Origin of the sequence: Streptomyces sp. NPDC057445, from assembly GCF_042802855.1 — a bacterium.
Taxonomy (GTDB): domain Bacteria; phylum Actinomycetota; class Actinomycetes; order Streptomycetales; family Streptomycetaceae; genus Streptomyces.
Window position 1 is genome coordinate 169,078 of sequence record NZ_JBHVDH010000010.1, and the last position, 57,252, is coordinate 226,329.

At 69.9% G+C, this 57,252-nt stretch carries 52 protein-coding genes, 1 tRNA gene and 1 pseudogene (2 of these 54 cut by a window edge); 21 read left to right on the forward strand and 33 right to left on the reverse strand.

The genetic code is table 11. The annotated features are described in order from the left end of the window. A protein-coding gene (locus ACFU5O_RS22345) for an NUDIX hydrolase (RefSeq protein WP_384243119.1) crosses the window boundary here: on the reverse strand, nt 1-483 show its 5' portion. 213 nt of this gene lie to the left of the window's left edge; the window shows 483 of its 696 coding nt (coding positions 1-483); the start codon lies at nt 481-483; its stop codon lies off the left edge, out of view. A 79-nt stretch (nt 484-562) separates the two neighbouring features. After that, on the reverse strand, nt 563-1,543 hold the full coding sequence (gene nth / locus ACFU5O_RS22350; protein WP_384243121.1) for an endonuclease III: 981 nt from the start codon (nt 1,541-1,543) through the stop codon (nt 563-565). 425 nt (nt 1,544-1,968) lie between these two features. Between nth and ACFU5O_RS22355 the strand changes: the two genes are divergently transcribed. After that, nucleotides 1,969-2,643, forward strand: coding sequence for a Crp/Fnr family transcriptional regulator (locus ACFU5O_RS22355; protein WP_108150862.1), 675 nt, complete (start codon nt 1,969-1,971; stop codon nt 2,641-2,643). A 102-nt stretch (nt 2,644-2,745) separates the two neighbouring features. Here ACFU5O_RS22355 and ACFU5O_RS22360 read toward each other — a convergent pair whose 3' ends face one another. The 5 genes from ACFU5O_RS22360 to ACFU5O_RS22380 all read right to left on the reverse strand — a co-directional run bounded on the left by ACFU5O_RS22360 (nt 2,746) and on the right by ACFU5O_RS22380 (nt 6,370). Continuing rightward, entirely contained in the window at nt 2,746-3,630 is an 885-nt protein-coding gene (locus ACFU5O_RS22360) for an SPFH domain-containing protein (protein WP_384243124.1), read from the reverse strand. Nucleotides 3,631-3,822: 192 nt separating this feature from the next. Then, complete coding sequence (locus tag ACFU5O_RS22365) at nt 3,823-4,653, reverse strand: MBL fold metallo-hydrolase (protein WP_384243126.1); 831 nt, start codon at nt 4,651-4,653, stop codon at nt 3,823-3,825. Further along, nucleotides 4,650-5,525, reverse strand: a complete 876-nt coding sequence (locus ACFU5O_RS22370) for an NUDIX hydrolase (protein ID WP_384243128.1) — start codon at nt 5,523-5,525, stop codon at nt 4,650-4,652. Before ACFU5O_RS22370 ends, ACFU5O_RS22365 begins: the two co-directional genes overlap by 4 nt. A 210-nt stretch (nt 5,526-5,735) precedes the next feature. Then, nucleotides 5,736-6,203 carry a RidA family protein gene (locus ACFU5O_RS22375; protein ID WP_384243269.1) on the reverse strand — a complete coding sequence of 156 codons (468 nt, stop codon included), beginning with the start codon at nt 6,201-6,203 and terminating at the stop codon, nt 5,736-5,738. Between the two features lie 8 nt (nt 6,204-6,211). Further along, nucleotides 6,212-6,370, reverse strand: a complete 159-nt coding sequence (locus ACFU5O_RS22380) for a DUF4177 domain-containing protein (protein WP_003967454.1) — start codon at nt 6,368-6,370, stop codon at nt 6,212-6,214. 186 nt (nt 6,371-6,556) lie between these two features. On the opposite strand from ACFU5O_RS22380, the gene ACFU5O_RS22385 reads away from it, so the two are divergent. Next, complete coding sequence (locus ACFU5O_RS22385; RefSeq protein WP_384243130.1) at nt 6,557-7,531, forward strand: ArsA family ATPase; 975 nt, start codon at nt 6,557-6,559, stop codon at nt 7,529-7,531. Then, nucleotides 7,528-8,850 carry an ArsA family ATPase gene (locus ACFU5O_RS22390; protein ID WP_384243132.1) on the forward strand — a complete coding sequence of 441 codons (1,323 nt, stop codon included), beginning with the start codon at nt 7,528-7,530 and terminating at the stop codon, nt 8,848-8,850. The genes ACFU5O_RS22385 and ACFU5O_RS22390 overlap by 4 nt, the downstream gene beginning before the upstream one ends. A gap of 266 nt (nt 8,851-9,116) precedes the next feature. Here ACFU5O_RS22390 and ACFU5O_RS22395 read toward each other — a convergent pair whose 3' ends face one another. After that, a complete protein-coding gene (locus ACFU5O_RS22395; protein ID WP_266381103.1) occupies nt 9,117-9,461 on the reverse strand; it encodes a WhiB family transcriptional regulator in 345 nt (114 codons plus the stop codon). 370 nt (nt 9,462-9,831) lie between these two features. Between ACFU5O_RS22395 and ACFU5O_RS22400 the strand changes: the two genes are divergently transcribed. Further along, the gene (locus ACFU5O_RS22400; protein WP_384243135.1) at nt 9,832-12,114 is read left to right on the forward strand and encodes a transglycosylase domain-containing protein; all 2,283 of its coding nucleotides are present in this window, start codon (nt 9,832-9,834) and stop codon (nt 12,112-12,114) included. 405 nt (nt 12,115-12,519) lie between these two features. On the opposite strand, the gene ACFU5O_RS22405 is transcribed toward ACFU5O_RS22400, so the two are convergent. Next, a complete protein-coding gene (locus tag ACFU5O_RS22405; protein ID WP_384243137.1) occupies nt 12,520-12,984 on the reverse strand; it encodes a GatB/YqeY domain-containing protein in 465 nt (154 codons plus the stop codon). A gap of 292 nt (nt 12,985-13,276) precedes the next feature. On the opposite strand from ACFU5O_RS22405, the gene mptB reads away from it, so the two are divergent. The 5 genes from mptB to ACFU5O_RS22430 all read left to right on the forward strand — a co-directional run bounded on the left by mptB (nt 13,277) and on the right by ACFU5O_RS22430 (nt 17,674). Then, entirely contained in the window at nt 13,277-14,725 is a 1,449-nt protein-coding gene (gene mptB / locus ACFU5O_RS22410) for a polyprenol phosphomannose-dependent alpha 1,6 mannosyltransferase MptB (RefSeq protein ID WP_384243139.1), read from the forward strand. Continuing rightward, nucleotides 14,722-16,071 (forward strand): glycosyltransferase 87 family protein, encoded by a 1,350-nt coding sequence (locus ACFU5O_RS22415; protein WP_384243142.1) that lies wholly within the window; start codon nt 14,722-14,724, stop codon nt 16,069-16,071. Before mptB ends, ACFU5O_RS22415 begins: the two co-directional genes overlap by 4 nt. Then, complete coding sequence (locus tag ACFU5O_RS22420) at nt 15,954-16,895, forward strand: metallophosphoesterase (RefSeq protein WP_384243144.1); 942 nt, start codon at nt 15,954-15,956, stop codon at nt 16,893-16,895. Before ACFU5O_RS22415 ends, ACFU5O_RS22420 begins: the two co-directional genes overlap by 118 nt. Before the next feature lie 176 nt (nt 16,896-17,071). Continuing rightward, a tRNA-Pro gene (locus ACFU5O_RS22425) sits at nt 17,072-17,145 on the forward strand. 226 nt (nt 17,146-17,371) lie between these two features. Further along, nucleotides 17,372-17,674 (forward strand): SpoIIE family protein phosphatase, encoded by a 303-nt coding sequence (locus ACFU5O_RS22430; protein WP_384243146.1) that lies wholly within the window; start codon nt 17,372-17,374, stop codon nt 17,672-17,674. 136 nt (nt 17,675-17,810) lie between these two features. Here the strand turns inward: ACFU5O_RS22430 and ACFU5O_RS22435 are convergent, their stop codons facing one another. From ACFU5O_RS22435 to ACFU5O_RS22445, 3 genes are all read right to left on the reverse strand, one after another. Further along, entirely contained in the window at nt 17,811-18,194 is a 384-nt protein-coding gene (locus ACFU5O_RS22435; RefSeq protein WP_384243148.1) for a hypothetical protein, read from the reverse strand. A 151-nt stretch (nt 18,195-18,345) separates the two neighbouring features. Continuing rightward, nucleotides 18,346-19,056: a maleylpyruvate isomerase family mycothiol-dependent enzyme gene (locus ACFU5O_RS22440; protein ID WP_384243151.1), complete on the reverse strand. Its 711-nt coding sequence runs from the start codon at nt 19,054-19,056 to the stop codon at nt 18,346-18,348. Nucleotides 19,057-19,067: 11 nt separating this feature from the next. Beyond that, nucleotides 19,068-19,577: a GNAT family N-acetyltransferase gene (locus ACFU5O_RS22445; RefSeq protein ID WP_384243152.1), complete on the reverse strand. Its 510-nt coding sequence runs from the start codon at nt 19,575-19,577 to the stop codon at nt 19,068-19,070. 373 nt (nt 19,578-19,950) lie between these two features. On the opposite strand from ACFU5O_RS22445, the gene ACFU5O_RS22450 reads away from it, so the two are divergent. Then, the gene (locus tag ACFU5O_RS22450) at nt 19,951-20,847 is read left to right on the forward strand and encodes a phosphorothioated DNA-binding restriction endonuclease (protein WP_384243154.1); all 897 of its coding nucleotides are present in this window, start codon (nt 19,951-19,953) and stop codon (nt 20,845-20,847) included. A 417-nt stretch (nt 20,848-21,264) separates the two neighbouring features. Here ACFU5O_RS22450 and ACFU5O_RS22455 read toward each other — a convergent pair whose 3' ends face one another. Together ACFU5O_RS22455 and ACFU5O_RS22460 are read right to left on the reverse strand one after the other, a co-directional pair. After that, entirely contained in the window at nt 21,265-21,912 is a 648-nt protein-coding gene (locus ACFU5O_RS22455; protein ID WP_384243157.1) for a response regulator, read from the reverse strand. Then, a complete protein-coding gene (locus ACFU5O_RS22460) occupies nt 21,903-23,123 on the reverse strand; it encodes a sensor histidine kinase (RefSeq protein ID WP_384243159.1) in 1,221 nt (406 codons plus the stop codon). Before ACFU5O_RS22460 ends, ACFU5O_RS22455 begins: the two co-directional genes overlap by 10 nt. 110 nt (nt 23,124-23,233) lie before the next feature. Here ACFU5O_RS22460 and ACFU5O_RS22465 point away from each other — a divergent pair, with 110 nt between their 5' ends. Both ACFU5O_RS22465 and ACFU5O_RS22470 read left to right on the forward strand, forming a co-directional pair. Then, nucleotides 23,234-24,832, forward strand: a complete 1,599-nt coding sequence (locus ACFU5O_RS22465) for a serine hydrolase domain-containing protein (protein ID WP_384243161.1) — start codon at nt 23,234-23,236, stop codon at nt 24,830-24,832. A gap of 200 nt (nt 24,833-25,032) precedes the next feature. Beyond that, a pseudogene (locus ACFU5O_RS22470) lies at nt 25,033-25,326 on the forward strand (IS5/IS1182 family transposase); the annotation flags it as partial. A gap of 42 nt (nt 25,327-25,368) precedes the next feature. On the opposite strand, the gene ACFU5O_RS22475 reads toward ACFU5O_RS22470, so the two are convergent. Next, nucleotides 25,369-25,746, reverse strand: coding sequence for a LysR substrate-binding domain-containing protein (locus tag ACFU5O_RS22475; protein ID WP_384243163.1), 378 nt, complete (start codon nt 25,744-25,746; stop codon nt 25,369-25,371). Nucleotides 25,747-27,083: 1,337 nt separating this feature from the next. Here ACFU5O_RS22475 and ACFU5O_RS22480 point away from each other — a divergent pair. Next, nucleotides 27,084-28,142: a zinc-dependent alcohol dehydrogenase family protein gene (locus ACFU5O_RS22480; protein ID WP_384243165.1), complete on the forward strand. Its 1,059-nt coding sequence runs from the start codon at nt 27,084-27,086 to the stop codon at nt 28,140-28,142. 79 nt (nt 28,143-28,221) lie between these two features. Next, complete coding sequence (locus ACFU5O_RS22485; protein WP_384243167.1) at nt 28,222-28,425, forward strand: hypothetical protein; 204 nt, start codon at nt 28,222-28,224, stop codon at nt 28,423-28,425. Between the two features lie 307 nt (nt 28,426-28,732). Here ACFU5O_RS22485 and ACFU5O_RS22490 read toward each other — a convergent pair whose 3' ends face one another. The 3 genes from ACFU5O_RS22490 to ACFU5O_RS22500 form a co-directional block, all read right to left on the reverse strand. Then, a complete protein-coding gene (locus ACFU5O_RS22490; RefSeq protein WP_384243170.1) occupies nt 28,733-29,881 on the reverse strand; it encodes an HTTM domain-containing protein in 1,149 nt (382 codons plus the stop codon). Continuing rightward, nucleotides 29,868-30,599, reverse strand: coding sequence for a DUF5819 family protein (locus ACFU5O_RS22495; RefSeq protein ID WP_384243172.1), 732 nt, complete (start codon nt 30,597-30,599; stop codon nt 29,868-29,870). The genes ACFU5O_RS22490 and ACFU5O_RS22495 overlap by 14 nt, the downstream gene beginning before the upstream one ends. 200 nt (nt 30,600-30,799) lie before the next feature. After that, entirely contained in the window at nt 30,800-32,014 is a 1,215-nt protein-coding gene (locus ACFU5O_RS22500) for an ice-binding family protein (RefSeq protein WP_384243174.1), read from the reverse strand. Between the two features lie 688 nt (nt 32,015-32,702). Between ACFU5O_RS22500 and ACFU5O_RS22505 the strand changes: the two genes are divergently transcribed. Further along, on the forward strand, nt 32,703-33,257 hold the full coding sequence (locus ACFU5O_RS22505; RefSeq protein ID WP_384243176.1) for a hypothetical protein: 555 nt from the start codon (nt 32,703-32,705) through the stop codon (nt 33,255-33,257). A gap of 26 nt (nt 33,258-33,283) precedes the next feature. Here the strand turns inward: ACFU5O_RS22505 and ACFU5O_RS22510 are convergent, their stop codons facing one another. Continuing rightward, the gene (locus ACFU5O_RS22510) at nt 33,284-33,772 is read right to left on the reverse strand and encodes a GNAT family N-acetyltransferase (RefSeq protein ID WP_384243271.1); all 489 of its coding nucleotides are present in this window, start codon (nt 33,770-33,772) and stop codon (nt 33,284-33,286) included. Between the two features lie 134 nt (nt 33,773-33,906). Beyond that, nucleotides 33,907-34,647, reverse strand: coding sequence for an SDR family oxidoreductase (locus ACFU5O_RS22515; RefSeq protein ID WP_384243178.1), 741 nt, complete (start codon nt 34,645-34,647; stop codon nt 33,907-33,909). A 238-nt stretch (nt 34,648-34,885) separates the two neighbouring features. On the opposite strand from ACFU5O_RS22515, the gene ACFU5O_RS22520 reads away from it, so the two are divergent. Beyond that, nucleotides 34,886-36,703, forward strand: a complete 1,818-nt coding sequence (locus tag ACFU5O_RS22520) for a prolyl oligopeptidase family serine peptidase (RefSeq protein ID WP_384243181.1) — start codon at nt 34,886-34,888, stop codon at nt 36,701-36,703. A gap of 143 nt (nt 36,704-36,846) precedes the next feature. Next, a complete protein-coding gene (locus tag ACFU5O_RS22525; RefSeq protein ID WP_384243183.1) occupies nt 36,847-37,593 on the forward strand; it encodes an SURF1 family protein in 747 nt (248 codons plus the stop codon). Nucleotides 37,594-37,766: 173 nt separating this feature from the next. Here the strand turns inward: ACFU5O_RS22525 and ACFU5O_RS22530 are convergent, their stop codons facing one another. The 8 genes from ACFU5O_RS22530 to ACFU5O_RS22565 form a co-directional block, all read right to left on the reverse strand. Next, nucleotides 37,767-39,050, reverse strand: a complete 1,284-nt coding sequence (locus ACFU5O_RS22530) for a hypothetical protein (RefSeq protein WP_384243187.1) — start codon at nt 39,048-39,050, stop codon at nt 37,767-37,769. 143 nt (nt 39,051-39,193) lie between these two features. Beyond that, nucleotides 39,194-39,907, reverse strand: a complete 714-nt coding sequence (locus tag ACFU5O_RS22535; RefSeq protein ID WP_384243188.1) for a SigE family RNA polymerase sigma factor — start codon at nt 39,905-39,907, stop codon at nt 39,194-39,196. 278 nt (nt 39,908-40,185) lie between these two features. Next, nucleotides 40,186-41,340, reverse strand: a complete 1,155-nt coding sequence (locus ACFU5O_RS22540; protein WP_384243190.1) for an aspartate-semialdehyde dehydrogenase — start codon at nt 41,338-41,340, stop codon at nt 40,186-40,188. Continuing rightward, the gene (locus ACFU5O_RS22545) at nt 41,337-42,617 is read right to left on the reverse strand and encodes an aspartate kinase (RefSeq protein ID WP_384243193.1); all 1,281 of its coding nucleotides are present in this window, start codon (nt 42,615-42,617) and stop codon (nt 41,337-41,339) included. The genes ACFU5O_RS22540 and ACFU5O_RS22545 overlap by 4 nt, the downstream gene beginning before the upstream one ends. A 383-nt stretch (nt 42,618-43,000) precedes the next feature. Then, nucleotides 43,001-43,456, reverse strand: coding sequence for a hypothetical protein (locus ACFU5O_RS22550; RefSeq protein ID WP_384243194.1), 456 nt, complete (start codon nt 43,454-43,456; stop codon nt 43,001-43,003). A 538-nt stretch (nt 43,457-43,994) separates the two neighbouring features. After that, entirely contained in the window at nt 43,995-44,663 is a 669-nt protein-coding gene (locus ACFU5O_RS22555) for a DUF5063 domain-containing protein (protein ID WP_384243196.1), read from the reverse strand. Continuing rightward, on the reverse strand, nt 44,656-45,255 hold the full coding sequence (gene recR / locus ACFU5O_RS22560) for a recombination mediator RecR (RefSeq protein ID WP_384243197.1): 600 nt from the start codon (nt 45,253-45,255) through the stop codon (nt 44,656-44,658). The genes ACFU5O_RS22555 and recR overlap by 8 nt, the downstream gene beginning before the upstream one ends. A 55-nt stretch (nt 45,256-45,310) precedes the next feature. Next, nucleotides 45,311-45,655 (reverse strand): YbaB/EbfC family nucleoid-associated protein, encoded by a 345-nt coding sequence (locus ACFU5O_RS22565; RefSeq protein ID WP_384243273.1) that lies wholly within the window; start codon nt 45,653-45,655, stop codon nt 45,311-45,313. Between the two features lie 325 nt (nt 45,656-45,980). Here ACFU5O_RS22565 and ACFU5O_RS22570 point away from each other — a divergent pair, with 325 nt between their 5' ends. Continuing rightward, nucleotides 45,981-46,760, forward strand: coding sequence for an SLATT domain-containing protein (locus tag ACFU5O_RS22570; protein ID WP_384243200.1), 780 nt, complete (start codon nt 45,981-45,983; stop codon nt 46,758-46,760). 82 nt (nt 46,761-46,842) lie between these two features. Here ACFU5O_RS22570 and ACFU5O_RS22575 read toward each other — a convergent pair whose 3' ends face one another. The 5 genes from ACFU5O_RS22575 to ACFU5O_RS22595 form a co-directional block, all read right to left on the reverse strand. Further along, the gene (locus ACFU5O_RS22575; RefSeq protein ID WP_384243202.1) at nt 46,843-48,690 is read right to left on the reverse strand and encodes a hypothetical protein; all 1,848 of its coding nucleotides are present in this window, start codon (nt 48,688-48,690) and stop codon (nt 46,843-46,845) included. 322 nt (nt 48,691-49,012) lie between these two features. Continuing rightward, nucleotides 49,013-49,663 (reverse strand): hypothetical protein, encoded by a 651-nt coding sequence (locus tag ACFU5O_RS22580; RefSeq protein WP_384243275.1) that lies wholly within the window; start codon nt 49,661-49,663, stop codon nt 49,013-49,015. A gap of 80 nt (nt 49,664-49,743) precedes the next feature. Continuing rightward, nucleotides 49,744-52,194 (reverse strand): dolichyl-phosphate beta-glucosyltransferase, encoded by a 2,451-nt coding sequence (locus ACFU5O_RS22585; RefSeq protein ID WP_384243204.1) that lies wholly within the window; start codon nt 52,192-52,194, stop codon nt 49,744-49,746. Further along, on the reverse strand, nt 52,191-52,871 hold the full coding sequence (locus tag ACFU5O_RS22590) for a GntR family transcriptional regulator (protein WP_384243278.1): 681 nt from the start codon (nt 52,869-52,871) through the stop codon (nt 52,191-52,193). The genes ACFU5O_RS22585 and ACFU5O_RS22590 overlap by 4 nt, the downstream gene beginning before the upstream one ends. 130 nt (nt 52,872-53,001) lie before the next feature. Continuing rightward, nucleotides 53,002-54,357, reverse strand: coding sequence for an aspartate aminotransferase family protein (locus tag ACFU5O_RS22595; RefSeq protein ID WP_384243207.1), 1,356 nt, complete (start codon nt 54,355-54,357; stop codon nt 53,002-53,004). 233 nt (nt 54,358-54,590) lie between these two features. On the opposite strand from ACFU5O_RS22595, the gene ACFU5O_RS22600 reads away from it, so the two are divergent. From ACFU5O_RS22600 to ACFU5O_RS22610, 3 genes are all read left to right on the forward strand, one after another. Continuing rightward, nucleotides 54,591-55,235, forward strand: coding sequence for a DJ-1/PfpI family protein (locus ACFU5O_RS22600; protein ID WP_384243209.1), 645 nt, complete (start codon nt 54,591-54,593; stop codon nt 55,233-55,235). Then, on the forward strand, nt 55,232-55,756 hold the full coding sequence (locus tag ACFU5O_RS22605; protein WP_384243211.1) for a MarR family winged helix-turn-helix transcriptional regulator: 525 nt from the start codon (nt 55,232-55,234) through the stop codon (nt 55,754-55,756). Before ACFU5O_RS22600 ends, ACFU5O_RS22605 begins: the two co-directional genes overlap by 4 nt. A 287-nt stretch (nt 55,757-56,043) precedes the next feature. Further along, nucleotides 56,044-57,252: the 5' portion of a right-handed parallel beta-helix repeat-containing protein gene (locus ACFU5O_RS22610; protein ID WP_384243214.1), read on the forward strand. 525 nt of this gene lie beyond the right edge of the window; only the first 1,209 of its 1,734 coding nucleotides appear in the window; its start codon is at nt 56,044-56,046; its stop codon lies beyond the right edge, outside the window.

A 57,252-nucleotide genomic window follows, 5' to 3' on the forward strand; every position in this document is an offset into this window, starting at 1 on the left:
GGCGGTCTCGGCCGGGTCGACGGCGTCGACCGGGCTGCGGTCGCGCCACCAGCCGAGGACAGGCGTCACGACGAAGCCGCTCACCGGGATGTAGAGGCGGGGCAGCACACCGAAGATCTGGACGCCCGCCGGATCCAGCCCTGTCTCCTCCCGGGCCTCGCGGAGCGCGGCCCGCAGCGGGCCGGTGGTGGCGGGGTCGCCGTCCTCCGGATCGAGGGCGCCCCCGGGGAAGGACGGCTGGCCGGCGTGCGAGCGGAGGCTGCTGGCGCGCTCCATGAGCAGCAGCTCGGGGCCGCGGGGACCGTCCCCGAAGAGGATCAGCACGGCGGACTGCCGGCCGTCGCCGCTCTCCGGCGGCAGAAACCGGCTGAGCTGCTCAGGAGCGACAGTTCTCGCGGCCCGGTCCACCGGGGCCAGCCAGTCGGGCAGACCGTCGCTCGTCACGGTCAGCTCGCCGTCGTACATCTCGTCCGTGCGTGTCATGGGCACCCCCATCGTGTGCAACGCGTTCGGCCGCCCGGATCGTTCCAGCCCATGCCGGCAGCCTTCGGCCGCGACGCCGTCACGGGGCGTCCAGGGGCGGCGCGGGCGTTCCGGGGTAGTCCGGCGGGGGGTTCAGCCGCTGACCGGGGTAGCCGCCCATCTCGTACTTCAGGAGCTTCTTCGCCTTCTCCGGGTCCGTCTCACCCTCGCCGTACGCCGGGCACAGGTGGGTGATCGGACAGGCACCGCAGGCGGGCTTGCGGGCGTGGCAGATGCGGCGGCCGTGGAAGATCACGCGGTGGGAGAGCATCGTCCACTCGCTCTTGGGGAAGATCCCGGCGATCTCGCCCTCGATCTTGACCGGGTCGTCCTGCTCCGTCCATTTCCAGCGACGGGCGAGCCGCATGAAGTGGGTGTCGACGGTGATCCCGGGGACACCGAACGCGTTGCCCAGCACCACGAACGCCGTCTTGCGGCCCACGCCCGGCAGTGTGACCAGGTCCTCCAGCCGGCCCGGGACCTCGTTGCCGAAATTGTCGCGAAGCGCCGTGGAGAGGCCGATCAGGGACTTCGCCTTGGCGCGGAAGAACCCGGTGGGCCTGATGATCTCTTCCAGTTCCTCGGGGACGGCGGCGGCCATGTCCTCGGGGGTGGGGTACTTCGCGAAGAGGGCGGGGGTCGTCTGGTTGACCCGCAGATCCGTGGTCTGAGCGGACAGGACCGTGGCCACGAGCAGCTGGAACGGGTTCTGGAAGTCGAGCTCGGGATGTGCGTACGGATAGACCTCGGCCAGTTCACGATTGATCCGGCGGGCACGGCGCACCATCGCGAGCCTCGATTCCGGCTTCGCGGAGGTCCTGGCCGCGGGCGTGGCCGCCGTCGCGTCGGCCGGCGACGAGGTCTTCGCCGCCGCCTTGGCGGTCCGCCGGGCCTTCGCCGAGGACCCCGCGGACGAGACCTTCGGCGGAGCCTTCGCCGCCGCTTCCGCCGGCGCTTCCGCCGCCGCCTTCCGTGAGGACCTGACCGACGAGGCCCGGGCGGACCTCGCCGAGGACGTCACGGCTGCCGACGACGCGGACCGGGCGGCCTCGGCGGAGTCGGCCGACGACGCGGACCGGGCTGACGACGCCGACTTGGCGGAAGGCTTCGACGAAACTTTGAGGCCTTTCCTATTTGACGCTTTTGTGGATTTTGTCGGCTCGGGCGAACCCTGTTCGCCCACAGCGGAATCCTGCTCCCCTGACACTCTTCCGGCCCCCTTGGCCTGCACTCTCACCGGCGAATTGGACACCCGGCCAGCCTAAGGGCCGCCACCGACATCCGCCCCGGGCCTGGCCGATCGCCACCCGAATCCGCCCCTGCCGCACAACCGGACACGCCGGTGCGTCAGACTTGTCTTGGGACCCTTGTGATCGATCGCACTGTTTTGCTGTGCGGCATCATGGGGAGCACCGTCCCCTGAGCAGGTCGACAAGGAGAGAACTCGTGGACGACGTTCTGCGGCGCGCCCCGCTCTTCGCGGCGCTCGATGACGAGCAGGCCGCGGAGCTCCGCGCCTCGATGAGTGAAGTGACGCTCGCCCGCGGCGACGCGCTCTTCCACGAGGGCGACCCCGGCGACCGCCTCTACGTGGTCACGGAAGGCAAGGTCAAGCTCCACCGCACCTCCCCCGACGGCCGCGAGAACATGCTGGCCGTGCTGGGTCCCGGTGAGCTGATCGGCGAACTGTCGCTGTTCGACCCGGGCCCGCGTACGGCCACTGCCAGCGCCCTCACGGAGGTCAAGCTCCTCGGCCTCGGTCACGGCGATCTGCAGCCCTGGCTGAACGCACGCCCCGAGGTGGCCACGGCCCTGCTGCGTGCCGTCGCCCGCCGGCTCCGCAAGACCAACGACCAGATGTCCGACCTGGTCTTCTCCGATGTGCCGGGCCGGGTCGCCCGTGCGCTCCTCGACCTGTCGCGCCGCTTCGGCGTGCAGTCGGAGGAGGGCATCCACGTCGTCCACGACCTCACCCAGGAGGAGCTCGCCCAGCTCGTCGGCGCCTCCCGCGAGACCGTCAACAAGGCGCTCGCCGACTTCGCCCAGCGTGGCTGGCTGCGCCTGGAGGCACGTGCCGTGATCCTGCTGGACGTGGAACGCCTCGCCAAGCGCTCGCGCTGAGACGTCCCCTGTTTTCGCACCTGAAGGGCCGCCCCGGAGGATCCCGGGGCGGCCCTTCGGCCTACGTGCCCGTGTACGCGCGGCCCGCGCGCGACGCCGGTGTCAGTTCTTCTTGGTGTCCACGATGAGCGGGTTCCCGCTGCCACCGCCGCACGGCACCGCGTACACCGGGTTCTTCGCCGCCGCCTCCCTGTAGGCGTCGATGCACTGGTTCATGAGGACCTTGTCCGTCAGCGAGTCGTTGAGGATCCTGTTCGCCTTGGCGATGCCCTCCGCCTCGATCCGGCGACGCTCGGCCTCCGCCGTCGCGGTGCGCGCGGCCTCCGTCGCCCGCTCCGTGGCCTGCTGCTGCTGGATCTTGCGGTCGATCTGGTCCTGGAGGCGGTCCGACGGCTTCACATTGCGCAGGTTGACGGTAGTGACGGCGATACCGCGCGGAGCCAGCCGTTCCTTGATCAGCTGACCGATCTCGGTGTTGATCTTCTCGCGGGCCGAGGTGTACCCCTGCTCGCTCGTGTAGCGGGCGAACACATTGCGGATGATCTCCCGGCTGTCCGGGTAGACCAGCCGCTGCTGGATGGCGTCCTCGCTGCCGGCGAGCTTGTAGAGCTCCACCGCCTCCGAAGGGGTCACCGCCCACTTGACCGTGACCTCCACGTACATCACGCCGCCCTGGCTGGAGCGCACCTCGACCACGTCCTTGTCGGAGAGGTTGAGGTCGACCGGGCGGGTCGAGAACGTCGTGACGTTCGTGAAGGGCGACTTGACGTGCATGCCCGAGGTCATGGGCGTACCGACCTTGCCGAAGGCGACCGGTACGCCGACCTCGTAGGCGCTCACCACATAGACCATGCTGGCTATGCCCATGAACAGACCGACGACCAGGGCGCCGGCCGCGCCGATCCTGAGACCGCGACGCTCACCGCCACGCGCGACGACGTACATCACCACAGCAGCGATGACGAGCAGGATGGACAGGACGAACACTGCTTCCCCCCAAGTGCGAACAAATACGCAATGCCGAAAGTAAGCGGAGCGTAAGGCACGAAGGGGCCGCGCAGTACCCGGGGGTGGCCGGACAAGTGGTGGGCAGGGGCGGACAGGTGGTGGGCAGGGACGGACAGGTGGTGGGTGGACGAAACGGTGGGCCGGAGATGGGCGGGCCGGGGGTCGGCCGACCTAGATGAGGCCGTGGTCCTGCAGATACTCCATCTGCGCACGCACCGACAGCTCCGCCGCAGGCCACAACGACCTGTCCACGTCCGCGTACACATGGGCCACCACCTCGGCCGCCGTGCCGTGGCCGTTCTCGACGGCGGTCTCGACCTGGGCGAGGCGGTTGGCGCGGTGGGCGAGATAGAACTCGACGGCGCCCTGGGCGTCCTCCAGGACCGGACCGTGACCCGGGAGCACCAGGTGCACCCCGTCGTCGACAGCCAGCGAGCGCAGACGGCGCAGCGAGTCGAGATAGTCGCCGAGGCGGCCGTCGGGGTGGGCGACGACCGTCGTCCCGCGGCCGAGGATGGTGTCGCCGGTCAGTACGGCCCGGTCGGCGGGCAGATGGAAGCACAGCGAGTCGGCGGTGTGGCCCGGGGTGGGAACGACCCGCATCTCGAGACCGCCGACCCGGATCACCTCTCCCGCAGCGAGCCCCTCGTCCCCGAGACGCAGCGCCGGGTCGAGGGCACGCACCTTGGTGCCGGTGAGCTCGGCGAAACGGCCGGCCCCCTCCGCGTGGTCGGGGTGTCCGTGCGTCAGCAGGGTCAGGGCGATCCGCTTTCCGGCCTTCTCGGCGGTCGCGACGACATTCCGCAGATGTACGTCGTCGAGGGGGCCGGGGTCGATGACGACGGCGAGCTCGGAGTCGGGCTCGGACACGACCCAGGTGTTGGTGCCGTCCAGGGTCATCGCGGACGCGTTGGGGGCCAGCACGTTGACGGCCCGCGCTGTCGCCGGACCGCTGACGACCGCGCCGCGCGGCTGTCCCGGAAGGGCTGCGGCGTCGCTCATCGTGGGCCTCCCGTCGGTCCTGTCGGGATGTGCTTGGTGAACTCGTCGTGGCCGGGCCAGCTGAGAATCAGCTCTCCCTCCTCCAAGCGTGCCTGGGCGAGGATCGGATCGAGATCCTGCTCGGCCGCTCCCGCGAGCGCGTCCGCTGCGGCGCCGTACTGACCGAGCGCCCGCAGCGTGGCGATCGTCGGCGGCATCATGAGCAGCTCACCCTTGTCGTACCCGGCGGCGGCCTCCGCCGGCCTGATCCAGACCGTTCGATCGGCCTCCGTCGAGGCGTTCCTGGTCCGCTGGCCCTCCGGGAGGGCCGCCACGAAGAACCAGGTGTCGAAGCGGCGTGGTTCGAACTCCGGGGTGATCCAGCGGGCCCACGCGCCCAGCAGGTCCGAGCGCAGCACCAGTCCCCTGCGGTCCAGGAACTCGGCGAAGCTCAGCTCCCGGTCGACCAGCGCCGCCCGGTCCGCCTCCCAGTCGTCGCCGGTCGTGTCGCCGACCACCGAGTCCGCGGTCTCGCCGGCGAGCAGAACGCCCGCCTCCTCGTAGGTCTCGCGTACGGCCGCACACACGATGGCCTGCGCGGACGCCTCGTCCTCGACCCCGAGCCGCGCCGTCCACCCGGCCAGCGGCGGGCCCGCCCAGCGGATGGGCCGGGAGTCCCGCTCGTCCACACCACCGCCGGGATAGACGTACGCGCCTCCGGCGAACGCCATGGAGGCGCGGCGGCGCAGCATGTGCACGTACACGCCCTCGGAGGTGTCCTTGAGCAGCATGACGGTCGCCGCCCGCCTGGGGGTGACGGCGGTGAGCTCGCCGGCGGCGAGCGCCCGGACCCGCTCGGGCCATTCCGGTGGGTACCACTGACCATTGGACATGGGCGGATGCTATGCGTTCACGCGTGGATGTTCGAGGGGTGGCCACGCCCGCGGGGAGCCGGCGCTCATGGGCCGGCGAACACGATGCGGCCAGGACACGATGCGGTTCGGACAACGGTCGCGGCCCTGTGCCCGCCGGGATCGGGCGGGCACAGGGCCGCAATCCTGCTGACCGGCGGTCGGCCCACCGGATCCTTGCCTCAGCAGCCGTCAGTTCTGGACGAGTTCCACCTGGATCTCGACCTCGACCGGCGCGTCCAGCGGCAGCACCGCGACACCCACCGCGCTGCGCGCGTGCACACCCTTGTCGCCGAGCACCGCCCCGAGAAGCTCACTGGCGCCGTTGACGACGCCCGGCTGCCCGGTGAAGTCGGACGCCGACGCGACGAAACCGACGACCTTCACCACGCGCGCGATCCGGTCCAGATCGCCGGCGACGGACTTCACGGCGGCAAGCGCGTTCAGCGCACAGGTGGCGGCGAGCTGCTTGGCCTCCTCGGCGGTCACCTCGCCGCCGACCTTGCCGGTGACCGGAAGCTTGCCCTCCACCATCGGGAGCTGCCCCGAGGTATAGACGTACGGGCCGGACTGCACGGCCGGCTGGTACGCGGCCAGCGGCGGCACGACCTCCGGCAGCGTCAGACCGAGCTCGGCGAGCTTCGCCTCCACGGCGCCCACCGCGCTCATCAGGCCTTCTCCCTCTTGAGGTAGGCCACGAGCTGCTCGGGGTTGTTCGGCCCGGGGACGACCTGGACGAGCTCCCAGCCGTCCTCGCCCCAGGTGTCCAGGATCTGCTTGGTCGCGTGCACGAGAAGGGGCACGGTCGCGTATTCCCACTTGGTCATGGAGCCGACTGTAGCCGCACACAGGGACAGCATCGTGACGCAGTCCGCCCGGTCGGGCGACGAGGCCGGGCGGGGCTCCCGACACGGCCCGGTGGTGTCCGCGCCGCGGCCCGGGACCCGTGGAGTGACGCAGCCCGCACGCAGCCTCGTGCGTAGCCCGCGGGCCGACTGGTTAGGCTCGAAGACGTGAGCAGGCTTCAGGTCGTCAGCGGCAAGGGCGGAACCGGTAAGACGACGGTCGCCGCGGCCCTCGCGCTCGCCCTCGCGACCGAGGGAAAGCGCACTCTCCTCGTCGAGGTCGAGGGCAGACAAGGCATAGCGCAGCTCTTCGAGACGGAGGCGCTGCCGTACGAGGAACGCAAGATCGCCGTCGCCCCGGGCGGCGGCGAGGTCTTCGCGCTGGCCATCGACGCCGAGCGTGCCCTCCTCGACTACCTCCAGATGTTCTACAAACTGGGCTCCGCGGGCCGGGCTCTGAAGAAGCTCGGTGCGATCGACTTCGCGACGACCGTCGCCCCGGGGGTCCGCGACGTGCTGCTGACCGGCAAGGCGTGCGAGGCCGTACGCCGCCGGGACAAGCAGGGGCGGTACGCCTACGACCACGTCGTCATGGACGCTCCGCCCACCGGCCGGATCACCCGCTTCCTGAACGTCAACGACGAGGTGGCGGGCCTTGCGAAGATCGGCCCGATACACAATCAGGCACAGGCCGTGATGCGTGTCCTCAAGTCGCCTGAGACCGCAGTCCACTTGGTGACCCTGCTGGAGGAGATGCCCGTCCAGGAGACCGCGGACGGCGTCGCCGAGCTGCGCGAAGCGGACCTCCCCGCCGGCAAGGTGATCGTCAACATGGTCCGGCCGCACATCCTCGACGAGGAAGCGGTACGCAACGCGGCGACGGCCGGCCGGCGCAAGGACATCGCCAGGTCGCTGACCGGGGCGGGGGTGAGCCGCGCGGCCGGACTGGTCGGGCCGCTGCTCGAGCAGGCGGCGGAGCACGCGCAGCGCGTCGAGCTCGAACGCGAGCAGCGAGCCGTGCTCCGCGCCCTGGAACTGCCGACGTACGAACTCCCTCTGCTGAGCGAGGGAGTCGATCTGGCCGGGCTGTACCAGCTGGCGACCGAACTGCGGAAGCTCGGTGTGAACGGGGAGAACGGATGACACCGCCCATGACCCATGGCATCGCCCTGCAGGACACGCCGCTGCTCGACATCGATCCGCTGCTCGACGACCCGGACACCCGGATCATCGTGTGCTGCGGCTCCGGGGGCGTGGGCAAGACGACCACCGCGGCGGCCCTCGGTGTACGCGCGGCCGAGCGCGGACGCAGGGCGGTCGTCCTCACCATCGATCCGGCGCGCAGGCTGGCCCAGTCGATGGGCATCGACCTGCTGGACAACACCCCGCGCCGGGTGGACGGCATCAAGGGTGAGGGCGAGCTGCACGCCATGATGCTCGACATGAAGCGCACCTTCGACGAGATCGTCGAGGCGCACGCGGATCCGGCGCGGGCCCGCGCGATCCTGGAGAACCCCTTCTACGAGTCCCTGTCGGCCGGCTTCGCGGGCACGCAGGAGTACATGGCGATGGAGAAACTGGGTCAGTTGAGGGCGCGCGACGAGTGGGACCTGATCGTCGTGGACACTCCTCCGTCCCGCTCGGCCCTGGACTTCCTTGACGCACCGAAGCGGCTCGGGTCCTTCCTGGACGGAAAGTTCATCAAGCTGCTGATGGCCCCGGCGAAGATGGGCGGCCGCGCCGGGATGAAGTTCCTGAATGTCGGTATGTCGATGATGACCGGCACGCTCGGAAAGCTGCTGGGCGGTCAGCTGCTGCGTGACGTGCAGACCTTCGTGGCCGCGATGGACACGATGTTCGGCGGGTTCCGTACCCGCGCGGACGCCACGTACCGGCTGCTGCAGGCACCCGGCACGGCGTTTCTGGTGGTCGCCGCGCCGGAGCGCGACGCGCTCCGCGAGGCGGCGTACTTCGTGGAGCGGCTCGCGGCGGAAGAGATGCCACTGGCCGGGCTGGTGCTGAACCGGGTCCACGGCAGCGGCGCCGCGCGGCTCTCGGCCGAGCGGGCGCTCGCGGCGGCAGAAAATCTTGATGAGGGCCGCATTGTGGATCAGGGGTCCGGGAAGGCTGGTGTTCGTGACTCCACGGGCCCCTCTCCCACCTCTCCCGCCGTGGAGTCCGAGGCGGAGTCCACGCCCGAAGCGGGGTCCGGCTCGGACGACTCCCACGACCTTGCACCTCACCCCACGGCACAGCTGACCGCGGGTCTGCTCCGGCTGCATGCCGAACGGATGCAGGTGCTCGCGCGTGAACAGCGAACGCGCGACCGCTTCTCCGCGCTCCATCCCGAGGTACCGGTGGCCGAAGTGGCCGCCCTGCCTGGCGATGTGCACGACTTGTCAGGTCTTCGCACCATCGGCGACCGGCTCGCGACCGGTGGTTCTCCGGCCGGAGCTGCGTAGCGACTCACGGCACCACGTTCTGTCGGCGTCGCGTCGCTGTCCCGACGGCGATGCGGATTCGTCCGCGGATTTCGTCGGCGCAAGAACTGGTCCGTCGGCGCAAGAACCGGTCCGTCGGCGCGAGAAACCGGCCCGTCGGCGTGAGCACCGGCCGTCAGCCAGGTTCGCTGACGCAGGCACCGGTCCGCCGGCGCAGGTCCATCCCGTCCACGCGAGTCCGTTGCGTCGCCGAACTGCTTCGGCGCCGCGGACTCCGGCCGCGGTCGCTACCCCACTGCCGCGTACGTCTCGTACGTCTCGTCGTCCTCCAGGCCCACGGGCAGAATGCCCGCGCTCCGCTCGTACTCCGTACGCGCGGTCTCGAGCAGTCGGCGCCAGGAGGTGACCGTGGGACGCCTGCGCAGCAACGCGCGCCTCTCCCGCTCGGTCATACCACCCCATACGCCGAACTCGACGCGATTGTCGAGCGCGTCGGCCAGGCACTCGGTCCGCACCGGGCATCCGGTGCACACCGCCTTGGCCCTGTTCTGCGCCGCTCCTTGTACGAACAGTTCATCCGGATCGGTAGTGCGGCAGGCTGCCTGCGCACTCCAGTCGGTTACCCAGCCCATGCCGGCGCCGTCCTCTCCCGAATCGAGGCTCCCCCACGGCGGCAGCGGCATATTCACCGCTGCCAGTTGAGGACGTTACGGAAGGTGGGCACAGCGCAACACCCCCTTCGGGCCCAATCTTGAATGGCCCGAACGGACTATGCGTACGCGGCAGATCACCCAGGGGAGTGAGCTGAAGGCATACGTAACAATTCCGACAATTCGGGGCAGTTGAGCCCGGGCGACGGAAGAGGCGTCGCCTCGGAATGTCTCAGGGGTGTAGCGGGCTGCTACGGGGTATTGATACGCAACCGCACTGCTGTGACAGTTGGGAGCAGCTTAGGCCAAGGCCTGTACGCATGTCCGGCGAATGAGAACGTAGGCTGCCCCCATGGCAAACAAGCGCTCGGGCGGAGGTCTGACCGGGACCCAGCAGGCCGCCAAGTTCCTCGGCGTCAGTGTGCTCTCCGGAGCCGTGCTGGCGGGGCTCGCCCTGCCGGCGGCCGGTGCACTCGGGCTCGCGGCCAAGGGCACGGTCGAGGGATTCGACGAGATCCCCTCCAACCTCAAGACGCCCCCGCTCAGTCAGCGCACCACGATCCTGGACGCCAACGGCGGCCAGATCGCGACCGTCTACTCCCGTGACCGTACGGTCGTCCCGCTCAAGGACATCTCGCCGAACATGCAGAAGGCGATCGTCGCGATCGAGGACGCCCGCTTCTACGATCACGGGGCCGTCGACCTCAAGGGCGTGCTGCGTGCGCTCAACCGCAACGCCCAGGAGGGCGGGGTCGCCCAGGGCGCTTCCACGCTGACCCAGCAGTACGTCAAGAACGTCTTCGTCGAGGAGGCGGGCGACGACCCCGACAAGGTGGCCGAGGCCACCCAGCAGACCCTCGGCCGCAAGGTCCGCGAGCTCAAGTACGCGATCCAGGTCGAGGAGGAGCTCGGGAAGAAGAAGATCCTCGAGAACTACCTCAACATCACGTTCTTCGGTCAGCAGGCGTACGGCGTCGAGGCCGCGTCCAAGCGCTACTTCTCCAAGTCCGCCAAGGACCTGAAGCTGGAGGAGGCGGCCCTGCTGGCCGGCATCGTCCAGTCGCCGAGCCGCTACGACCCGGTCAACGACAAGGAGGAGGCCACCAAGCGGCGCAACACCGTGCTGCAGCGGATGGCCGACGTCGGCAGCGTCTCGCGGGACGAGGCGGACCGGGCCATGGCGGCGCCGATCACGCTCAAGGTCAGCAAGCCGAAGAACGGCTGCATCACCGCGGTCGACGGCGCGGGCTTCTTCTGCGACTACGTGCGCAAGACCGTTCTCTCCGACCGCACCTTCGGAAAGACGAAGGAGGAGCGGCAGAAGCTGTGGAACCTGGGCGGTCTGACCATCAGGACCACGCTCGACCCGCGGGCCCAGGAGGCCGCCAACGAGGCGGCGACGTCGAAGGTCAACAAGGACGACAAGGTCGCGGCGTCGGTCGTGCAGGTCGAGCCGGGCAGCGGCAAGATCCTGTCGATGGGCCAGTCCCGCCCGTACGGCCTGGACCAGAAGCGCCATGAGACGGTGCTGAACCTCGCCGTCGACAACAAGATGGGCGGCACCACCTACGGCTTCCAGGTCGGCTCGACCTTCAAGCCGATCACCGCGGCGGCGGCGCTCGAGAAGGGCCTGAGCCCGGCCCAGTCCTTCTCCAGCGGCTGGAAGGTCGCGCTCCCGATGAACTCCTACACCACCTGCTCGGGCTCCCCGGCCGGAAGCGGCGAATGGCCCGTGCAGAACGAGCTGAAGACGGAAACCGGCTCGTGGGACATGACGAGCGCGCTCGGCAAGTCCATCAACACCTACTTCGCGATGCTCGAGCAGATGACCGGGCTGTGCGAGACGGTCGAGATGGCGAAGCAGGTCGGCTACAAGACGGGTGACGGGAAGAAGATCGGCGAGGACCCGTCGATCACCCTCGGCGCCGAGGAGAGCACCCCGCTCGCGATGGCCGCCGTCTACGCGACGTTCGCCAACCGCGGCACGTACTGCACGCCGATCGCCATCGCGTCCATCACCACCGCGGGCGGCGAGAGCCTGAAGGTGCCCAGGTCCAAGTGCTCGCAGGCGATGAGCGAGCGGACCGCGGACACGATCAACCAGATGCTCAAGGGCGTGGTCGAGGACGGCACCGGAACGCAGGCCGGCCTCAGCGACCGGGACAACGCGGGCAAGACCGGTACGACGAACGACCGCAAGGACGCCTGGTTCGTGGGCTACACGCCGAACCTCTCCACCGCGGTGTGGGTCGGTGACGACGTCGGCGAGAAGACCCCGATGTACGACATCAGGATCGGCGGCCAGTACTACGACAAGGTCTGCGGCGGCTGCCTCCCCGGACCGATCTGGAAGATCGCGATGACCGGGGCGCTCGACGCCTCCGAGACGCCCTCCTTCAACCCCGTGTCCGTACCCCGTGGCGAAAGCAAGGAAGAGGACAGGGACGAGGACAAGAAGCGGGACAAGCACCGGGACCGGCCCGACACCCGCGGCGGCGACACCGGCGGCGACAACAGCCAGCCCTTCCCGGGCATCTCCATCCCACCGGGCTTCATCGGCGGCACGGACGGCGGCCGTTCCAACGGCGGGGCCGGCAACGGCGGACCGAGCGCCGGCCCGGGCGGACGGAACTGACGCGCCCTCCGGGGGACGAGGGCCGGACCCCGTCCCCCGGACCACCCCGGACTCCGTCCCCCGGTCCGGACCCCGGACCGGACCCCGGACCGGACCGGAGACCCTGTCACCCGGACCGTAGCCCGGCGCACCGCACACACCGCACACACCGCACACACCGCACACACCGCACACACCGCACACACCGCACACACCGGAACCCGGCTCCGACGAGCCGGGAAACGGGAAACGGGCCAGTGATCCCGACGCTGTCGACGGCACCCCGTAAGCCCGAACGGTCGACGGGCCCCCGCAAGCCCGACCCGGAGAACCGAGAACGCCGGCCACGTGATCCCACGTGACCGGCGTTCACCGTCTCGGCCTGCCCGCGCGCGCCGCGGTCCGGGCCGGTAGCGGCAGCGGACCTCAGCCCGCCAGGAGCTTCTTGACCGCCGCGGCGACCCGGCCGCCCTCGGCCCGTCCCGCCACCTTCGGGTTCACGATCTTCATGACCGCGCCCATCGCCCGCGGGCCCTCGGCGCCCGCCGCCCGGGCCTCCCCGACGGCCTGCGCGACGATGTCGTTCAGCTCGTCGTCCGACAGCTGCTGCGGCAGATAGGCGTCGAGGATCTCGCCTTCCTGCTTCTCCCGGTCGGCCTGCTCGGCGCGACCGCCCTGGGCGAAGGCCTCGGCCGCCTCGCGGCGCTTCTTCGCCTCCTTGGCGATCACCTTCAGCACCTCGTCGTCGGAGAGCTCGCGCGCCTTCGTGCCCGCGACCTCCTCCTTGGTGATCGCGGAGAGGGTCAGCCGGAGCGTCGAGGAGCGCAGTTCGTCGCGCGCCCTGATCGCCTCGGTGAGGTCTTCCTGCAGCTTGGACTTGAGCGTGGTCATGCCTCGATTGTGGCAGGTACGCGGCGGGCACCGCCCGCGCATTTCCTCCGGAGCGCTCCCTGGACGGCCGCGACGGCGCACACTCGCGGGGCGGATGGCGCCCCCTCCGCGCGACCGGTGCGACCCGGGCCGCCGTGGACCCTGCCAGGGGCGACGGCGGATCCGTCCGGCCCGGAGCCCGCTCCCGGCACGCGCCCGGGACCTCCCGTCGTAAGGCGCCGGACACATCTTGGCCGTGCCGGAGTGGGGCGGACGTCGGCTCCCGGCCATCGTCCGTTGACAGCCTGCCCGCATGCCGGTCATCCTCCGCGTTCCTCTCGACACCCGCCACGCCCAGGTGCTGGGGCTGACCGGCTCGGCGGTGCTCGCCTCCTGCGGGGTGGCCGTCGGAGCGGTACCCGTACGGGATGTGCTCGCGCCCCGTTCAGGGGCGGCCGCGCTCGGCCTGGCCGGGGCGTACTTCGGGCTCGTCCTGCTGATCGCCGCCTGGGTACTGCTCGGGAGGACGGTCCGCGGGCCCGAGCCACCGGGCCCCCGGACGCTGCTGCTGACACTCGCGCTGTGGGCCGCGCCGCTGCTGGTCACGCCGCCGCTGTTCAGCCGCGATGTGTACAGCTATCTCGCGCAGGGAGCGATGGTCGACGCACAACTGGATGTGTACGCGCACGGCCCCTCCCACCTCGGCGGCCCGCTGACCTCGGAGGTCGCGCCGATCTGGCAGCACACCCCGACCCCGTACGGCCCGCTCTTCCTTGCCTGCGCGGCCGCGATAGCCGGTTTCGCACGGACGGAGCTGTCCACCGGCATCCTCGGAATGCGACTGGTGGCGCTGCTGGGGGTCGCGCTGATGGTGTTCTGCCTGCCGAAGCTGGCGCGGCGCTGCGGCGCCGACCCGCGCACGGCACTCTGGCTCGGCGCGCTGAATCCCCTCCTGCTGCTGCACCTCGTGGCCGGCGCCCACAACGACGCGGTGATGCTCGGCCTGCTGGGTGCAGGGCTCGTCGCGGCACTGGGCCGGTGGCCGGTGCTCGGCGCCGTACTGGTCACCCTCGCCGCGCTGGTGAAAGCTCCCGCCGCGCTCGGCCTGATCGCCGTGGCACTGCTGTGGGGCGGGCGGCTGAGCGGACGGCTGCCCCGGCTGCGGGGGGCTCTCGCCGTCGGCGGGCTCGCGGCCGCCACCACGGCCTCGACGACGGCACTCACCGGGACCGGCTATGGCTGGATAGCCGCGCTCGACACCCCTGTTTCACCGCAGAACTGGTCGCTGACCTCGTCACTCGGCCGGATGACGGGCGCCGTGCTGACGCGTGCGGGCAGCGACCTTGCGGAATTCGCGATCCCGGCCTGGCACTCGGTCGGCATCGCGGCTACGGTGCTGGCCATGATCGCCTTTTGGCGGCGGCATCACCTACGCCGCCCGGTCTACGCGCTCGGTCTGAGCCTGACCGCAGTCGCCCTTCTCGGACCGGCGATACGTCCTTGGTACATACTGTGGGGCCTGTTCCTCATCGCCGCCGCGGCTCCGAGCGGCTCGGTCAGGCTGCGCCGGGCAGCGGCCGTCGCCAGCGGGGTGCTCGCCCTGGCCGTACTGCCCAGCGGATTCGCACCGGACGGCAAGCAACTGCTGCTCGCGACCGGCGGCGGCGTGGCCGCGGTGATCGTGCTGTGGTGCGCGTATCAGGTCGCGGCACGTTCCGCCGGGGGACGGGGCCGTACGGAACTGCTGGGGAGCACCGCGTGAAGCCACCGACCACGACCCTGGGCAGGGTCTCCACGTCTCTGGCACTGCTGACGGCCGTCACCGCTTTCCTGATCTTCGTGCCGCTGCACCGCAACTGGTTCGACCTGCACGTCTACTACGGCGCGGTCGACTACTGGACGGACGGCGGCCGGATCTACGACTACCTGAAGCCGGGCACCCACTACGGCTTCACGTACCCGCCCTTCGCGGCGCTCGTCATGCTGCCGATGACACTGGTCGGGTGGTCCAGCGCCATAGCGATCAGCCAACTGCTGAACATCCTGGCCGCCGCGACCGTCCTCTATATCTGCGCCGACGCGACGATCCGCCGTGAGCGCTGGACCCGGTGGTTCGCGTACGCCGTGCTGGCGTGTCTCTTCGCCTGGCTCGAGCCGGTGCGTGACACCGCGAGCTACGGCCAGGTCAATCTCCTGCTGCTGGCGCTGGTTTTCGCCGACGCCTGGCTGCTGATGTCGGACACCGCCCGAAGACGCCGGCTGAACCGGCTGGCGGGCCTCGGCATCGGCCTCGCCGCCGCGATCAAGCTCACGCCGGCGATCTTCATCGTCTATCTGCTGATCACCCGGCGGCTGCGGGCGGCCGGGGTCGCCACGGCTGTCGCCGGCGGTGCGACCGCCATCGCCGCATGGGCCGACCTGGAGGCCTCACGGGCGTACTGGACCGACGCGATGTGGAACACGGACCGCGTCGGTTCGCTCGCCTACGTCTCCAACCAGTCCTGGCAGGGCATGCTGGCCCGGCTCAGCGAGCCCGCCGCCGAGCCCAGCCGCGCGGTCTGGGCCGTCGGCGTTCTGCTGCTGCTGTGTCTCTGGGCCTGGCGGGCGCGGCGCGCCGTCGCCGCCGGTGACGAGCTGGCCGGTTTCGCGCTGACCGGCATCACCGCGTGCCTGGTGAGCCCCGTCACCTGGGTGCACCACCTGGTCTGGCTGATCCCCGCCCTCGCCGTGCTCGCCGACGCCGGACTTCGGTCGGCACCGGGTGGGGAGCGGCGCAGACGGCTGCTGTTCTGGGCCGGTGCGAGCTATGTCCTGCTGTGCAGCAGCATCGTGTGGCTGTGGCGGTGGAACGACGGGGGCGCCCCCGGTTTCCTCGGCAGCAACGCGTACGTGTGGATCTCGCTCGGTCTGCTCGTCCTGCTTCCCTTCCGCGAGGCACGGAAGGAGGACGGGACGTATCAACACTCCGACCCGTCTGCGACGATAGGCACATGCGCGCACGCTACGGTGTCCCCTTCAAAATCACGGCCGGAGTCGCGGCTGTCGGTGCCGCCGGCCTCGCCTACGCCGCCGGAATCGAAGCCCGCTCCTTCCGGCTCCGGCGGGTGACGGTCCCCGTCCTGCCACGCGGGATGCGCCCGCTGCGCGTTCTCCAGGTCTCCGACATCCACATGGTCAGAGGCCAGCGCAAGAAGCGCGCCTGGCTGCAGTCGCTCGCGGGCCTGCGGCCCGACTTCGTCGTCAACACGGGCGACAACCTGTCGGACCCGCAGGGCGTGCCGGAGGTCCTCGACGCGCTCGGCCCGCTCCTCGACCTCCCCGGCGTCTATGTCTTCGGGTCCAACGACTACTACGGCCCGCAGCTGCGCAACCCGGCCCGCTACCTGCTCGAGAAGGTCCAGGGCCGGCACGGCCTCAACGGGAACGCCCCGGCGGTCGGTGTCGTCCACAACCCGTGGGAGGACCTGCGCGAAGCCTTCGACTCGGCGGGCTGGGTGGGCTTGAGCAACGCGCGCGGCCGACTGAAGCTGGAAGGGCTCGAGCTGGCCTTCACCGGCCTGGACGACCCCCACATCAAGCGTGACCGCTACGACCGGGTCGCGGGCGGCCCCGAACGCGACGCCGACTTCTCCCTGGCCGTCGTCCATGCCCCCTACCTGCGGGCCCTGGACGCCTTCACCGCGGACGGATACCCCCTGATCCTGGCGGGCCACACACACGGCGGCCAGCTGTGCATCCCCTTCTACGGCGCCCTCGTCACCAACTGCGACCTCGACACGGATCGCGTCAAGGGCCTCTCCACGCACGAGGCGGCGGGTCTGGTCTCCCACCTCCACGTCTCGGCGGGCTGCGGCACCAGCCGCTACACCCCGGTCCGCTTCGCCTGCCCCCCGGAGGCGACGCTGCTGACGCTGACGGCGGCCCGGGACTGACCTCGACGACCGGCGGCCTCCCGCCCTCGACGACCGCGGCCTCCGGGCGCGGCGGGCCGCCGCCCGCGGCGCCCGGACCTGCGACAGAGAGGCCCGCGAAGGCCCGGAAAACCGGATTTCGTCTCCGGGCGCCGGTGGGCTAAAGTAAACGACGTCGCCGCGAGAGCGGATGACATCGGGGTGTAGCGCAGCTTGGCAGCGCGCTTCGTTCGGGACGAAGAGGTCGTGGGTTCAAATCCCGCCACCCCGACAGAGAAGTAACAGGTCAGGGGCCTGATCCGCTTAGCGGGTCGGGCCCCTGAGTGGTTTCTGGAGATCGTTTGGGAGAAACCCGGGCCTCGGGCAGGCGCTCGCCGAGGCCGGCATCGAGTACGCCCACCTGCGTGGCCTGGGGAATCCCAAGGACAACCGGGCGCCGTTCTGGGACGGCCGACTCGACGTGGGCCGGGCTCGCTTCTGCGGTGTGCTGCGGTCCGATGAGGCATAGTCCGACCTCGATCGCCTTGCCGCCACCCGTCCCGGGAGCAGCTTGTCCTTGCGTCTTCGGCATCACTGCCTACGACGTGCAGACGTTTGCTTTCGAGGTCGGCGACTTGCTGCTCCTCTACACCGATGGCGCCATCGAAGCCCGCAATGCCGACGGACTCTTCTACCCCTTAACCGAACGGGCGGCGCCCGCGTGGACCATGGACGACCACCCCGACGAACTCTGCTGCGCCATCTTCAGGACGATCTGTTGGCCCACGTCCACGGACACCTCAACGACGAGGCCGCGATAGTGGCGATCCGGCGCCTGACAGTTGATACCCGGCCGGCTGGGCCGACTCGGAGAACCAGCGACGCGGCCGGCGTATTGAGGGTGTGGCATTGCCTGAGGTAAGCGTGAACTGCGGACGGGGCGATACAAGCGGAGGGTCAGGTCCTGCCACCCGGGCCTGCTGGTCCTCGGCTGGACTCCCTCACCGTGGTTTCGGCGAAGGCCAGCCCTTGCAGGGCCAGTCGTTGTGTTTCGTATCGGCCCTCGGTGGTGGCCTCCACGTCGAAGCTGTGCGCGGCCGCTGGCGGGTAGCCGATGAGTTCGAGCGCCCGGCTGGGCAGTTCCTGTTGGGACGCCTCGTCCGACTCCCACAGCAGAACGGCTCCCCACCGGTTGGTGTCCGGATCCGAGAGCCACATCTTGAAGCGGAGCCCGGGCACCTCGGAGAACGCGGCGACAGATTCCTCACGCAGGTACTCACGCATGGACTCGATGGTTTCTCCGGAGGCGGACAGGTCCCACCAAACGATGTCGGCGCGCATAGCGCTCCTTCCCTTCGGAACGGATTGCCGAGGGCCGGCCGCCCGCGGGGAAAAGCGGTCACGGCGCGACGCCCCATCGGATTCGTCCATGTCCGCCGCTCGGGCCGAGAGCGGTGCGCGCCTCACACTCACACTCTGCCCGGCGAAGACGTCACACACGGTCCCTTGACTGTGGCGAGTGGGGCGGCCAGGGCCCGAGAGCAGGCAATCCGTCCGCCGCCACCGGTGAAATCGCAGGGGTACGTCCGGCCAGCCATGCCGCCAGGTCGCGGACGCCTCCGGTGACCACCGTGCCCGGCTGCCCATCGCCGACGGACCATTGGCGGCGCACGTCCTCGGCACGCAGGCGTGTGCCTGCCGGAAGGCGGCCGAGGAGGAAAGCGATGGCATGTGCGGCCAATTCCTCGGGCCAGTCGTCCGGCCGCACACCGACTTCCAGGTCGACCATGTGGATCCACGCCTCGCGCCAGCGCGCGAAGACCGTGGCTGCGAGGTCCGCGTTGCGGAATGTGACGGGACGGCTCCAGTCCACGTCGCCGGCGCGTGCCCAGACCGCCTCCAGCCCGGCCGTGTGAGCGGCGAGTTCCGCGCGGTGCTCGGCGGCGCTGCGGCCCGCCGTGGCCTCGATGATCGCGTTGCGCTCGTCCACCCCGCCGTCGTAACCCGCCACGAGCTCACCGCGCAGGGCATGCTCCGCGAGACGGGCGAACATTCTCGCGTTGTCGGTGAGATGCGCCAGGACGTGGCCGCGTGACCAGCCCGGAAGGGCGGACGCCTCGGCGACCTGCTGGTCGTTCAGCCCGGCCACGAGCCCGTCCAGTATCCCGTGGGCTTCGAGCACTGCTGCGACAGGAGGTTGCACGGCCCCGCGTCCTACAGGGCCGAGGTCTGGTTGCGGACAGCCGGGACCTGGGCAGCGAGTTCCCTGAGGGGCTCACCGCTCAGCCGGCATACCCTCCACTCGTCGAGGAAGTCCACGCCGAGCGACTTGTAGAAGTCGATCGTCGGCTCGTTCCAGGCCAGGACCCACCACTCGAAGCGCTCGTAGCCTCTCCGCTCGCAGATCGCGGCCAGGGAAGCGAGCAGAGCCTTGCCATGTCCGCCACCTCGCGCCTGCGGCCGCACGTAGAGGTCCTCCAGGTGCATGCCGCGCGTGCCGGTCCAGGACGAGAAATGGGGGAACCACAGGGCATAGCCCACTGCCTCGCCCGTCTCGTCGTCCTCGGCGATCAGTGCGAAGGCAGCGGGCTGCTCTCCGAACATCGCCTCGCGGAGCTGCTCCTCGGTCGCCCTGGCCTGCTCAACAGACCGTTCGTACTCGGCGAGTTCGCGGATCATCGCGCGGATCTCCGCAACATCGTTCACAGTGGCGGCACGGATCATGCCGGAGATCATCGGTCACAGAACCGTGCTGTGTCCATCCAATTCCACGTGCCCAGCGTTCCCAGAACTGACATTCAGGTGTACGCGGGCGACGTCCGGTACCCCCGGCCCGCCCCCGCCGGCCCGCGAGATCCTGGAGTCCTGGCCTTTCGCCTGGGTGAAGACGACGTACGAGACCGGCATGGCACCCGTGCTTTATGTACTGGCCGCAGCCGTGGCAACCACTCTCGAGCCCGCAGCGCATGACCGGGTCGCGCCATCCGCCAAGCCGGAGATATCAAGGCGAAGTCCGGCTGAGGGAGGTTTCCCCCAGCGAGGACCCGGGTCTCAGTCCCCGTCCATGGCCCGGCAGTCGCCGCTACGATCACTGGCCATGGACTGGCTCGAGCGCACCGCGAAGCTGAGGCAGTGGACCAGAAGCGGGACGCGCGCACCGCACAAGCCCCTACTGCTCCTGTACGCCCTCGGCCGGTTCCAGGAGGACGCCGACAGCGAGCTGCGGTACAGCGCGGTGGAGCAGGACCTACAGCAACTACTGACCGAGTACGGCCCACCCAACAGAACGACGCCCGCCTACCCTTTCCACCATCTGGTCAGCGACGGCGTATGGGAAGTACGTACCGACCGCGGCCCCGGCAGTCCAGGCAGTGGTCTGCGAGACCTCCGGGACTCCGGTGCCACCGGACAACTCGCTCCGGGACTCAGACAAGCCCTGCGGGGCGAGCCAGACCTGCTGCACCGAATAGCGCGATCGCTGCTCGATCTGCACTTCCCTCCCTCGCTCCACAGCGAGTTGTGTGAAGCCGTCGGCTTGGACTTGGAGGCCGCGGAGACCAGCCAGCTCTCGACCGCCCGAAGGCAGCGTCGGGATCGGCGGATGCGCGAGCTGGTGCTGACCGCTTACGAGTACCGGTGCGCCTTCTGCGGCTACGACGGCCGGATCGGCGCGGTGCCGGTCGGGTTGGAGGCCGCGCACGTGCGCTGGTGGGCCTTCGATGGGCCGGACGACGTCGACAACGGGCTGTGCCTGTGCTCACTGCACCACAAACTCTTCGACAAGGGCGTTCTCGGGGTCGACGACGACTACCGCATCCTGGTCTCACAGCGCTTCGTGGGCCACAGCCCCGCATCCCGCGACCACGTCATAGCGCTCGCCGGTCGTCCTCTCGTCGGCCCACAGCCAGGCACCCGCCCTGTCGCCGCCGACCACCGCGCCTGGCACACCAGCCAGGTCTTCCACGGCAGTCCACGCCCTGTCGTGCCGACCTGACGAATCCACTGCCCCAGCTGGTCGGCTGAATGTCAGTGCCTCATGCCACGCTCATGGCATGGACGAGTGGGATCCGGAGACGGCAGATCCGAGCCAGCAGGTAGGAGCACGGCATCATACGGTGCCTGCCTAGCGCGAGTTCGGTTCTCGTCACCCGCTTCACTACGAACCCCCGGTCAGAGACGTCTGGACCGGTGGGCGGAGTGCGCACCACATCCGCCCCATAAGGCCGCTGCTGGCTGCATCGCGTCCTTCCCGTAAGGAAGCTCTCAGCCTGCTTTTCCCATCATCAACCAGGCACCGAAAGCGGGCAGTTGACAAGCGGGTCACGGCGCACAGCCACGATGACACGGGCCGCAGGCCGAACGACGGCGGGCGGTATTGCTCGCCGAACGCCCCACGGCCGCTCGTCGCCGGTCATGCGCGGAGGTAGGTGAGGACGGCGAGGACCCGGCGGTGTACCTGGCCGTCGAGGTGCAGTTCCAGTTTCTGGAGGATGTTGCTGACGTGCTTGTTGACCGCCGCTTCGGTGACGTACAGCTCGCCGGCGATGGCGGTGTTGGTGCGTCCCTCGGCCATCAGCGCGAGGACCTCGCGTTCTCGTGGGGTGAGGCGTTGCAGGGGGTCGCGGCGGCGGTTGAGGAGTTGGCGGACCACTTCGGGGTCCACGACCGTCGCGCCCGCGGCGACCTGGGTGACCGCATCGACGAACTCGCCGACGGCGCTGACGCGGTCCTTGAGGAGGTAGCCGACCCCGGTGTCGCTGCCCAGGTCGAGCAGGTGGGCGGCGTAGGACTGCTCGATGTACTGGCTGAGCACCAGGACCGGCAGGGTGGGGTGCTCGTGGCGCAGGGCGACGGCGGCGCGCAGGCCGTCGTCGGTGTTGTCCGGTGGCATCCGGACGTCCGTGACGACGATGTCGGGATGGTGTTCCCGCACCGCGCTGATCAGGGCGTCCGCGTGGCCGACGGCGGCGAGCACCTGGTGGCCGAAGCGGGTGAGCACACCGACCAGGCCGTCCCGCATCAGCGGGGAGTCCTCGGCGAGTACGACGGTCAGCGGCACGGCAGCTCCACATGCAGCAGGGTGGGCCCGCCCTGAGGGCTGGAGATACGGAACCTGCCGTCCGCCACGGCGACGCGGTCGGCCAGACCGATGAGGCCGGTGCCCGCCTCGGGGGTGGCGCCGCCGATACCGTCGTCGCTGATGGACAGGGCGAGAATGCCGGTGTGCAGGCGGGCATGTACCTCGGTCCGGGTCGCCTCGCTGTGCTTGGTGGCGTTGGTCAGGGCCTCGGCTATCACGAAGTACGCCGTGGTCTCCACGGAGAGCGGCAGCCGGCGCGGCAGCCGGATGTCGACCGTGACGGGCAGGGCGGAGCGGCCCGAGAGGTTCTCGACCGCCGCGGCCAGGCCATGGTCGGTGAGGGCCTTCGGATGGACGCCACGACTGAGTTCACGCAACTCGTCGACAGCGAGCCCGAGCTGCTCCTGCGCCTTGGCGAGCTGCCCGGCCGGCGGTGAGTCCGGCTCCATGTCGAGGGCGGCCAGGCCGAGCAGCACGTTGAGGGAGACCAGCCGCTGCTGGGCCCCGTCGTGCAGGTCCCGCTCGATCCGGCGCCGCTCCGCGTCGAAGGCGTCGACCAGCCGCGCCCTGGAGGCCCGTACGTCGGTGAGCTCCCGGCCCAGTTCGCGGTCGCGCGGCGCCAGCATGAGGCGCGTGACCGCGGCCCTCGCACCGGCCCAGGCGGTGATGGTGTACGGCGCGGCTGTGAGCAGACAGAGGCCCACGATCACCAGCGGCCAGGCGCCGGGATCATCGATCGGCGACGTGATCACCAGCACGGGGAGGACCAAAGCGAAGCCCAGAACAAGGAAGTCCATCCACCACAACGCGGTCGCCGACACCGCCGTGAAGCCCAGCTCACGCCAGGTCGCCGGCTCCCGCAGCCGGGTCCGCACCCATCCGGCGGTCCCCGCGCGTTCCGGGGCCTGGTGCGGGTCAGGCACCGGGTCCAGGTCCACCAGACGCAGGCGCCACCGCTCGAAGCGGGTGACGGCGACGCCGGACACCGCCACACCGAGCAGGATCGGCGCCCCGACCAACACCACCAGCGAGACGATTCCCGCGACGAGCGCGACCACGAGGACGACGCTGGTGACGGCACCGAAGACGACACCGGACAGCAGATATGCCAAGGACCGCCAGGGCCAGCTTGAGCCGAGCACCTTGAGCGGGTTCTGGCCGAGCGCCTGCCACGCGGTCCGATGTCGCATCCCTCGACCCTAGCGAGCCGGAGATCTTGAAGCAGTAGTGCAGGCACTACCCCCTGGACTCGCATGTGCGCCAGTGCGCTGACGGGGATCGGACCGGTGCACTGGCTTCCATGAACATGAAGCTGTTCACCCTCCATGCCAATACGCGCCGCCGACTCGGCACCGTGGTGGCCGCGCTCGGTATCGCTATCGCGGCGACCGCCGTACCGGCCTCCTCGGCCGCGCAGTCCAGCGCCACCACCGCCACCACCACCACTTTGGATCCGGCCTCGATCGACCGATTCGTACGCGACTACCTGGAGCAGACCCGTCTGCCGGGCGCGGTGGTCGCCGTCACCAAGGGGGACCGGGTTGTCCACACCGCCGGGTACGGCCACACCGCGGCCGGGCAGGCCATGACGGAGCGGACGCGCCTGCCCGTGGCGTCACTGTCGAAGTCGATGACCGCACTCGCCGTCATGCAACTGGTCGAGGCGGGCCAAGTCGACCTGGACCAGCCCGTGCACCGCTACCTGCCCGAGTTCACCATGGCCGACCGGCGCTCCCAGGAGATCACCGTCCGGCAGCTCCTGACCCAGACCTCCGGTATGGCCGACTCCGCCTACCCGGACCTGACCCGCGCCCAACCGCACACCCTCAAAGAGGCCGTCGCCGCGATGCGCGAGGCGCACCTCGCCACCGCGCCGGGCACCCGGCATCGCTACCACAACCCCAACTACTTCGTCGCGGCACGCCTGGTCGAGGTCGTCAGCGGACAGCCCTTCGCCGACCACCTGTCCGCCAAGCTCTTCGACCCGCTGCACATGACACACACCGCATCCGTCAACACGACCACCGAGATGCCGGACCAGGCCCGCGGCTACGTTCGCGCGTACGGCACGACGTTCTCCCGTGCGCACCCCCGCTGGTTCACCGCCGGCGGCCACGGTGTCGTCACCACCGCGGACGACCTCTCCCAGTGGCTGATCGCCCAGAACAACCAGGGCGTGTCAGCCGACGGCCGCCGCATCGCCACCGCACGCACCATCCAACTCACGCACACCCCACCGGAGGTGCCGGGCGACACGGACTACGCGATGGGCTGGGCGCGGTACCGGCACGACGACGGAACCGAGGAGATCCAGCACAGCGGCCAGCTCTTGACCCACAACGCCATGGCCACCCTGCTGCCCGACAGCAAGGTCGGCATCGCGGTCGTCACCAACACCGGCCTGATCTCCGGAGACGACGCCGCCCAGATCTCGCTGGGCCTCGTCGACCTCGCGCGGGGCAAGAGCCCCGAGGTGGCAGAGCCCTTCTCGATGACGGCCGACTGGGTCCTGGCGGCGCTGACCCTGCTGGCGACGGGGCTCGGCATCCGCGGCGTCCTGCGGGCGCGTCGATGGGCGGGGCACACCGCACGGCGACCGTGGTGGCGTACAGCCCTGCGGTTGCTGCCCCAAGCACTCCCGGTCCTCCTCCTCACCCAACTCGCTTCGCTTCTGGGCCTGCTGATGAACCGCTCCGGAACCCTGGCACAGACCACCTACGCCTGGCCGGCCCTTGTCGTATGCGCAGCGGCCGGCGCCCTCGCCTCCACCTCGGTCATCACCGCCCGGGCTCTCGCACTGTTCCGCCACCGCCAACGCGCCCGGCACGGGGCCGGGGGCGACGAGGGCGACCAGCCACTCGGCGCAGGTGACGAGCATGAGGCCCTCCGCCCCGCCTGACGCCCAAGCATGGCCGCCGGGACGCCCATATGCCGAAGGCAGGGAGCCGCAGCGGACAACCGGACGGGCCCGAGCTTGAATTCGGGGTCCACCTTGTGCAGTCGCACGGTCTCCATTGAGCCGGGGGGACTCCAGCACGTCACGTCACTGCATCTAGGGGCTTGACGCGACCCGGTCCCCCGGGTGCACGGCAGAACGGCGACGGGCTGCCGCCGGTCCCGTCCGCGCAGACCCTGCCGGACGCACGCGGGCCGCACGACCGTATCGCGTGCAAGAGGGAGAAGGTACCGATCCAGGCGGGCGGGCGGTGGCCTGTGGAGCGCACTCACTCCTGGCAGAACGCCTTCCACCGACTCGCCCGCTGCTACGAGTGCCGCGCCGGCCTCATCGACGCCTTCTTCGACCTCGCGGACGCGGTCATCACTGTGCGCAGCCTGATCCGACGTGCGTGGACGACTCACCGCCGGGAGCAACGTCCCGACCGGCGGCCGTGACTTCACGCTTGCCGAAGGCGCTCTGCCGCGTCGGTGGTGGCGTCAACTTTCTGGTCGCCTGAGACGGCACCGCGGCGGCGCAGCGGCGTGGCCGTCCGTCGAGCCGGACCGGTGAGCAGCCCGGGCAGGACGGAAGGAGGCGAAGGCTGTGGTGAGATGGTCGAGCAGGGGCGTTGCGCAGGGGTGGGGGTCACGGCGCGGTGTGATCGTGTAGATACCGCGGGTTGGGGGATCCGCAAGGCCGACAGTGGTGACATCGGCCCGTAGCGCGCACGTCAGCACTCCGGGGATCAACGCGATGGCGTGACCGGTAGCGACCAGGGCCAGTTTGCCGGGCAGGTCAGCCGCAGTCAGGTCGATGCGGGCGCTGACTCCGGCGCGGGCGGCGTGCGCTGACGACAGCTGGCGCATCGCCAACAAGGCCTACCACCGCCACTCCTGAGAGGACGGGAACCGATCCCTGTCCTCGGGGAACGATCACTACGCACACGGGGAACGATCTTCAGAGCCTCTTGTCGCCGCATGTCACGTGTACTCGTGAACACCTCACAGAACGTGTGAGCCCCGTTATCGCTTCGCCCTGCGTTCCGTCCCGCAACCGAAGCTCCTCATCGCTCCTGTTCGCGCGGCCTCTTAGAAAGTGGAAGAGGCTTTTCGCGCGCCTGGACCAGGTGCGGCAACGAGACGCCTTGCGGCAAGAGCGCCGCAGGAGCCTTGTTCAATGCTCGGCACGCTGCGCGTAATGAGGGCAGCGGTCGACGGCGACGTCACCACATGACAGCGGATCCCGGATGGCCGTGGCGCCGTCCTGTGCCGGTGCAGAAGGCGTGAAGCCGCTGCCGCAAGGCCAGTCGGGCGGCCATGGAGAAATCCTGGAGATGATCTTGAAATCAGGCCCCTGAAGCACCAACGGAGACCGACGCGACCACACGCCCTGACCTGCACTTTCGGAATGAGACGCAGGTGGGCGATCTTCCAGGACCTGATTCGGGACGAAGAGGTCGTTGGTTCAAATCCCGCCACCCCGACAGCTGAATAGAAGTTCAGAGGGCCCTTGCCGTATCGGTGAGGGCCCTCTGGCGTTGCTGCGTGTCCAATCTGCGTGACCAACGCTCCGGATCGCGCTTGACGATGCCGTCCATGACCACGGCGTCGGTCTGGATCAAAGATCGGATCTGCTTCCGGTACACCTCCTCGGTCACGGCCGTGCCGGAATGCCCGACGAGCCGACCCCCGAGGCGGGTGTCGCCCGCAACGGTCGGAGGCTGGATTGCAGGGCCTGTCAGTGGCGCCTAGCGTGATGTCGGGGACTCCCAAGGGCTCCCGGGTGCGGTGCGTGCGGCGGACTCAGCAGGGCATGCGCCCGGGGTCCAGTCCATCGAGGTGATCAATGATGACTGAGAGCACACAGACGCTCGTCAAGAATCTCGCCGACACCTTCAGGCATCCGATCCGTTCGCCGATCCTCCACTCTGACCTCGGATCAGTGCGCTGCGGCGAGCGGTCCTGATCACGGACCTCAGTAGGCCGCACGAACCCGGATCGCTCACATGATCATGCTGAGCGAGTCGGTAAAAGACCTGGAGGGGACCCGACGCCGATGACACTCTGCGCGCGGGCCTGCTCCATCGAGAAAGAAGGGTCCGGAGCCTGGTCGCCGACGAGGATGCCGTGCCGCCACCGGCATTGTTCCTGTCCGGAACGCCCACCGAGTTCGTCGGGCGCCGAGAGACGAAAGGTCAGTCATGCCACAATCCATGCGCGCGCTCGTAGCCGGAAAGATCGGCGAGCCGGCCGATGTCCTGCGGCTGGAATCCCGTCCTGTTCCCACGCCAGAAGCCGGTCAGGCGTTGATCCGCGTGAAGGCGACTCCGATTCACGCCAGTGATCTGCATGTGCTGCGTGGCCGCTACGGTTTCTCCCCCGAATTTCCCACTGTCGGGGGTCACATGGAATGCGTGGGCCGTATCGAGGCCCTGGGCCCGGACACCGAGGGACTGAAGATCGGCGAGCGCGTGGTGGCCGTTGCTGTCCCGGCGATACCAGGGCCGCATGTGGCCGGCACGTGGCAGGAATACCTCGTTGCGGATACACGAAGGCTCCTGCCGGTCCCCGATCATCTGAGCGACTCCAGCGCCTGTCAGCTCGCCGTCAACCCGTTGACCGCGCTGCTGCTGGTGACTCGCGAACTCGACGTACAGCCGGGTGAATGGCTGTTGCAGACGGCCGCGGGCTCCACCGTCGGCCGACTCGTCATTCAGCTGGCCAGGCATCTGGGTATTCGCACGATCAATGTCGTGCGGCGGCGCGATGCCGTCGAGGAGATCAAGGCATTTGGTGGTGACGAGGTCATTTGCACCGAGGACGAGGACCTGTTGCAGCGTGTGGCCGAAATTGCAGGATCGGCCGGCGTGCGCAAGGCCGTCGACTGTGTCGCGGGCCACGTGGGCGCCCAGGTGTCCCAGGCATTGGCTCCGGGAGGAGAGGTCGTGGTCTACGGCGCGCTCTCCACCCATCGGCAGACCGACCCGGCAGCGCTGACGATCCCGCTGCTGGCACGCTCGGTCATCTACGAGACCAAAGCAATCCGTGGCTTCTGGCTGAACCGCTGGTTCGGCACTGCCTCACCTGTGGATGCGCTGCGCGCGCTGTCCGAGGTTCGCAGTCTCGTCGCTGATGAAGTGCTGAGCATCCCCCAAGGCGAGCCGTTCCCGCTCGAGCGCTTCACTGAAGCCATCTCGTTCGCCGAAGCACCCGCACATGGCGCGAAACCGCTCTTCGTCTTCGAGGACGGCCGGGGCGAAGGCGACGGGTAGGACGCGGCCCGGCCCCTGCGTGCACCTCTACGTAGTCTCAACGATGTGCCGCAATGGCCTGCCTCGGTAGAACAGGGGCATGACGACATTGCGTACGGGCAAGACCATGCCCGATGAGGCGCCGGGCGCCCTGAAGCGGCGCGTGGGCCTGCTCCGGATACAGGGTGTGCTGGCCGTCGGCGGCATTCTGCTGGTCAGCCTCTTGAACAACGCCGCCGACCAGGCTCAGGAGGACACCAGGAAGGTCCAAGCCGTGAACTGCTTGACGTGCCACTGGTTCTGAGCGCGCTGTGCCGCAGCGCGATGTACCGGCCCATCGAGAAGGGCGGCCCCGCCGCATGTGCCGTGCGACGGGCCCGCATCGAGCGCACTGGCCCTGACGGCCGGGCAGACGCCTACTTCGCGCCCGGCGTCCACTCGGCGGCGAAGGTCTCGACCTGCGTGAACGCGACGCCCTTCGTGCGTGGGCACGATTCGCCGTATGAAACGTGCTCAGCCTGATCCGCTTGGCGGATCCGGCCCCTGAGCGGTTTCTGGGGCCGGTAACGCCGAAGGTCCCCCTCCCTGTTCATCGCGGGCCCTCGGGCGGCTCAGCCTGCGAGGGTTGCGTCAACCGGTGGGCCGGGTTGCGGCGGTACCGCGGCGGACGCTGTTCCGGGTGAGGGTCCCGCTCCCGCGGCGCCTGTGGGCCGGGGGGCGCGCTGCCACAGCCGTCCGAGGGAGCGGTAGAAGCGGTCCGGTAGGAACACGGCGTCGGCGACGATCATCGCGCCGGAGAAGATCGGCAGTCCCATGAGCACCGCGATGTTCACGTGCATGCCCAGCAGCACGATCAGGACGGGGTACTTGAGCCGGCCGAACAGGGCGAACGGAAAGGCGACCTGCACCAGCACCGTCAGGTGGCCGACGACGGCGATCAGCATGTGATGGCCGTCGATCATCTGGGACAGTTCGGGCCAGGGCCGGAACAGGTCGATGTTGAGGACGTAGTGGAGGGCGGTGCCGTTGGCCCAACTGGCGCCCTGCACCTTGTACAGGCCCGCGCATCCGTAGAGGAAGCAGACCTGGGCGGCGATGACGAACATGCCGCAGTTGTGCAGCACGGTGGTCAAGATGTTCCGGGCGTCGCCGAGTTGGTGCCCGAGACCGTCGCCGCGCGGGCCTGCCGTCCTGCCCGTCGACGCTTGGAGTCGGGTCCTGCGTGCGTCGAGGGACCAGCGCCGGCCACACGCGGTGAAGACGAGGTAGACGGCCATGAGGACCATGAGATTGTCCCCGCCGTCCGCCATGAAGATCGCCTTGGCGTGGAACGACACCACCACGACCGCGAACAGCACGGACACTGCCCGGGTCCGCCAGCCCAGCAGGAACAGCGCACACGTGACGAGAGCGACGGCGTAACAGACCTCGAAGTACACCCGGCTGTCGGACAGGGTGAGGAAACTGACCCACCCGCTCTGATCGAACATCTGCCTGGCCAGCGCGGGAGTCCACGGCGAACCGGGGCCCCACATCTCGTCGCGGTGCGGAAACTCGCGGACCAGAAAAGCGAGATAGAGCAGCCCGTACCCGATGCGCAGCACCGCCGCCGCGTACAGGGAGACCGGCTGCTCGGTCAGAAGGACGAAGAACCCATGGGCCCGGTCGAGTACGCGCTGCGGCCTGCGTACGCCCGGCCGGCCGGTGGTGCGCCGGGACGCTGTGGGCGCCGCGACCTGTGCCTGCTCAGTCCGTTCCATGCGAGGCCACCTTCCACCAGGGCAGATACCGGGTTTCGGCCTGCGTCGGTGCCGCGGCGGCACGGCGGAAGCCACCCGCTGCGCCGGACGCGGCGATGGGCAGCGTGATCACCCGCAGCTGGATGGCCTCGAAGGTGCCGCCACGTTGGGCGGCAACACGATCCGTTGCGATGTTGCGCAGATACTTCTGCATCATCAGAGCCCGCTCCGACCGCGGCTGGTCATCGCCGCTGTGCGTTTTGAGGTAGGAATTCCAAGCCTGGCGGAGCATGTTCTGTGCCGTGTGGCTCGGGAAGACGTTGTGCTTGACGGCGGAATCGTCCATGGCGGTCAGATCGACCCAATGGCTCACCTGTGCGGTGCCGTCCGGTGCTGTCCGCCTGGTCCTCGCCGAGATCTGCCGGTTGACCGACTGTGGATTCGGGGCGAAGAGCCGCCAGTTCTGCTCGAACACGGGCAGCACCCACGCCCTGATCTGGCTGCTGTACGCCCGCGAGACGGCGTTCGGCGGCGCAACGTGCAGAAACACCAGGAGCACATGGGCCAGGGCCACTGCCAGACAGAGGGCCACCGCGGCTCCCGTTCCCGCGCTCAGCGGGCGGGGCGGCGCTGAAGTCGAACCGGTCCTACGCGGTCGCTCGCCACCGTCCTGCGCTGCCGGCTCAGCGCCGGCCCGCTGCGATTCCTTCACATTCGTCGACTCAACGCCGCCCAGCACGCTCCCACCCGGTCCTTCCCATGCCGACTGCTCGCACCTGCTTCTCCCTGCTGCCTCGGGCGGCGCTCGACGGAATCGATGACGATCCGCCGGCGCCACCCGTCCCACTTGCATGTGGGGGCGACTACCTGTGCGCGCAATCCGCCGAAGGGACCCACGCGCGGCTCACTGCTCCCACCGAACTGCGGGGAAGAACTCGCTCAATGACGAGCGAGAACCTTGTGCTCCGGCTGTTTGTGGTGATGTGGCTTCCACGGCTTCCCAGGCTTTCCGGGCTTCCCTGGCTTCCCGGGCTTCCAGGGCTTCCCGGGCCTCCAGCGGTGGTGGCATTCGTAGTTGTAGTTGTAGTCACAGTCGTGTCCGCCCGTGGTGGCAGCGTCACCCGTCGTGGCAGCGTCACCCGTGGTCGCAGCATCGCCCGTCGTGGCAGCGTCACCCGTCGTGGCAGCATCGCCCGTCGTCGCAGCATCGCCCGTCGTCGCAGCGTCACCCGTCGTCGCAGCGTCACCCGTCGTGGCAGCATCGCCCGTCGTCGCAGCGTCACCCGTGGTCGCAGCATCGCCCGTGGTCGCAGCATCGCCCGTCGTGGCAGCATCGCCCGTCGTCGCAGCGTCACCCGTCGTCGCAGCATCGCCCGTCGTGGCAGCGTCACCCGTGGTCGTGGTGGTGGTGCTGCCCTCACACGTCGGCCTGGTGATCACGTTGGTGTCCAGCGTCACGGCCGCGTTGCGGGCCAGCACCCGGCCCTGGATGTTCGTCCCCGTGGTGACAGTGATCGCGGTGAGTGCCATGAGGGTGCCCACGAACTCGGAGTCGGTTCCGAGCGTGGCCGACTCGTCGGTCACCCAGAACACGTTGCACGCCTGGGCCTCGTTGAGAAGGACCACGCTGCTCCCGGATGCCGTTGTCAAGCCCGCAGGAACCTTGAACACCCAGACGGCATCGGGGTTGCCTCCGGCGTCCAGGGTCCAGGTGCCGTTGACCTGGAGACCGGACGTGACGGCGTAGGTGCCGGGAATCAGCGTCGGGCTCACGGGCGCCGCGGGAAGGTCGAATTCCGTGGGCTCGGCGAAGGCGAAGTCGTACGCCGTGACCAGGTCGTCCTGAGCCCCCGCAGCCACACCGTCCATTTCGTGGATCGTCCCGTCCACCACGACCCCCGGCGGAAATCCACCAACGTCCGGCCCCGGAGAAACGCCGACGTCTCCGGTGATCACAGATGGGCCGGTGTTGGTGACCGTCGAACCGGCCAGTACCGCGAAGCTTCCCGCGGTACCCAGAGGTACAACCGTTGCTGCATTTGCCCGGGTAGGCGTCACTGCCACTACGGCAATGGCGACCAGCAGGGTGAGTACCCCCGCGATCCAGGCCGTCATTGTGCGCCGGTGCGGCGCATCGGGAATATTCAATGTCATCGAGGAGCCAACTCCTGTGGGGATGGTGACGTCGGGCGTTCCTCGTCGAATGGAATCGCCTCTTCTGCCGGCGGCAGATTACGCGACACCTACACTCGGTTACGATTTATCCGGGTGATGTCGCCGGAACTCACCATACGAACCGAAGAATGTATGACAAACATTGAGCCGACTGGCCGTCATTCGTCCCGTGCGGCAAGCCACCGCCGGTCCTGCAAATCCCGCCCGACACGCCGACCGTCGGCCACTGCGCGTCAGCGCAGTGGGGCACCGGTGATTCGTCCGCATCATTGTTTCCCACCGAGAGATCCTCACCGCGGATTACTTCACGGCATGATCGGCGGCAACAGAAAGGCGCGCCATTACCGTCCGCGGGCCCGCCCTTCACTTCCTTTCCTGTGAAGCCGGGCACAGAAGATGATTCCGGCCCCGAATACTCCCCATTCTTTTGCGACTTCGAGCAAGCAGCAGCGAATGTCCCCTGGATCGCGCAGGCGGAGAAACATTGCCGAGCCCGATGCGGGTTCGGCGGCCGATCCGCCCGCCACGGAGGCGTGGTCGCACCCCCCTCGGACGAGCGCGATGCCGCGAACAACCAGCTCGCAGAACTCGTGCAATACGGAGCGGGGTTCCATGCCGCGCGATCGCGGCACTTCCCTTGGGCGCCCGGTATTGCCATGATCGCCCCATGGCAGACGGGGAAGCGTGGGTGTACGAGGCCCGGTACGGCTGGGACCTCAAGACGACGGGAGTCGTCGCCGTCTCGGCCCTGTTCACGGTGGCACTGCTGCTGCCCACGCCGGAGATCTCGCCGTACGCACGGGTGCTTGGCCTGCCGCTGTTCGGTGTGGGCGGGCTGCTCATGACGTACATCGCGATGAGCCGCAAGGTGGCGCTGCGGATAGACGAGACCGGTGTGCTGCTGGGCGGAACCCCCGTCCGCTACCGCACCACCACGGCCCATGTTCCGTGGCAGGACATCACGGCAGTCGTGCACTGGCGGCAGCCCCGGCCCGCCGACATCCCGTGGGTGGGCGTTGTCAGGCGGCCGGGCGCGGCACCCCTGACCGGGCCCGGTCAGGGGCGTCGGGCCCGGGCCACGATGCAGATCCTCGTGCCGCACCTGCCCGCCGACGTGGTCCTGGCCTCCCGCGCTGTGAACGGCTGGCGGCTCGACCGGGCCCGGCTGGCGGCCGCGGTCGCGCACTTCGCGCCGGGAACTCCGGTCACCGACGTCGGCTAGAGCCTCTCCCGGGTCGGGGGCGAGGGTCAGGCCAACTCCAGTTCGCCCACCCGCTGGTCCCCGCTCGTCTCCCCCGTCAGCCGGAATCCGAGCCCCAGGTAGAACTGCTCCGGGCCCTCCCCACCGGGGTGCCAGGTGGTGGTCAGGCGGGTGCCGCCGCGGCGGCGGATCTCGGCGGCCACGGACTCGACGGCGAAGCGGCCGTATCCACGGCCTTGTTCCCCGGCCGCGATGTTGAGGCGCCACAGGCCGGAGCGCAGATCGGCGCCCTCGCCGCCGTCGCCGTCGCCGTCGCCGTCGGCGAAGTCGATGTCGAAGAACGCCATGAGGAATCCGACGGGCCGGTCTCCGTCAAGGATGAGGCGGGGCCAGGCCGTCTCCGGATGCACATAGGCCTCGGCAAGGGACTTCACGACCGGAGCGACCAGGTGCTCCTGGTCCGGACGCACCTTCAGGCCGATCGCGGCGTCGAAGTTGTCGGGGGTGATCTTCGCCAGGCGGAGGACGGTCGTCATACGACCGCCGGGGCCGAGTGGGCGGCCGGCGGGTATGTGCCGCAGCAGCAACCGGTGGTGGTCGTTGTGATCAACAGGCATGGCCCGACCATGCCATACCCGGCAGCAGCCAGGGCCTGGTCCCAACGTTGTGTTCAGCGACCGCCGGCGACCCGCAGAACCGTGCCCGTGGTGTACGAGGCGTCGGCCGACAGGAGCCAGGAGACGGCGCCGGCGATCTCCGACGGTTCGCCGGGGCGTCCTAGAGGTGTCAGGGCAGCGATCCTGGCAGGCCGGTCGGGGTCGCCCATCGCGGCATGCGTTTCGGTGGTGATGGTGCCGGGGGCGACCGCGTTGACCCTGATGCCGTGGGGGCCGAGTTCCTTGGCCAGGCCGACGGTCAGGGCATCGGTGGCGGCCTTGGTCGCCGCGTAGTGGACGTACTCACCGGGGCTGCCGAGGGTGGCGGCGGCTGAGGAGACATTGACGATGGCGCCGTGGCCCTGCGCTGCCATGTCCCTGGCGGCTCTTCGACAGCACAGCAGGTAGCCGAGCAGGTTCACGTCCAGGACCCGGCGGAGATCCTCGGTGCGGGCATCGGCGAGCGAGGTCAGCGGGCCGGTCACGCCGGCGTTGTTGACCAAGCCGGTCACCGGCCCCAGTTCGGCTGCCGCAAAGTCGAACAGGCGCTCCACGTCCGCCTCTTCCGAGGCGTCGGCCCGCACCACGACGCAACGTCCCCCCGCCGCGCGTACGGCGTCCGCGGTCGCCTCGGCGGCTGCGCTGTTGCTGACGTATCCCAGGGCCAGATCGTGTCCGTCGGCCGCCAGCCGGACACATGTCGCCGCGCCGATGCCTCTGCTGCCGCCCGTGACGATGGTGACCGGACGTGGCACGCGTGGCCTCCCGCGATCGCTCCTGTGTGCAGTGAACCGGTGCCCGCCGAGCCTCTGAATCGCTGAGCGGCATAAGCCGGTCCCGCCACGATAGCGGCCGCGCCACCCGTGCCCGGGCGCGCCTGACGCAGCCTGACGCAGCCCGACGCGCCGCCGTCCTCACGGTCGGCGGGGAGGTTATCCACAGGCTGCGGACGACGCGAACGGATTGTTGGCGGGGCGGCGCAGAATGGGGGGCATGACTGAGATCACCGAGTCCACGCCGCAGTCCGTTCCGGGTGCCGCGTCGGACATGCCCGCCTGGGAGCGCCGTTTCCGGGCACCGCGCGTCTCCCTGCCCGACTGGGCCGAGGACGCCCCTGACCGCTCGCTCTTCGTGTCGAACGCGACGGGGACGTACGAGCTGTACGCATGGGATCGCGCCACCGGCGAGCAGCGCCAGGTGACCGACCGGCCGAACGGGACGACGGACGGCGTGCTCACACCCGACGGTGAATGGGTCTGGTGGTTCTCGGACCGGGACGGGGACGAGTTCGGCGTATGGATGCGGCAGCCCTTCGGCGGCGGGGCCGACGAGCCCGCGGCGCCGGGCCTCGAGGCCTCGTACGGGGCGGGGCTGGCGCTCGGGCGGGACGGCACGGCGGTGGTGGGCCGCTCGACGGACGAGGACGGGACGACGATCCATGTCGTACGGCCGGGGCAGCGGCCCGTCGAGATCTACCGGCACCGCGAGTCGGCAGGTGTCGGCGATCTCTCGCACGCCGGGACGCTCATCGCGATCGAGCACACCGAGCACGGTGACGCGATGCACTCGGCGCTGCGCGTCGTGCGGCTCGACGGCACGGCGGTGGCCGAGCTGGACGACACCAAGGAGGGCTCGGTGGAGCTCGGCCTGGAGGTGCTCGGTTTCGCACCGGTCGCCGGGGACACCCGGCTGCTGGTGGGCCACCAGCGGCGCGGGCGCTGGGAGCCGATGCTGTGGGACGTGGCGTCGGGCGAGGAGACCGACCTGGCGATCGATCTGCCCGGCGATGTGAGCGCCGAGTGGTATCCGGACGGCTCCGCGCTGCTGATCGGGCACAGCTTCGAGGCCCGGAGCGAGCTGTGGCGCTTCGATCCGGTGTCGCGTGAGCTGACCCGGGTGGAGACTCCGGCGGGGACCGTCTCGGGTGCCACGGCCCGGCCGGACGGGACGGTGGAGTACGTGTGGTCGTCCGCGGCTCACCCGCCCAAGGTCCGCTCCACCACGGGCCGTGAGGTACTGGATCCTCCGGGAATGAAGGCGCCCGGGTCCGTGGGCGTGGAGGACGTGTGGGTGGACGGGCCTGGCGGCCGCATCCATGCCCTGGTGCAGCGGCCGGAGGGCGAGGGCCCGTTCCCGGCGGTCTTCGAGATCCACGGTGGCCCGACCTGGCACGACAGTGACGCGTTCGCGGCCGGGCCCGCGGCCTGGGTGGATCACGGCTATGCGGTGGTGCGGGTCAACTACCGGGGGTCGACCGGGTACGGCCGGGAGTGGACGGATGCGCTCAAGCACCGCGTCGGGTTGATCGAGCTGGAGGACATCGCGGCGGTGCGCGAGTGGGCCGTTGCCTCGGGCCTCGCCGATCCGGCGAGGCTGGTGCTCGCGGGAGGCTCCTGGGGCGGATATCTCACGCTGCTCGGGCTCGGGACGCAGCCGGACGCGTGGGCGCTCGGACTGGCCGCGGTGCCGGTCGCGGACTATGTCACCGCGTACCACGACGAGATGGAGGCCCTGAAGGCGATGGACCGCACTCTGATGGGCGGCACGCCGGAAGAGGTCCCCGAACGGTACGCGGCGTCCTCGCCACTGACGTATGTGGACGCGGTGAAGGCGCCCGTCTACATCTCGGCCGGGGTCAACGACCCCCGCTGCCCGATCCGCCAGGTCGAGAACTATGTGGACCGGCTGGGGGCCCGTGGCGCGGTGCACGAGGTGTACCGGTACGACGCGGGGCACGGCTCCCTGGTGGTGGAGGAGCGGATCAAGCAGGTGCGGCTGGAGCTGGACTTCGCCGCCAGACATCTGGGATAGCCGCCGGACCGGTTCCCGGTCCTCAGGGGTGCCAGGCCGCGTCGGGACCCGGCAGCCCCGAGGGCCGGTGACCGCGACGACGCGGCCCAGAAGGTGGAGGCCCCGAGGACCGGGGCAAGGGGGGCGTTCCGTACCGTGGAGGGGTGTACCGGTTCCTGCTGACTCCCCGCTGGTGGGGCATCCATCTCTTCGTCGTGCTGAGCATCCCCTTCTGCATCTTCATGGGGACCTGGCAGCTCGGCCGGTTCGAGGACCGTGTCGACACGCACAAGGCCGCAGAGCAGCGCCCCGACCCGGGCAAGCAGGTCGCCGTGCCGCTCGACGAGCTGCTGCCCGTCGGCAAGGACACGTCCGGCCGGCACGCGACGGCGACCGGGCGATACGGGGAGCAGTTCCTTGTGCCGGAGCGGCAACTGGACGGAGAGCGCGGCTCGTATGTGCTGACGCTCCTGCGCACCGGCGACGGCAAGGCCCTTCCTGTCGTCCGGGGCTGGCTGCCCGCCGGGGCGAAGGCACCCGCCGCGCCCACCGGTGAGGTGACGGTGACCGGTGCCCTGCAGGCCTCCGAGACGACCGGCACCGACGGCGTGCGCACCGCGGGTGGGCTGCCGCGCGACCGGCTGGGCATGATCAGCGCGGCGTCGCTGGTCAATCTCGTACCGGGCGAGGTGTACGACGCGTGGATCACGCTCACCACCGCGCCGGAGGGTATGAAGCCGGTGCCGGCCGCCGCGCCGCAGGGCAGCACGCTCGATCTGAAGGCGTTCCAGAACCTCGGCTACACGCTGGAGTGGTTCGCGTTCGTCGGCTTCGTGGTCTTCATGTGGTTCCGCTTCGTACGGCGCGAGGCCGAGGCCGTGAGGGACGCGGCGCTCGGGCTCGACGCATGAGGCTCGGCACCTGAGGCTCGACGCATGAGGCTCGGCACCTGACGGACCGTGCGGCGACTCCCTCGTCGACCCGCGGGGCGGACGGGGTGGGCGCGGCGGTGAGCCGCGCCGTCCGCGGGCCGCCCCGGCACTCCTCCCCCGCCGAGGATCCGCTACTGAGCCGAGGAACCGGGCTAGGACGCGTGCAGGACGCCGGTGCGGTAGATGGTGCCGGAGCAGGCGTTCGGGATCGTCGCCTCCGCCTTGGGGGCTCCGGCCTCCGGGGTGTGCGAGACGGAAATGCTTCCGTCCGCCGTTCCGCCGTCCTCTGTGACGAGCTGCGGCTCGGCGTCCGTCGCCGCCGCCGTGCCGTCGGTCGTGCCCGACGAGCCCCCGTCCGAGGGCGTCGGGTCGGGCGAGGCCCCGGTGGTGGGGCAGGTGTCCGACGGAACGAAGGCGAACTTCACCTCGTACGACGTTGCCGGCTCGAGCAGCACCGCGCCGGACTGGAGGGCCGGGGCGGGAAGTCCGGTCGCGGGGTCGCCCGCGGTGTGGTCGACCACGCTGATCTTCGCGGGGTCGGCAGCGCCCGCCGCCTGGAACTCGACCGAACCGGCGCCGGTGACCGCGCAGCTCGTACGGGAGGTGTTGGCGATGCGGAACGTGCCGTACACCTTGCCCTCGGGGTCCGGCGCACCGAGCTCCGTCCCGTCGACGCCGAGCTGGGCGGCTTCGCAGGTGGGTGTCGCGGCAGGGATGCTGTCCGCGATGTCGGCCGGGGCGCCCGGTGAAGGGGATGCCGTCGCGCTGCCCGGTTCGTCGGGCTGCACCGACTCGCCGGACGTGCCCGGGGTGCCGGGCTCCTCGCCGGAGGGGCTGTAGTCCTCCCTGTCGCCTCCGTCGTCACCGGTCTCGGTGCCGGTGCCGCCCTGGGCCTGCTCGCCGTGCCCGGCGTTGACGGGCCTGGCGTCCGAGAGAGCCCCGGAGTTCGCCACATGGACGAAAGCGGGCACCGCCGTGCCGAGGAGGATCACCGAGGCCGCCACGCCGACGAGGGCCTGGCGCTTACGGGCGCGCCGTGCGGGTACGGCCTTGCGGAGGTGGTCCAGGGCGCCTTCGGAGGGTGCGAGGTCCTCGACGGCGCTGTGCAGCATCCGCCGCAGCGCCGGCTCGTCGCCGCCGAACGCGTCATTTCCCGAGGCGTCGTCTCCCGAGGTGCCCCTTGCGAAGGCACTGCTTGCGAAGATGTCGCCGCCGAGCGCGGCGGCGAGCGCGTCGGCGCCGGTGGCGGCGTCGCCCCCGGCAGCGCCTCCCTGAGCGTCACCTCGCGGCGCGTCGCTCCGCGCCCCTGCTTCCGCTCCCGTGGCGTCGTTTCCGTGCGCCTTGCCGCGCGGTGACGGCGTCGTGCCGCCATCCGGTGACTTCCGTGCGTCGCCGCCGGGACTGTCGTCCCGATCGCGGTCAGGCCTCTCGCGCATACCGTCCAGTGGCCCGTTGTTCACCATTGCGTTCCCAGTCCGGTCGTTCAACGGCCCGTCCGGCCCGTACAGCTCAGTGTCCTGCCCACGGTGCTGCCCGGGCTCGCTATCCGGCCCGAGTCCGTGGTCGTGCTCACGCCCGTTCATGCCGGGGCCCCCATGGCGACGCGCAGCGCCGCGATGCCACGCGAGCCGTACGCCTTCACCGAGCCCAGTGATATGCCGAGCGTCTCGGCGACCTGAGCCTCCGTCATGTCCGCGAAGTACCGCAGGACGAGCACCTCGCGCTGGCGCCGCTGGAGCCCGCGCATCGCCTTGATCAGCGCGTCCCGCTCCAGCTGGTCGTACGCGCCCTCCTCGGCGCTCGCCATGTCGGGCATCGGCTTGGAGAGCAGCTTCAGCCCGAGGATCCGGCGGCGCAGCGCGGAGCGCGACAGATTGACGACGGTCTGCCGCAGGTACGCCAGGGTCTTCTCCGGGTCCCGGACGCGGTTGCGCGCCGAGTGGACCCGGATGAAGGCCTCCTGGACCACGTCCTCGCAGGACGCGGTGTCGTCGAGCAGCAGTGCCGCAAGGCCGAGCAGCGACCGGTAGTGCGCGCGGTAGGTCTCGGTGAGGTGGTCGACGGTGGTACCCGCAGCCATCGTGTCGTCAGCGCCCTCGCGCTGGGACGGTATGCGGGTGGGACGTGCGGCAGGCATGGGAGCGATCACCGGCATGCCGCCGGCCGCGCGGGGCCGACGGAGCGGACGCACTGCGGCGCCGTGCACCGGTGCCACGCCGACGGCGCGGGGCGGGAGCACGACCGTGCCGCCGCGGACCGGGATGACCGCTGTGATGTCGAGTACCTCTGCCACGCCTGTTGGACACGCTTCCCCCCGTCAGGGTTGTACGCGCACACCACCGCTTTTGACGATGCACCGTATGCCCTCATGCGTACCCGCTCTTCCCGAATGCCCCGTTTATCGCGGCACCGTGGAGGGGCGACCGCAAAGACGCTCCCCGCCCAACTGCCGGTTGCAGAATGGCGGGAAAGCATCGTCGAACATGCCACCACCGCAGTACAAGTGGTACATGCAAGCGACTTGCCCACAGGGTGTTCACAGATCCTACAAAGCCCGCCGAGGGGCAGTGCTCAGCACTCCCCCGCGAGGACCCCGCCGCTCCTGCCGGCGGACCCGTCCACGGACCCGTCGACGGCCTTGAGCGTCCCCCCGCCGAGGGTCCCGTTCCTCGTCCCGCCCAGGGTCTCCGCGATGGCCTCGGCGATCTGGGCCGTGTTCAGCGCGGCGCCCTTGCGCAGGTTGTCGCCGCACACGAAGAGTTCGAGCCCACGGCTGTCGTCCAGGTTCCGCCGCACACGCCCCACCCACGTCGGATCCGTGCCCACCACATCGGCAGGCGTCGGGTATTCGTCCGTAGCGGGGTCGTCGCACAGCACCACGCCCGGAGAGGTCGCCAGGATCTCGTGGGCACGCTCGACGCTCACCTCGTGCTCGAAGCGGGCATGCACGGACACGGAGTGCGTCGTGACGACCGGCACACGTACACAGGTCGCGGAGACCCGTAGCTCGGGCAGGTCGAGGACCTTCCGGGTCTCGGCGCGGATGGCGAGCTCCTCGGACGACCAGCCGTCCTCCGCGAGCATCCCGGACCATGGCACGACGTTGAGCGCCATGGGGGCGGGGAAGGGGCCGATGCCGTCGCCGACGGCACGGCGTATGTCACCGGGGTTCGTGCCCAGCTCCGTGTCCGCGACCAGCGCGAGCTGGGAGCGCAGCGCCTCGACGCCGATCTGCCCGGCGCCGCTCACGGCTTGGTACGCGGACACGACGAGCTCGTCCACGCCGAACTCGGCATGCAGCGCACCGATTGCGACGATCATGGCCAGCGTGGTGCAGCCCGGGCTCGCGACGATGCCGCGCGGACGGACCCGCATGGCATGCGGGTTGATCTCGGGCACGACGAGCGGAACATCCGGGTCCAGCCGGAAAGCGGCCGAATTGTCCACGACCACCGTGCCTTTGGCCGCGGCCACCGGCGCCCAGTGCGCGGCCACATCGGCCGGAACCAGGAACAGCGCGACGTCCATACCCGTCAGCGCCTCCTCGGAGAGCGCGACGACCTCGGTCTCCTCACCGCGCACAGCCAGCTTGCGGCCGGCCGAGCGCGGCGAGGCGACGAGCCGTATCTCGCCCCAGACGTCCTTGTGCTGCGACAGGATCTGGAGCATCACCGCACCAACGGCCCCGGTGGCACCGACGACCGCAAGCGACGGTTTGTGGTTCACCGTCCGGTGCCTCCGTAGACGACCGCCTCGTCGGAGTCACTGTCCAGACCGAAGGCGGTGTGGACGGCCTGGACGGCCTCCTTGACGTCGTCCGCGCGCGTGACGACCGAGATGCGGATCTCGGAGGTCGAGATCAGCTCGATGTTCACGCCCGCGTCGGAAAGCGCCTCGAAGAAGGACGCGGTGACACCGGGGTTGGTCTTCATCCCGGCGCCGACCAGGGAGATCTTCGCAATCTGGTCGTCGTAGCGCAGCGACTCGAAGCCGATGGCGCCCTTGGTCTTCTCCAGCGCGTCGATCGCCTTGCGGCCCTCGGTCTTCGGGAGGGTGAAGGAGATGTCGGTCAGACCGGTGGACGCCGCGGAGACGTTCTGCACCACCATGTCGATGTTGATCTCGTTGTCCGCGATGGCACGGAAGATCGCGGCGGCCTCGCCCGGCTTGTCCGGCACGCCGACGACGGTGATCTTCGCCTCTGAGGTGTCGTGGGCGACACCGGAGATGATGGCCTGCTCCACCTTGCGGGCTCCTTGCTCGGAGTGTGCTTCGTTGCTGACCCAGGTGCCCTGCAGCCCCGAGAAGGACGAGCGCACATGGATCGGGATGTTGTAACGGCGTGCGTACTCGACGCAGCGGTGCAGCAGCACCTTGGAGCCGGAGCTGGCGAGCTCCAGCATGTCCTCGAAGGAGATCCAGTCGATCTTGCGGGCCTTCTTCACGACCCGCGGGTCGGCGGTGAAGACGCCGTCGACGTCGGTGTAGATCTCGCAGACCTCGGCGTCCAGCGCGGCGGCCAGCGCGACGGCGGTCGTGTCCGACCCGCCACGGCCGAGGGTGGTGATGTCCTTCTTGTCCTGGGACACACCCTGGAAGCCTGCGACGATGGCGATGTTGCCCTCGTCCAGCGCGGTGCGGATCCGGCCCGGCGTGACATCGATGATGCGCGCTTTGTTGTGGACCGAGTCGGTGATGACGCCTGCCTGGCTGCCCGTGAAGGACTGGGCCTCGTGGCCCAGGTTTTTGATCGCCATGGCCAGCAGGGCCATGGAGATCCGCTCCCCGGCGGTCAGCAGCATGTCGAATTCACGCCCGGCAGGGATGGGGGATACCTGCTCGGCGAGATCGATCAACTCGTCCGTCGTGTCGCCCATCGCCGAGACCACGACGACCACCTGGTGGCCGTTCTTCTTGGCATCGACGATCCGCTTGGCGACGCGCTTGATGCCTTCGGCATCGGCAACGGAGGAACCTCCGTACTTCTGCACGACAAGGCCCACGTGCGCTCCTCGCTCAGTCTCTGCCGCAGTCATTACTGCGGTCGGCTCAGTCTAACGAGCGAGCCGGGAACGCCCCCCGTGTATCGCATCGTGAGATGTCCCGCTCACGCATTGATAACCCGCGCTGTCCCACGCTTCCGCGGGCGGGGCGTTCCCTGGCTCGTCCAGACCGTGCCTGCCCGGTGCGAGCCCGGGCACGCCGAATGTGGCGTCACTCACGTCGGCCGGAGACGCGCCCGGCCCCAGGCGGGGCGTCGGCTCCACGCGGGGCTCGGCCCCGCGCGGCTCCGCCTCACACGGCGGCGCCGGCGCGCAATGACGCGGACCCTGCCCATCATTGGCTGCGGGCGCAGGTCCGCACCGTACTGACCTGGTTCGGGTCCTCACCGGCCGCGCACGCCGACCATCAGTGAGGTGCGGACGGGCACGGCGGCGTCGTACGGGGCGTCCTCGGCGGCCGCGGTGTCCACCAGTTTGATCATCAGGGGCATCGAGCCGGCCGGCGCGTTCCCCGCGGCACGCAGCCGGAAGTGTTCGACGCGGCCGGCCTCGCGGGCGAGCGGGGTGCCCGCGGGCGTGAGCCAAGGGGGCTGGACATCGTTGGCGACACGGAGTTCGGCAGGTGCCCAGCGGCCGGTGGCGGGGTCGCGGCGTTCCAGCACGAGACCGTTCCGGGCGGGGGCGGGCCCTTCGCCCGTGCCTTCCATGATCTCCATCTGGAAGGCGACGGCGATCTCGTCGTAGGCGCGTGTGTTGCCGTTGTGGACGTGAACCGTGAACTCCTTGGCGGCACCGGCTCTTACGAGATCGATACGGCCGCCGCCGGTGGACGCGAACATGCTGACCACGGTCGGCCTCGGGGGCGCGGACGGCTTCCGGGAGGGCGTGGGCGTGGCCGGCACCGAAGACTTGGCCGCGGCATTGGAAGGACCCGATTGCGGCGCCGACGAGGACGGTGAAGGCCGCGGCGAGGTCGGGAGCACCGGGTTCGGCGAGGGAGAGGCCGCTGCCGCAGCCGCCTTCGTCGGCGACGCCTCCGGGCCGCAGCCGGACAGCAGCGCCGTCGCCACGATCGCGGCGACGGCGGTTGCTCTGTGCAGCCCCTGCACTCGGTGCGTTCGTCTCACGTGGCCACTCCCCGCAGGACGCGCCGTGACGCGCGTAAGTTGAAGATCGAAGGATCGTCAACGTACAGCGCGGACGAGGCCGAGTGACCAGGCGGGAGATATCGCTTCAGCCACGGCAGCGATATCGGCATCGCCGACGCCGTGCGGACCGTCCCGCCGTACGGACCACCCCGCCCTACGGACCACTCCGCTGTACGGACCGCCCCGCCGTACAGACCGCCCCGCCGTGCGGATCACCCCGCCGTGGGGATCACCCCGCCGTACGCACCTTCCGCAGCCCCAGCGGCCTCGCGATCTCCTCGGCCATCACACGGCCCGCCTGCTCGGCGAGGTCGTCCTCCGTGACGTCCTCGTCCGTGTCCAGGCCGTCCAGCTCCTCGAGCGGCTGGCCGAGGCGGACATGGGAGACGAGGGACTGCAGTGCCCGCAGGGTCCCCGACGCGGTGGGGCCCCAGTTGGAGAAGTAGGAGAACTGCCACCACCACAGCGCCTCGGACGTGCGGCCCGCGCGGTAGTGGGCGAGGCCGTGGCCGAGATCGGTGACGATGTCCGCGAGGTTGTCCGAGATCCGGCAGGGGACCGGCGCCTTACGGGGCTCGTACGGGTCGAAGACCTCGGAGAAGACGTCGACCGGGTCCAGCAGCACCGCGTACCGCTCTCGCAGCTCGTCCACGTCAGGGTCCGGGCCCGTGTCCGGCTCGTAGCGCTCGTCCGGGACGATGTCCTCGTGCGCGCCGAGCCGGCCGCCCGCGAGGAGCAGTTGGGAGATCTCCAGCAGCAGGAACGGCACCGCGCTGTCGGGCTCGTCGCCCCTGGCCACTTCCTTCGTCGCCACGATGAAGCTCTCGATCGAGTCGGCGATCTGGACCGCGAAGTCGTCCGGGTCCTGTGTGGCGGAGTGGAGCGTTGCGTCAGACATCGAGAAGTCGTCTCCCCTCGAAGGCACGCCCGAGCGTGACCTCATCGGCGTATTCCAGATCGCCGCCAACGGGAAGTCCGCTGGCGAGGCGCGTGACCTTCAGCCCCATGGGCTTGATCATGCGCGCCAGGTACGTGGCGGTGGCCTCGCCCTCGAGATTGGGGTCGGTCGCCAGGATCAGCTCGGTGACCGCGCCGTCCGCGAGCCGCGCGAGCAGTTCACGGATGCGCAGGTCGTCCGGGCCGACACCCTCGATCGGGCTGATCGCGCCGCCCAGAACGTGGTAGCGGCCACGGAATTCACGCGTCCGCTCGATCGCCACGACGTCCTTGGGCTCCTCGACCACGCAGATGACCTCCGGGTCGCGGCGTGCGTCCCGGCAGATGTTGCACTGCTCCTGCTGCGCGACGTTGCCGCACACGGCGCAGAAGCGGACCTTGTCCTTCACCTCGAGAAGGGCATGGGCGAGGCGGCGGACGTCGGTCGGCTCTGCCTGGAGGATGTGGAAGGCGATCCGCTGCGCGCTCTTGGGACCGACGCCGGGCAGCCTGCCCAGTTCGTCGATGAGGTCCTGAACCACGCCTTCGTACAACGGAACGCCTCTCCGGGATTGCTTCGATGGTTACGGTAGTTGGTCCGCCTGCGGCTTAGAAGGGCAGACCGGGGATCCCGCTGCCGCCGCCGAGACCCTGGGCGAGCGGTCCGAGCTTCTCCTGCTGCAGCTGCTGCGCGTTCTCGTTCGCGGCCTGGACCGCCGCGAGGACGAGATCGGCGAGGGTCTCTGTGTCCTCCGGGTCGACCGCCCTGGGGTCGATGACCAGCGCACGCAGCTCCCCGGAGCCCGTCACGGTCGCCTTGACGAGACCGCCGCCCGACTGGCCTTCGACCTCGGTCGCCGCCAGTTCTTCCTGCGCCCGGGCGAGATCCTGCTGCATCTTCTGGGCCTGCTGAAGCAACTGCTGCATATTGGGCTGGCCACCACCGGGAATCACGGTCACTCCTGGCATTTCGACGACGATTGTTCGGTAAACCGAGCCTACGTGGTCACGGGGCGGCTCGCCCTGCCCGGTCGGCATCAACTCTTTCGAGTGAGAACGACCGTCCTTCCTCTATCTGATCAAGACGCTCATGCGGGCGGAAATACCGGGATTTCGCCCCCGCGGCCCACCATTCGGCGGTAGGAAGACCATGCACACCAGTACCCACGCGCGCACCTCTTGTCACGCAGGGTTAGCACGGTTACGTACGCAGTCACGCAGAGCTGCCACGCAGTGCAGTCAGGCAGACCAGTCACGCAGAGCGCAGAGGAGTGCCCCGGTGAGCCAGCCGGAGATGCAGCCTGGGGGGTCGGCCCGGGAGGAGAGCGAGGTCTCGCGGAACGGAAGCGCCCCGAAGCGGAACGGGAGCCCTTCGGAGCAGGACGGACACGGGGACCTCACGGGACGGCCGTTCCCCCTGGGGGACTGGGGCGAGCCGGCCGAGCGCCTCGACGAGCTGTACCGCTGGGTCGAGGCGAACGCGCTGCGCACCGCGGACTGGTATCTCTCCGACCGGGCCCGCAAGCGCCGCTGGGCCCGCGTGCTGCGCGCCGGTACGGCCCTGGGGACGGTGGCGGGTGCCGCGCTGCCGCTCCTGGATCTGACCCACGTGCTGGCGGGCGCCGCGACCTGGGGCTATCTCTCGCTCCTGCTCGCCGCGGCCTGCCTGGCCTGCGACCGGTACTTCGGGCTGACGTCCGGCTGGATAAGGGGGGTCGCCACGGCCCACGCGGTGCAGCGCCGGCTCGAGGCCCTTCAGTTCGACTGGGCGTCGGAGAGCGTCCGCGAGGTGCTGGGCCCGACCGAGGGCACGGCGAGCGAGGCGGCCGAGCGGTGCCTCGGCGTGCTGCGGCGCTTCTCGGAGGACATCACCGAACTCGTACGGGCCGAGACGGCGGACTGGATGGTCGAGTTCCGCTCCGGCCCGGCGCCGCTGGTGATGCAGTCCCTCGCCTCACCCCAGCCCCGCCCGGAGACCGGCCACCCCTCTGGCCGCTTCCCCCTCACCCCGCCGCCCCGCCCGAACATGCCGCGCCAGCGCCCGCCGGAGCCGCGGTAGGGCTCCGGCGGGCTCCGGCGGGCTCCGGCGGGCTTCGCCGTGACAGTCGGCCGTGACGGTCGCCGTGACAGGAACGGGTCCGTCAGCGGGCCACGGTGCCGGTCGGCCTGCTGACCGCCGACCCGCTGCTGTGGCCGGTTCGTGCGGCCGTCACCTTGACGGTGATCTTCTTTCCGCGCTGGGCGGACCTGAGAACCAGCGTGGACCTGGTCGCGCCCGTGATCGCCGTACCGTTCGCGTACCACTGATACGTGTACGAGGTCGGTGCCGGCGCCCACGTACCGCGCGACGCGGTGAGCGTGCGGCCCACCTTGACCGTGCCCGTGATCACCGGCAGCTTGCTCGCCTTCGGGGCTGCTCCCCTGGCGACCGTGACCCCGGCGGAGGTCGCCGTGCCGTCGGCATGCCCGCTGCGGCGGGCCGTGACCGTGACCGTGAGCTTCTTGCCCAGGAGCGAGGCGGGCACCGTGTAGGTGGAGGCCGTGGCCCCCGTGATCGCCGTACCGTTCGCCTTCCACTGGTAGGCGTACGAGGTCGGGGCAGGTGCCCAAGTTCCCTGGGCCGCGGTGAGCTTGGCGCCGACCTGCGCGGTACCGGTGATCTTCGGGGCTGCGGTGCTCTTCACCGGCGCCGGAGCAGGGGGCGCCGTAACGGTGAACATCCCACGTGAGTACTGCCACGAGCCGGCGACGACACCGATGCTCCAAGTACCGGGAGCAACCCCGGCCAGGTCCAGGACGGCGGTCAGCGTCTTGCGGTCTGGCGACACGGAGGTGGTGGTGGCCTCCACTTTCGTGCCGAGCTGGTGGACGTCGACCTTGTGGTCCTTGTGCAGCGCGGTGCCCGTCACCGTGACGGTGACCTTGGTGCCGCTCACCCCGGTGACCGGAGCCACAGTGCCGACGGTGACCTTCTCCACGCCGCAGCTCGCGGCCTTGCACACGAGTTCCGCCCGATACGAGGTCTGCGACGCCTTCTCGGGCAGACCGAGGACCAGAATGCTCGGGCTGACCTCCTCACTGAACGGCTCTCTCACTCCGCACACGTACACGAAACTCGACGCAAAGCAGTTGTTGTCGAGGTTGGCGTCATAGAGGGCGGGCACCGCGGTTTCTGTGGCCCCCGCCGTGTCGGTGACCGGTACGTCGAAGGAGTCGTAGGACGAGGTGGGCAGCGCCGCGCAGACGGCAGTGTGCTTCTCGTCCAGAGTCCCCGTGACAGGCCCGTAGCCGTAGCTGACGTTGGGCACCTTCGTGCACTCGGCCGCCGGACCCGCGGCTGTGGCGATGCGCAGCGCGTCGAAGCGGTAGGAGGCGGCGGCCTTCAGGTTCGTCGGTACGCCGACGAGCACCTGATATCGAGTGGAACCGGTGACCGCACAGGCCCTGTTGCGGAACTGGCAGACGGACTCGCCCTTCTCGTCGTAGGCCATGACGTTCGCGGTGCCGAGCGCGTCACGGACGTCGAGGTGCAGGACGTCCTCGGCGTCGGCAGTGGTCACCTGACGACAGACCAGCACACCCGGTAGGCCGAGAGTGCCGCCCGTGGAAGCGCCGCCGACCACAGTCGCGGGATTCGCAGCGCATCCCTCGGCGGTCGCGGTGACGTCGCGTCGGGACAGGGTGTACGTGCCGGGGGCGTCGTTGCCGGTGATCTGCACGGTGTACGCGACGCCCCGGGTGAGGTGACAGGTGGTCCAGCCGACCTGGGACGCCCGGATCCCACAGGTCTGGTTCCCGGATGCGTCGAGGACCGCGACTTGGACCGGGGACGTGCCGGAGTCGGTTCGGAGCTGCAGGGATTCCGTGGGGCCGTGGTCGTCGGCGGCGATGCTCAGGCAGTGCGAGGAGACCCCGTCACCCGTGCTGAACCGGGCGGTGGGACTCGAGTCCGTGAAGTCACCGGCGGGAAAGGCCTGGCAGTCTGCCACCGCAGGGACCGGCGCGGCGCTGCGTGCGGACGCCCACGCAGGCCCTGTCGGAAGCATCGACAGCAGGACTGACAGCAGTACCGACAGTGCCGGCAGCAGTGTGGTGCACGACGCGGGTCTCGCGGCCGTACCTGATCGGTAAGACATCCCGTTCCCCCCGGAGCGGTCACATGACAGGCAAGTCGCCCGAATGATCGCACACACGCACGACAGCGGACCGCCGGATATCCACAGCCGCGAAGAGGCACAGGCCGAGGCCCGCGCACGCGCGAGCGGCGGCCCGTCGCAAGCGGAGCGGGCCGCCTGTTCGCGCGGGGGTGGATCAGCTGAAGATGATCATTGAGCCCTGGCCCAGGCTGCGCGTGGCCGCCGCGTGCAGGCCCAGCCAGACGTGGCGTTCGCGGGCGAACGGGCTTTCGTCGTAGGGGATCGGGCCGGCCGGTTCCTCCAGGGAGGTGGGGCGGGCCGGAGGGGCCGGGGCGTCCGGGGGGTTGGCGGGGTCGATGCCGATCGCGGGCGCCACGATCTCGAGTTCGCGCAGGAGGCCCTGCGCGGAGCCCAGGGGCCCGCCACCGGCGAGGAGTTCCTCGTTGGAGAGGGGGGCCTGGAAGTCGACCGGGACGTACGCGCCGGCATGGTCGTAGTGCCAGACCAGGTGGGACTGCTGGGCCGTCGACTCGAACATCTCCAGGAGCTGTTCGTAGTCGCCGCCCAGTTCGTCGACCGGCGTCACCGCCAGGCCGCAGAGCTGGAGCAGATACGCCCGGCGCAGGAAGTGCAGGGCGTCGTAGTCGAAGCCGGCGATGGGCGCGACATCGCCCGAGAGGCCCGGCATGTAGGCGAAGACGGGGATGGTGGGCAGACCCGCATCGGTGAGGGCCTTGTCGTACGTCGCGATCTCTTCGGCGAAGGGGTTGTCCGGGCTGTGGCACAGCACATCGACGAGGGGGACCAGCCAGAGGTCACAGGCCAAGACGAGCTCGCTCTCCATCGGGTTGTACGGATTTGTGCGATGGTCGGGACAGCGTAGTGCTACCGGGCCGCCCCGGACAGTCAGCGGTCCGGAGAGGGACCTGGGTGCACGTCCCATACCCACACCCCGTCCGTCCACTTCCCGGGCCGGCCGAGCAGTTTCGAGACCGTCGAGTACAGCGCGGCCTGATTGTCCTGCGGGGCCAGCACGACCACGCCCGCCCGCCAGAAGTCGAGGTCCGCGCGGGCCTGGGCCTGCCAGTTGGGGCCGATGGGCGGGATACGGCCCCCGTAGCGGATGTCGCGCAGAAGGTTCGAGGTGTGGCGCGGCGACGCCCCGTAGATGCCGATGCGGTCCGGGCCCCATGGCCCGTTGAAGTACCCGCCGGGGACACGGAAGCCGAGACCGGTCGCCGACTGCCAGTGCAGGGCTTCCGCGTCGCCGGGGTCGGGGATCGGCACCGGGACCACGGATTCACCGGGACCGAGGTGGTCGCGGTAGGTGCCGTCCGCGATGAAGGCGGGTATCTCGGGGCGCTCGCGGACCGGGTACGGGGTCGGGACGACGGGTACGAGCGCGACGGCGAGCGCGGCGATCCCGACCGCGCGGTCCGTGCGCACCGGTGTCGTCAGCAGGCGGTCCAGCGCGAGCGCCACCAGCAGCCCGAGCACCGGCGCGCAGATCATCGCGACCCGGGACTCGATCACCGACTCGAACAGCGGCTTGTCGGCGAGCCACTTCCACGGGCCGGGCAGCACCGTGTCCGTGAACGGGATGCGGAAACGCGGGCCGAGGGACAGCAGGCCCGCGGCGATCGCCGTGAAGGTCAGCGCCTTGACGACGGCGAGCCGCCACAGCCGTACCGCCACCGCCACCGCGAACGCGATCAGGGGCCACCCGTAGAAGGCGTTCTGCTCGGTGCGGTTCATGGCGAGCGGATCGGCGCGGGACTCCTGCCCCAGCAGCGAGCGCCCCGAGAACTCCAGGAAGGCGAGCGGGCTGTTGCCCGCGTTGTCGCCGTGCAGCACGCTCTTGTAGCTCTGCGGGCCGAAGAACTGCCACCACAGCGGGAACGCCACCAGCGGCAGGGCCACCGCCGCGGCGATGCCGATGCCCCGCAGCAGCGGCCGCCAGGCCGCACGTGCCACGTCCCGCCGCACGAGCGCGTACGACAGCGCGAAGAGCAGCATGCCCATCGACGCCAGCAGCAGCGGCTCCTCGCCGAGGAAGATCTGGTACGCGGCGAAGAGCCCGAGCAGCACCCCGTCCCTGATCACCCGGCCGCCGTCGCACAGCCGCAGCGCCCGGTCGACGATCACCGGGATCATGAACAGGACGAGGAAGTTGGGGTGCGCGTTGCCGTGGGAGATCATCGGCGGCGCGAAGGCGCACACGGCCGCCCCGAGCGCTGCGGCCCAGCGGCTGCGTACTCCCGGCCCGCGTACGAGTCTTCGCGCGATCAGCCAGTACCAGGAACAGGCCGTCGCCGTCAGGCCCAGCGTCAGGACGAGGGCCCAGGTGACGGTCGGCCCGAGGAGCAGGGTGACGGGGGTGAGCGGGACGGACAGCCCCAGCATCACCGTGTTCGCCATGAGGTTCACACCGTCGGGATGGCCCTGCAGCGTGGTGAAGAGCGGGTTGCGCAGTCCGGCGACGTTGTCCGCCGTCACCGCGAAGAACCACTCCCACTGGTTCTGGTCCTGCATCGAGTCGGCGAGATAGCCGCGGTCGAGGTCGTACCAGAGGTTCTTGTAGAGCAGCACGGAGGCGAGCAGGAACAGCCCGACGACGGCGAGATCGACCCGCCGGACGGTCCGCCACTTCAGTCGGCCGAGCTCGAGCAGCACCTTCGCGTAGTCGAGCGGCCGCACTTTGGAGCCCGCGCGGTGCGCCCAGCGCACCGGGACCTCCGTGACGGGCCAGCCGGCCCGCTGGAAGAAGCTCAGCACCTCGACGTCGATCCCCCACCCGTCCAGCCGCGAGTCGGCGAAGGCCGTCCGTGCCTTCTCGCCGTCGAAGAGCTTGAAGCCGCACTGGGTGTCGTGGATGCCGGGGACGGCGACGGCCCTTATCAGCCGGTTGCCCATCCGCCCGAGCCATTCCCGCAGCGCACGCTGGTGCACCTCGATACGGGACTCGGGGTGGGCACGCGAGCCGATGGCCGCGGCGCCGCCCTCCGAGGTGAGCTGCTTGTCGAGCCGGTCCAGTTCGTCGATGGGGGTGGCGAGGTCGGCGTCGGTGACGAGGACGCGCCGCCCGTACGACGCGAGGACACCGGTCCGCAGCGCGTGCCCCTTGCCCCGGTTGGGCCCGCCGCCGCCGATGACGTGGATACGGGGCTCTTCGGCGGCGGCTTCCCCGGCCACCCGTGTCGTACCGTCGGTAGAGCCGTCGTCGACGACCACGATCTCCCAGTCGCCCCAGCGGCCGGGATCGGCCCGCAGATGCGCCACGATCGCGTCCAGCGTGGGCCGCAGCCGCGTCTCCTCGTTGTACGCCGGGACGACGACGCTCAGATCCGTGGTGGTCACCGCGTCCGCCGCTCCAGCCGGTCCGCCCAGGCCAGGGCGTGGTCGTTGTGCGCGATGATCACCGAGCGCGCGGCCGGGCCGTCGCCGAGTGTGATCGCGTCCACCAGCTCCTCGTGCCCGTTCCACAGCCACGTCTTCAGCTCGGTCTCGCTGCGCAGATGGGGAACGGCGAACACCCAGGACTGCACGCGCAGCCGGTGCAGGAACTCCGCGATGTAGGAGTTCGCGACCAGCGTGCCCAACTCCCGCCAGAAGCGCAGGTCGTAGCCGATGAGGATGTCCAGGTCCCCGCCGCGCGCCGCGCGCGAGGCCTCTTCGGCCCTGCGGCGTACGGAGACGAGGGCCGGGCCGTGCGCCGGGTGGACGCGGGGCGCGTCGTCCGTGCGGAAGATGCCGTCCACGATCAGGCAGCGGGCCTCGACCATGCCCCGGAAGTCCCCGACCGAGAAGCGGTGCACCTGGAAGCCGCGGTGCTGGACGGAGTCGAGAAGCCCCTGCGCCGTCAGGTCGACCAGCGCTTCCCTGACGGGCGTCGCGGAGACCCCGTAGGTGGCGCCGATGTCCTTGACCGTGAGTTCCTGGCCGGGCCGGAGACGCCCTGCCAGGACCTCGTCACGGAGCGCATCCGCGATCTGCTGCCGCAGTGTATTGCGCGTCACAGCTGCGCTCGCGGGCATGTCGTCGGCCCCCTCCGTCCGGTTCACGACACCTTAAGCCAGCCGGAGGGGGCACCATCTGGTGCGTTGCGACACGTCTCGCGCGACGTGCCCGTCACGTCGTACGCGACGTGCTCGTACGCGAACGGTCCTACGCGACGTGCTCGTCCGCGACGGTGAGCGCCGCGTCGAGGGCGGCGAGGCCCTCCTTGGCCTCGGCCTCGCTGACGTTGCAGGCGGGGACGGCGTGGGTGCGGTTCATGTTGATGAAGGGCCACAGGCCGTTCTTCTTGCAGGCCGCGCCGAAGGCCACCATCGGCGCGTTCGCCTCGCCCGCCGCGTTGTACGGCACGAGCGGCTCGCGGGTCTCCTTGTTCCGTACGAGGTCGAGGGCCCAGAAGGCGCCGAGACCGCGCACCTCGCCGACGGACGGATGACGCTCGGCGAGCTCGCGCAGGCCGGGGCCGAGAACCGTCTCGCCCATGTGGGCGGCCGCCTCGACGACCTTCTCCTCCTCCATCACCTGGATGGTGGCGACCGCGGCGGCGCAGGCCAGCGGATGACCGGAGTAGGTCAGCCCGCCCGGGTAGGGGCGCTTGTCGAACGTCGCCGCGATCTCCGCGGAGATGGCGACGCCGCCGAGCGGCACATAGCCGGAGTTCACGCCCTTGGCGAAGGTCATCAGGTCGGGTACGACGTCGTAGTGCTCGGCGGCGAACCACTTGCCGGTGCGGCCGAAGCCCGCCATGACCTCGTCGAGGACGAAGACGATGCCGTACCGGTCGCAGATCTCGCGGACACCCGCGAGATAGCCGGGCGGCGGGGTCATGATGCCGGCGGTGCCGGGGATCGTCTCGAGGATGATCGCGGCGATGGTGGCCGGGCCCTCGAACGCGATGGTGTCCTCGAGGTGCTGGAGGGCCCGCGCGCTCTCCTCCGCCTCGGTGGTGGCGTAGAAGGGGGAGCGGTAGAGGAACGGCGCCCAGAAGTGCACGACTCCGGCGGAGGCGGAGTCGGAGGGCCAGCGGCGCGGGTCACCGGTCAGGTTGATCGCGGTGGAGGTGGCGCCGTGGTACGAGCGGTAGGCGGAGAGCACCTTTGTGCGGCCCGTGTGCAGCCGGGCCATGCGCACGGCGTTCTCCACGGCCTCGGCGCCGCCGTTGGTGAAGAAGATCTTGTCCAGATCGCCGGGAGTGCGCTCGGCGATGAGGCGTGCGGCCTCGGAGCGTACGTCGATGGCGAAGGCGGGCGCGAAGGTGGCGAGGCGCCCGGCCTGCTCCTGGATCGCGGCGACGACCTTCGGGTGCTGGTACCCGATGTTGGTGTAGACGAGGCCGCTGGTGAAGTCGAGGTAGCGGTTTCCGTCGTAGTCCCAGAAGTACGAACCCTCGGCGCCGGCGACGGCGAGCGGGTCGATCAGGCCCTGTGCGGACCAGGAGTGGAACACGTGGGCACGGTCGGCGGCCTTGACGGCCGCGCCTGCCTGCGGATCGGCATGAGGGGTCATGCGCCTCAGCGTATGGACCCGCGGACAGGGGCCGACATGGCCACCTTGTATGGCCTCGGCCACTTTCATCGGCATGGTGTCGGGGCCGCGGAGCCGGGTGGGAAGGCACCTCCATCCCTATTGACAGCAAGCTGTCGTAATGACAGCCTTCTGTCATAAGCCGGGAGCGGGGCCGCGGGATGCCGCGGGATGCCGCGAGCCGCCGCGAAACCCCGTAGACCAGGGAGGCCGTCATGACCGCCAGGAGCACCGCGTCCGCCGGGAACACCAGGACCGACAGCACCACCAGGACCGTCGTCCACCTCGCCGTGTACGACACCTTCGCCGACTGGGAGACGGGCCACTCCACCGCCTGGCTCGCCCGCAGCGGCTTCACCGTGCGCACGGTCGGCCCGGTCGCCGACGAGCCGGTGACCACGATCGGCGGTCTGCGCGTCCGGCCCGATCTGGCGCTCGCCGATCTGGCGCCCGAGGACAGCGCACTGCTCATCCTCGCCGGCGCCGATCTGTGGGACAGCGGCGACGAGCTCGCGCCGTTCGCACGCAAGGCCCGGGAGTTCCTCGACGCCGGAGTCCCCGTGGCCGCGATCTGCGGGGCAACGGCCGGACTGGCCCGCGAGGGACTGCTCGACGAGCGGAGGCACACGAGCGCCGTGTCGTTCTATCTCGCGGCCACGGGTTACCAGGGCGGCGAGCACTACGTCGAGACCGACGCCGTCACCGACGGGGACCTGATCACCGCCGGCCCCACCGAGCCGGTCGCCTTCGCGCGCGAGGTGCTCGGCAGGCTGGGCGCGCTCGAGGGCGGCAAGCTGGACGCCTGGTACCGACTGTTCCACGACTCCGACCCGGAAGCGTTCGAGGAGCTCAACGCATGAGCCGCGAGCAGAGGAGCCACGAGCAGAGGAGCCACGAGCAGCAGGACATGCTCAGCTCCACCGCGCTGGGCGTCTTCCGGCTGAACGGCCAGTTCCTCTCCGCCGCCGAGGAACTGGCCCGTCCGGCCGGGCTGACCGCGGCCTGGTGGCAGGTGCTCGGCGCGGTGCTGTCCGAGCCCCTGCCCGTCGCCGGAATCGCCCGCGCCATGGGCATCACGCGCCAGAGCGTGCAGCGGATCGCCGACCTTCTCGTCGCCAAGGGGCTGGCCGAGTACGCCCCCAACCCGGCCCATCGCCGCGCCAAGCTGCTGCGCCCCACCGGCGAGGGCCGGACGGCCGTCGACAGGATCGACCCGGGCCACGCGGACCTGGCCGCCCGGCTCTCCGCCCAGCTCGGAGAGGAGGGCTTCGCGGAGACGGTCCGGGTACTGGAGCGACTGAGCGCGGCGATGGACGCACTGGAGCTGCGGGACACGGAGCGGGAGCCGCAGGACGCGCCGGAGGCGGAGCGGGGAGCCTGACACGCGGGCCTGACGGAGGATCAGCCCTCCCGTGCACCGACGACGGGAAGGGCCGTCGTCCTCCCCCGCGAGCCGCGAGCAGCGGTTCTCGCAGCTCAACGACCGCCGCCGGGTCGGGTCCGAATGAGGACCGCCGGGGATCGATCCGGCGCGGACGTCCAGGCGACACTCCCAACACGGGCATATTGTCCTATTTACGAGATTTCCTGTGATTCTATGTGTCACACTTTCGCCCCTTCTGGACAAGGGGCGTGACGGCCTGTCACACAGAAGGAGAGCAAAGTCGGATGTCTCGATCACAGGGCATGGGCACGGGCACCCCGAACCGTCCGAAGACCGCGGCGCTGAGCCGTCACTGGAAGGTCGCCGTTCTGGCCGCGGCCGGCTTCGTCACCATGGTCGGCACCACGACCCTCGTGGGTGTCGCGGATGCAGGGGCTGCCGAGGCGCAGCAACCCGCCGCGGCCCCCCGCGACGGCTTCGACCCCGACAGTGAGGGCGGTGGCAAGGGAGACGACTACTCAGGGTCCAAGGACAACGGGGACAAGGGAGACGACTACTCCGGGTCCAAGGACAAGGGAGACAAGGGAGACGACTACTCCGGCTCCAAGGACAAGGGAGACAAGGGAGACGACTACTCCGGCTCCAAGGACAAGGGAGACAAGGGAGACAAGGGGAGCGAGGAGAAGGACTACGGCTCGAAGGGCGACGAGGGCAAGGAGAAGGACTCCGGCTCCAAGGGCGACGAGGGCAAGGAGAAGGACTCCGGGGACCACGACAAGGAGAAGGACTCCGGGGACCACGACAAGGAGAAGTACTCCGGCGACCGCAACGGCCACGACAAGAAGCACGGCCGCAAGCACGAGGGCGGCCACGGCAAGGCCGTGTTCGTGGAGTGCGACGTGAACGATCTGATCCTGGCGATCACCGAGGCGAACGACGAGGAGGGGGCCACCCACCTCCGTCTGGCGAACGACTGCACCTACACCCTGACCGCCAACCAGGACGGCAACGGCCTGCCGAAGATCGTCCAGCCGATCTCGATCGACGGGAACGGCTCGACCATCGCCCGCGCCGCGAACGCCGAACTGTTCCGTCTCTTCGAGGTCGGATCCGGCGGCGACCTGAAGCTCCGCAACCTCACCCTCACCCGCGGCAAGGCAGCCGTCGCGCAGGACGGCGGAGCCATCAGCGTGAACGCTGCGGGACGGCTCGAACTCGACCACGTCACCCTCAAGAACAACACCGTCGAGGACATCGGCGGCCGCGTCGGCGGCGCCGTCTTCAACGAGGGCGACACCAGCGTCCGCAACAGCACCTTCAAGGGGAACTCCGCCGCGGACGGCTCCGCCATCTTCAACGCGGGCGGCAGGCTCGAGGTCGCCGACTCCGAGTTCACCAAGAACACGGCCGTCGCGGACGGAGCCATCAACAGCGAGCTCGGGACCGCCACCATTCACAAGAGCGTGGTCAGCAACAACTTCGGCAGTGGCCTG

Coding starts and splice junctions, on each gene's coding strand:
- ACFU5O_RS22595 (WP_384243207.1), bottom strand. CDS start 54,357: ATGACCCCTCATGCCGATCCGCAGGCAGGCGCGGCCGTCAAGGCCGCC.
- ACFU5O_RS22480 (WP_384243165.1), top strand. CDS start 27,084: ATGCGCGCGCTCGTAGCCGGAAAGATCGGCGAGCCGGCCGATGTCCTG.
- ACFU5O_RS22365 (WP_384243126.1), bottom strand. CDS start 4,653: ATGAGCGACGCCGCAGCCCTTCCGGGACAGCCGCGCGGCGCGGTCGTC.
- ACFU5O_RS22445 (WP_384243152.1), bottom strand. CDS start 19,577: ATGATCCGTGCCGCCACTGTGAACGATGTTGCGGAGATCCGCGCGATG.
- ACFU5O_RS22405 (WP_384243137.1), bottom strand. CDS start 12,984: ATGACCACGCTCAAGTCCAAGCTGCAGGAAGACCTCACCGAGGCGATC.
- ACFU5O_RS22370 (WP_384243128.1), bottom strand. CDS start 5,525: ATGTCCAATGGTCAGTGGTACCCACCGGAATGGCCCGAGCGGGTCCGG.
- ACFU5O_RS22600 (WP_384243209.1), top strand. CDS start 54,591: ATGACCGCCAGGAGCACCGCGTCCGCCGGGAACACCAGGACCGACAGC.
- ACFU5O_RS22520 (WP_384243181.1), top strand. CDS start 34,886: ATGACTGAGATCACCGAGTCCACGCCGCAGTCCGTTCCGGGTGCCGCG.
- ACFU5O_RS22400 (WP_384243135.1), top strand. CDS start 9,832: ATGGCAAACAAGCGCTCGGGCGGAGGTCTGACCGGGACCCAGCAGGCC.
- ACFU5O_RS22500 (WP_384243174.1), bottom strand. CDS start 32,014: ATGACATTGAATATTCCCGATGCGCCGCACCGGCGCACAATGACGGCC.
- ACFU5O_RS22605 (WP_384243211.1), top strand. CDS start 55,232: ATGAGCCGCGAGCAGAGGAGCCACGAGCAGAGGAGCCACGAGCAGCAG.
- ACFU5O_RS22420 (WP_384243144.1), top strand. CDS start 15,954: ATGCGCGCACGCTACGGTGTCCCCTTCAAAATCACGGCCGGAGTCGCG.
- ACFU5O_RS22550 (WP_384243194.1), bottom strand. CDS start 43,456: ATGTTCGCGTCCACCGGCGGCGGCCGTATCGATCTCGTAAGAGCCGGT.
- mptB (WP_384243139.1), top strand. CDS start 13,277: ATGCCGGTCATCCTCCGCGTTCCTCTCGACACCCGCCACGCCCAGGTG.
- ACFU5O_RS22390 (WP_384243132.1), top strand. CDS start 7,528: ATGACACCGCCCATGACCCATGGCATCGCCCTGCAGGACACGCCGCTG.
- ACFU5O_RS22395 (WP_266381103.1), bottom strand. CDS start 9,461: ATGGGCTGGGTAACCGACTGGAGTGCGCAGGCAGCCTGCCGCACTACC.
- ACFU5O_RS22380 (WP_003967454.1), bottom strand. CDS start 6,370: ATGACCAAGTGGGAATACGCGACCGTGCCCCTTCTCGTGCACGCGACC.
- ACFU5O_RS22465 (WP_384243161.1), top strand. CDS start 23,234: ATGAACATGAAGCTGTTCACCCTCCATGCCAATACGCGCCGCCGACTC.
- ACFU5O_RS22460 (WP_384243159.1), bottom strand. CDS start 23,123: ATGCGACATCGGACCGCGTGGCAGGCGCTCGGCCAGAACCCGCTCAAG.
- ACFU5O_RS22590 (WP_384243278.1), bottom strand. CDS start 52,871: ATGCCCGCGAGCGCAGCTGTGACGCGCAATACACTGCGGCAGCAGATC.
- ACFU5O_RS22450 (WP_384243154.1), top strand. CDS start 19,951: ATGGACTGGCTCGAGCGCACCGCGAAGCTGAGGCAGTGGACCAGAAGC.
- ACFU5O_RS22510 (WP_384243271.1), bottom strand. CDS start 33,772: ATGACGACCGTCCTCCGCCTGGCGAAGATCACCCCCGACAACTTCGAC.
- ACFU5O_RS22505 (WP_384243176.1), top strand. CDS start 32,703: ATGGCAGACGGGGAAGCGTGGGTGTACGAGGCCCGGTACGGCTGGGAC.
- ACFU5O_RS22530 (WP_384243187.1), bottom strand. CDS start 39,050: ATGCGCGAGAGGCCTGACCGCGATCGGGACGACAGTCCCGGCGGCGAC.
- ACFU5O_RS22430 (WP_384243146.1), top strand. CDS start 17,372: ATGAGGCATAGTCCGACCTCGATCGCCTTGCCGCCACCCGTCCCGGGA.
- ACFU5O_RS22435 (WP_384243148.1), bottom strand. CDS start 18,194: ATGCGCGCCGACATCGTTTGGTGGGACCTGTCCGCCTCCGGAGAAACC.
- ACFU5O_RS22490 (WP_384243170.1), bottom strand. CDS start 29,881: ATGGAACGGACTGAGCAGGCACAGGTCGCGGCGCCCACAGCGTCCCGG.
- ACFU5O_RS22485 (WP_384243167.1), top strand. CDS start 28,222: ATGACGACATTGCGTACGGGCAAGACCATGCCCGATGAGGCGCCGGGC.
- ACFU5O_RS22555 (WP_384243196.1), bottom strand. CDS start 44,663: ATGTCTGACGCAACGCTCCACTCCGCCACACAGGACCCGGACGACTTC.